The sequence below is a fragment of the Cryobacterium sp. CAN_C2 genome, assembly GCF_015751745.1.
Classification (GTDB): Bacteria; Actinomycetota; Actinomycetes; order Actinomycetales; family Microbacteriaceae; genus Cryobacterium.
In genome coordinates this window covers 56,160-112,980 of record NZ_JADOUX010000002.1, presented here as the reverse complement: position 1 = coordinate 112,980, position 56,821 = coordinate 56,160, and the positions used below count along the sequence as shown (strand labels likewise).

53 protein-coding genes and 2 pseudogenes (3 of these 55 cut by a window edge) are annotated in these 56,821 nt (G+C 67.1%); 33 read left to right on the top strand and 22 right to left on the bottom strand.

The genetic code is table 11. The features are described 5' to 3' along the window. On the top strand, position 1 holds a 1-nt sliver of the coding sequence (locus IWX77_RS02145) for an alcohol dehydrogenase catalytic domain-containing protein (protein ID WP_196842864.1). Its footprint begins 1,076 nt before the window's first position; just 1 of its 1,077 coding nucleotides falls inside the window; its start codon lies beyond the left edge, outside the window; the stop codon is cut by the window's left edge — 1 of its three bases falls inside, at position 1. Here the strand turns inward: IWX77_RS02145 and IWX77_RS02140 are convergent. After that, positions 1-1,336, bottom strand: the 5' portion of a protein-coding gene (locus IWX77_RS02140; RefSeq protein WP_196842863.1) for a glutamyl-tRNA reductase. Its footprint begins 38 nt before the window's first position; 1,336 of the gene's 1,374 nt are visible here — the first part of the coding sequence; its start codon is at positions 1,334-1,336; its stop codon lies beyond the left edge, outside the window. The genes IWX77_RS02145 and IWX77_RS02140 overlap by 39 nt on opposite strands. Before the next feature lie 73 nt (positions 1,337-1,409). On the opposite strand from IWX77_RS02140, the gene hemE reads away from it, so the two are divergent. From hemE to IWX77_RS02080, 12 genes are all read left to right on the top strand, one after another. Continuing rightward, positions 1,410-2,537 (top strand): uroporphyrinogen decarboxylase, encoded by a 1,128-nt coding sequence (gene hemE / locus IWX77_RS02135; protein WP_196842862.1) that lies wholly within the window; start codon positions 1,410-1,412, stop codon positions 2,535-2,537. Between the two features lie 10 nt (positions 2,538-2,547). Then, positions 2,548-4,041, top strand: a complete 1,494-nt coding sequence (gene hemG / locus IWX77_RS02130; protein WP_196842861.1) for a protoporphyrinogen oxidase — start codon at positions 2,548-2,550, stop codon at positions 4,039-4,041. A gap of 116 nt (positions 4,042-4,157) precedes the next feature. Then, positions 4,158-4,553 carry a YtxH domain-containing protein gene (locus IWX77_RS02125; RefSeq protein WP_196842860.1) on the top strand — a complete coding sequence of 132 codons (396 nt, stop codon included), beginning with the start codon at positions 4,158-4,160 and terminating at the stop codon, positions 4,551-4,553. 66 nt (positions 4,554-4,619) lie between these two features. Further along, the gene (locus IWX77_RS02120; protein ID WP_196842859.1) at positions 4,620-5,039 is read left to right on the top strand and encodes a phage holin family protein; all 420 of its coding nucleotides are present in this window, start codon (positions 4,620-4,622) and stop codon (positions 5,037-5,039) included. Beyond that, positions 5,026-5,316 (top strand): hypothetical protein, encoded by a 291-nt coding sequence (locus IWX77_RS02115; protein ID WP_297412945.1) that lies wholly within the window; start codon positions 5,026-5,028, stop codon positions 5,314-5,316. Before IWX77_RS02120 ends, IWX77_RS02115 begins: the two co-directional genes overlap by 14 nt. Positions 5,317-5,386: 70 nt before the next feature. Then, a complete protein-coding gene (hemQ, locus tag IWX77_RS02110) occupies positions 5,387-6,139 on the top strand; it encodes a hydrogen peroxide-dependent heme synthase (RefSeq protein ID WP_196842858.1) in 753 nt (250 codons plus the stop codon). Continuing rightward, positions 6,139-7,233, top strand: coding sequence for a ferrochelatase (locus IWX77_RS02105; RefSeq protein WP_196842857.1), 1,095 nt, complete (start codon positions 6,139-6,141; stop codon positions 7,231-7,233). Before hemQ ends, IWX77_RS02105 begins: the two co-directional genes overlap by 1 nt. Continuing rightward, the gene (gene hemC / locus IWX77_RS02100; RefSeq protein WP_196842856.1) at positions 7,230-8,183 is read left to right on the top strand and encodes a hydroxymethylbilane synthase; all 954 of its coding nucleotides are present in this window, start codon (positions 7,230-7,232) and stop codon (positions 8,181-8,183) included. The genes IWX77_RS02105 and hemC overlap by 4 nt, the downstream gene beginning before the upstream one ends. A 4-nt stretch (positions 8,184-8,187) precedes the next feature. After that, positions 8,188-8,976 carry a uroporphyrinogen-III synthase gene (locus IWX77_RS02095; RefSeq protein ID WP_196842855.1) on the top strand — a complete coding sequence of 263 codons (789 nt, stop codon included), beginning with the start codon at positions 8,188-8,190 and terminating at the stop codon, positions 8,974-8,976. A gap of 57 nt (positions 8,977-9,033) precedes the next feature. Next, positions 9,034-10,017 carry a porphobilinogen synthase gene (hemB, locus tag IWX77_RS02090; protein WP_196842854.1) on the top strand — a complete coding sequence of 328 codons (984 nt, stop codon included), beginning with the start codon at positions 9,034-9,036 and terminating at the stop codon, positions 10,015-10,017. Then, positions 10,014-11,387, top strand: a complete 1,374-nt coding sequence (gene hemL / locus IWX77_RS02085) for a glutamate-1-semialdehyde 2,1-aminomutase (protein WP_297412942.1) — start codon at positions 10,014-10,016, stop codon at positions 11,385-11,387. Before hemB ends, hemL begins: the two co-directional genes overlap by 4 nt. A 100-nt stretch (positions 11,388-11,487) precedes the next feature. Next, positions 11,488-11,838: a hypothetical protein gene (locus IWX77_RS02080; protein ID WP_196842852.1), complete on the top strand. Its 351-nt coding sequence runs from the start codon at positions 11,488-11,490 to the stop codon at positions 11,836-11,838. A 14-nt stretch (positions 11,839-11,852) separates the two neighbouring features. On the opposite strand, the gene IWX77_RS02075 is transcribed toward IWX77_RS02080, so the two are convergent. The 4 genes and pseudogenes from IWX77_RS02075 to IWX77_RS02060 all read right to left on the bottom strand — a co-directional run. Next, complete coding sequence (locus IWX77_RS02075; protein ID WP_297412941.1) at positions 11,853-15,848, bottom strand: LamG-like jellyroll fold domain-containing protein; 3,996 nt, start codon at positions 15,846-15,848, stop codon at positions 11,853-11,855. An 83-nt stretch (positions 15,849-15,931) separates the two neighbouring features. Further along, complete coding sequence (locus tag IWX77_RS02070) at positions 15,932-16,765, bottom strand: ABC transporter permease (RefSeq protein ID WP_196842851.1); 834 nt, start codon at positions 16,763-16,765, stop codon at positions 15,932-15,934. Beyond that, entirely contained in the window at positions 16,762-17,664 is a 903-nt protein-coding gene (locus tag IWX77_RS02065; RefSeq protein ID WP_196842850.1) for an ATP-binding cassette domain-containing protein, read from the bottom strand. The genes IWX77_RS02070 and IWX77_RS02065 overlap by 4 nt, the downstream gene beginning before the upstream one ends. 143 nt (positions 17,665-17,807) lie before the next feature. After that, positions 17,808-18,044: pseudogene (locus IWX77_RS02060) on the bottom strand (hypothetical protein); the annotation flags it as partial. 84 nt (positions 18,045-18,128) lie between these two features. Here IWX77_RS02060 and IWX77_RS02055 point away from each other — a divergent pair. The 3 genes from IWX77_RS02055 to IWX77_RS02045 all read left to right on the top strand — a co-directional run bounded on the left by IWX77_RS02055 (position 18,129) and on the right by IWX77_RS02045 (position 20,652). Further along, positions 18,129-18,665 (top strand): YbhB/YbcL family Raf kinase inhibitor-like protein, encoded by a 537-nt coding sequence (locus IWX77_RS02055; RefSeq protein WP_327012132.1) that lies wholly within the window; start codon positions 18,129-18,131, stop codon positions 18,663-18,665. A 94-nt stretch (positions 18,666-18,759) separates the two neighbouring features. Beyond that, positions 18,760-19,866 (top strand): alpha/beta hydrolase, encoded by a 1,107-nt coding sequence (locus IWX77_RS02050; RefSeq protein ID WP_327012131.1) that lies wholly within the window; start codon positions 18,760-18,762, stop codon positions 19,864-19,866. A gap of 228 nt (positions 19,867-20,094) precedes the next feature. Next, complete coding sequence (locus IWX77_RS02045; protein WP_196843044.1) at positions 20,095-20,652, top strand: acyl-CoA thioesterase; 558 nt, start codon at positions 20,095-20,097, stop codon at positions 20,650-20,652. Positions 20,653-21,200: 548 nt separating this feature from the next. Here IWX77_RS02045 and IWX77_RS02040 read toward each other — a convergent pair. The 3 genes from IWX77_RS02040 to IWX77_RS02030 all read right to left on the bottom strand — a co-directional run bounded on the left by IWX77_RS02040 (position 21,201) and on the right by IWX77_RS02030 (position 24,568). Beyond that, on the bottom strand, positions 21,201-21,707 hold the full coding sequence (locus IWX77_RS02040) for an SRPBCC domain-containing protein (protein WP_196842849.1): 507 nt from the start codon (positions 21,705-21,707) through the stop codon (positions 21,201-21,203). A gap of 71 nt (positions 21,708-21,778) precedes the next feature. Further along, on the bottom strand, positions 21,779-23,377 hold the full coding sequence (locus tag IWX77_RS02035; protein ID WP_196842848.1) for a phytoene desaturase family protein: 1,599 nt from the start codon (positions 23,375-23,377) through the stop codon (positions 21,779-21,781). 231 nt (positions 23,378-23,608) lie between these two features. Beyond that, a complete protein-coding gene (locus tag IWX77_RS02030) occupies positions 23,609-24,568 on the bottom strand; it encodes a LysR family transcriptional regulator (protein WP_196842847.1) in 960 nt (319 codons plus the stop codon). Between the two features lie 157 nt (positions 24,569-24,725). Here IWX77_RS02030 and IWX77_RS02025 point away from each other — a divergent pair, with 157 nt between their 5' ends. The 4 genes from IWX77_RS02025 to IWX77_RS02010 all read left to right on the top strand — a co-directional run bounded on the left by IWX77_RS02025 (position 24,726) and on the right by IWX77_RS02010 (position 33,335). Further along, positions 24,726-28,307, top strand: coding sequence for a proline dehydrogenase family protein (locus tag IWX77_RS02025; RefSeq protein ID WP_196843043.1), 3,582 nt, complete (start codon positions 24,726-24,728; stop codon positions 28,305-28,307). A gap of 207 nt (positions 28,308-28,514) precedes the next feature. Then, positions 28,515-29,537, top strand: a complete 1,023-nt coding sequence (locus tag IWX77_RS02020) for a 3-oxoacyl-ACP synthase III (RefSeq protein ID WP_196842846.1) — start codon at positions 28,515-28,517, stop codon at positions 29,535-29,537. A 61-nt stretch (positions 29,538-29,598) separates the two neighbouring features. Continuing rightward, on the top strand, positions 29,599-32,337 hold the full coding sequence (locus IWX77_RS02015; RefSeq protein WP_327012130.1) for an alpha/beta fold hydrolase: 2,739 nt from the start codon (positions 29,599-29,601) through the stop codon (positions 32,335-32,337). Next, complete coding sequence (locus IWX77_RS02010; RefSeq protein ID WP_196842845.1) at positions 32,334-33,335, top strand: NAD-dependent epimerase/dehydratase family protein; 1,002 nt, start codon at positions 32,334-32,336, stop codon at positions 33,333-33,335. The genes IWX77_RS02015 and IWX77_RS02010 overlap by 4 nt, the downstream gene beginning before the upstream one ends. An 18-nt stretch (positions 33,336-33,353) precedes the next feature. On the opposite strand, the gene IWX77_RS02005 is transcribed toward IWX77_RS02010, so the two are convergent. The 3 genes from IWX77_RS02005 to IWX77_RS01995 form a co-directional block, all read right to left on the bottom strand. Next, on the bottom strand, positions 33,354-33,716 hold the full coding sequence (locus IWX77_RS02005) for a GntR family transcriptional regulator (RefSeq protein WP_327012129.1): 363 nt from the start codon (positions 33,714-33,716) through the stop codon (positions 33,354-33,356). Continuing rightward, entirely contained in the window at positions 33,713-34,720 is a 1,008-nt protein-coding gene (locus IWX77_RS02000) for a hypothetical protein (RefSeq protein WP_196842844.1), read from the bottom strand. Before IWX77_RS02000 ends, IWX77_RS02005 begins: the two co-directional genes overlap by 4 nt. Positions 34,721-34,789: 69 nt before the next feature. Next, entirely contained in the window at positions 34,790-35,167 is a 378-nt protein-coding gene (locus IWX77_RS01995) for a GntR family transcriptional regulator (protein WP_297412931.1), read from the bottom strand. A gap of 149 nt (positions 35,168-35,316) precedes the next feature. Between IWX77_RS01995 and IWX77_RS01990 the strand changes: the two genes are divergently transcribed. Next, on the top strand, positions 35,317-36,084 hold the full coding sequence (locus IWX77_RS01990) for an ABC transporter permease (protein WP_196842843.1): 768 nt from the start codon (positions 35,317-35,319) through the stop codon (positions 36,082-36,084). A gap of 9 nt (positions 36,085-36,093) precedes the next feature. Here IWX77_RS01990 and IWX77_RS01985 read toward each other — a convergent pair whose 3' ends face one another. Then, positions 36,094-36,531: an Lrp/AsnC family transcriptional regulator gene (locus tag IWX77_RS01985; RefSeq protein WP_196842842.1), complete on the bottom strand. Its 438-nt coding sequence runs from the start codon at positions 36,529-36,531 to the stop codon at positions 36,094-36,096. A gap of 226 nt (positions 36,532-36,757) precedes the next feature. On the opposite strand from IWX77_RS01985, the gene ddaH reads away from it, so the two are divergent. From ddaH to IWX77_RS01965, 4 genes are all read left to right on the top strand, one after another. Beyond that, positions 36,758-37,612, top strand: a complete 855-nt coding sequence (ddaH, locus tag IWX77_RS01980) for a dimethylargininase (RefSeq protein WP_196842841.1) — start codon at positions 36,758-36,760, stop codon at positions 37,610-37,612. 28 nt (positions 37,613-37,640) lie between these two features. Continuing rightward, positions 37,641-38,903 carry an ornithine--oxo-acid transaminase gene (gene rocD / locus IWX77_RS01975; protein ID WP_196842840.1) on the top strand — a complete coding sequence of 421 codons (1,263 nt, stop codon included), beginning with the start codon at positions 37,641-37,643 and terminating at the stop codon, positions 38,901-38,903. Positions 38,904-38,979: 76 nt separating this feature from the next. Continuing rightward, positions 38,980-39,942, top strand: coding sequence for an acetylxylan esterase (locus IWX77_RS01970; RefSeq protein ID WP_196842839.1), 963 nt, complete (start codon positions 38,980-38,982; stop codon positions 39,940-39,942). 16 nt (positions 39,943-39,958) lie between these two features. Continuing rightward, a complete protein-coding gene (locus tag IWX77_RS01965; RefSeq protein WP_196842838.1) occupies positions 39,959-40,177 on the top strand; it encodes a Fic family protein in 219 nt (72 codons plus the stop codon). Between the two features lie 16 nt (positions 40,178-40,193). Here IWX77_RS01965 and IWX77_RS01960 read toward each other — a convergent pair whose 3' ends face one another. Next, a complete protein-coding gene (locus IWX77_RS01960) occupies positions 40,194-41,558 on the bottom strand; it encodes an alpha-hydroxy acid oxidase (protein WP_196842837.1) in 1,365 nt (454 codons plus the stop codon). 7 nt (positions 41,559-41,565) lie between these two features. After that, the gene (locus IWX77_RS01955) at positions 41,566-42,303 is read right to left on the bottom strand and encodes a FadR/GntR family transcriptional regulator (protein ID WP_196842836.1); all 738 of its coding nucleotides are present in this window, start codon (positions 42,301-42,303) and stop codon (positions 41,566-41,568) included. A gap of 89 nt (positions 42,304-42,392) precedes the next feature. On the opposite strand from IWX77_RS01955, the gene IWX77_RS01950 reads away from it, so the two are divergent. Further along, the gene (locus IWX77_RS01950) at positions 42,393-43,145 is read left to right on the top strand and encodes a dienelactone hydrolase family protein (protein ID WP_196842835.1); all 753 of its coding nucleotides are present in this window, start codon (positions 42,393-42,395) and stop codon (positions 43,143-43,145) included. A gap of 54 nt (positions 43,146-43,199) precedes the next feature. Here the strand turns inward: IWX77_RS01950 and IWX77_RS01945 are convergent, their stop codons facing one another. The 3 genes from IWX77_RS01945 to IWX77_RS01935 form a co-directional block, all read right to left on the bottom strand. After that, the gene (locus IWX77_RS01945; RefSeq protein ID WP_196842834.1) at positions 43,200-44,252 is read right to left on the bottom strand and encodes a glycerophosphodiester phosphodiesterase family protein; all 1,053 of its coding nucleotides are present in this window, start codon (positions 44,250-44,252) and stop codon (positions 43,200-43,202) included. A gap of 360 nt (positions 44,253-44,612) precedes the next feature. Next, positions 44,613-45,536 (bottom strand): 2-hydroxyacid dehydrogenase, encoded by a 924-nt coding sequence (locus IWX77_RS01940; protein WP_196842833.1) that lies wholly within the window; start codon positions 45,534-45,536, stop codon positions 44,613-44,615. Positions 45,537-45,710: 174 nt separating this feature from the next. Next, the gene (locus IWX77_RS01935) at positions 45,711-46,607 is read right to left on the bottom strand and encodes a DMT family transporter (RefSeq protein WP_196842832.1); all 897 of its coding nucleotides are present in this window, start codon (positions 46,605-46,607) and stop codon (positions 45,711-45,713) included. Positions 46,608-46,873: 266 nt separating this feature from the next. Here IWX77_RS01935 and IWX77_RS01930 point away from each other — a divergent pair, with 266 nt between their 5' ends. Next, positions 46,874-47,701 carry an SDR family NAD(P)-dependent oxidoreductase gene (locus tag IWX77_RS01930; RefSeq protein WP_196842831.1) on the top strand — a complete coding sequence of 276 codons (828 nt, stop codon included), beginning with the start codon at positions 46,874-46,876 and terminating at the stop codon, positions 47,699-47,701. 137 nt (positions 47,702-47,838) lie between these two features. Here the strand turns inward: IWX77_RS01930 and IWX77_RS01925 are convergent, their stop codons facing one another. Both IWX77_RS01925 and IWX77_RS01920 read right to left on the bottom strand, forming a co-directional pair. Beyond that, entirely contained in the window at positions 47,839-49,209 is a 1,371-nt protein-coding gene (locus IWX77_RS01925; RefSeq protein ID WP_442784443.1) for an MFS transporter, read from the bottom strand. Continuing rightward, positions 49,206-49,712, bottom strand: coding sequence for a MarR family winged helix-turn-helix transcriptional regulator (locus tag IWX77_RS01920; protein WP_196842829.1), 507 nt, complete (start codon positions 49,710-49,712; stop codon positions 49,206-49,208). The genes IWX77_RS01925 and IWX77_RS01920 overlap by 4 nt, the downstream gene beginning before the upstream one ends. Before the next feature lie 82 nt (positions 49,713-49,794). Here IWX77_RS01920 and IWX77_RS01915 point away from each other — a divergent pair, with 82 nt between their 5' ends. After that, on the top strand, positions 49,795-50,643 hold the full coding sequence (locus IWX77_RS01915) for an alpha/beta fold hydrolase (RefSeq protein ID WP_196842828.1): 849 nt from the start codon (positions 49,795-49,797) through the stop codon (positions 50,641-50,643). Between the two features lie 9 nt (positions 50,644-50,652). Next, positions 50,653-51,705 (top strand): lipoate--protein ligase family protein, encoded by a 1,053-nt coding sequence (locus IWX77_RS01910; RefSeq protein ID WP_196842827.1) that lies wholly within the window; start codon positions 50,653-50,655, stop codon positions 51,703-51,705. A gap of 50 nt (positions 51,706-51,755) precedes the next feature. On the opposite strand, the gene IWX77_RS01905 is transcribed toward IWX77_RS01910, so the two are convergent. Then, positions 51,756-52,094, bottom strand: coding sequence for a GNAT family N-acetyltransferase (locus IWX77_RS01905; RefSeq protein WP_297412924.1), 339 nt, complete (start codon positions 52,092-52,094; stop codon positions 51,756-51,758). Positions 52,095-52,143: 49 nt separating this feature from the next. On the opposite strand from IWX77_RS01905, the gene IWX77_RS01900 reads away from it, so the two are divergent. Both IWX77_RS01900 and IWX77_RS01895 read left to right on the top strand, forming a co-directional pair. After that, entirely contained in the window at positions 52,144-53,049 is a 906-nt protein-coding gene (locus IWX77_RS01900; RefSeq protein WP_196842826.1) for a DNA-methyltransferase, read from the top strand. Continuing rightward, positions 53,046-53,165: pseudogene (locus IWX77_RS01895) on the top strand (LLM class F420-dependent oxidoreductase); the annotation flags it as partial. The gene IWX77_RS01900 and the pseudogene IWX77_RS01895, both read left to right, overlap by 4 nt. Before the next feature lie 64 nt (positions 53,166-53,229). Here IWX77_RS01895 and IWX77_RS01890 read toward each other — a convergent pair. Continuing rightward, positions 53,230-54,648, bottom strand: coding sequence for a GH1 family beta-glucosidase (locus tag IWX77_RS01890; RefSeq protein ID WP_196842825.1), 1,419 nt, complete (start codon positions 54,646-54,648; stop codon positions 53,230-53,232). A 114-nt stretch (positions 54,649-54,762) separates the two neighbouring features. On the opposite strand from IWX77_RS01890, the gene IWX77_RS01885 reads away from it, so the two are divergent. Further along, positions 54,763-54,900 (top strand): hypothetical protein, encoded by a 138-nt coding sequence (locus tag IWX77_RS01885; RefSeq protein ID WP_196842824.1) that lies wholly within the window; start codon positions 54,763-54,765, stop codon positions 54,898-54,900. Between the two features lie 41 nt (positions 54,901-54,941). Further along, positions 54,942-55,652, top strand: coding sequence for an amidase domain-containing protein (locus tag IWX77_RS01880; RefSeq protein ID WP_196842823.1), 711 nt, complete (start codon positions 54,942-54,944; stop codon positions 55,650-55,652). 50 nt (positions 55,653-55,702) lie between these two features. Here IWX77_RS01880 and pgm read toward each other — a convergent pair whose 3' ends face one another. Then, positions 55,703-56,821, bottom strand: partial view of a phosphoglucomutase (alpha-D-glucose-1,6-bisphosphate-dependent) gene (gene pgm, locus IWX77_RS01875; RefSeq protein ID WP_196842822.1) — the 3' portion only. Its footprint extends 498 nt past the window's final position; the window shows 1,119 of its 1,617 coding nt (coding positions 499-1,617); the start codon falls outside the window, past its right edge; its stop codon occupies positions 55,703-55,705.

Below are 56,821 nucleotides of genomic sequence, written 5' to 3'. Positions count from 1 at the left end.
AGCCAACGGCGGGCAGGGTGACGTCGATGCCGAACAGGGCGTCGAGGCCACTGAGGTAGGCGTCTTGCTCACCGGCGCGGGCGAGTCCGCGGGCACGCACCATGGGGGTGTGCAGCAGCACGCCGGCCAGGTGGCGCAGTGCCGATTCGGTCGCTTCACTCGAGTCGCCGCGGCTGCGAGCCCGGGCGATCTCGGCGTCGCGCAGCCCGAACACGTAGCTGCGCAGGGCCACAACGGCTGGAGTGAGGCTTTGCTCTTCGGCGACGTCGGAGAATTTGCGGGCGGCCCTACCGACGATCTCGCGCGCCTCGGTCGTGGCGTTGAGCTCTTCGAGCGGGGCGTGGATGCTGATCGTCTCGAGGTCGAGCAGCTCGACACCGGGCACCAGGGTGACATCGGGCGCCACGTTGCGGGGTAAGCCGAGGTCAATGATGAGCTGCGGCGGAGCTTCGGGGCTGACATCGGCCGGACAGAGGCGGGCCGGCGCGTCAGCGGTGGCGCCGGCAATCGAGAATGGGTCGACGCCGATTTCGGCGCGACCGCGGGTGATCAGGGCCGCGTCGATGACGTGGTCATCGCGCAGGGTGCAGGCCACGACGACGTCGGCGCGGGCGACCTCGGCGGCGAAATTCCCGGCGGGAACGGCGTCGATGCTGTGCGAGGTGGCGAATCCGACGGCGCGACCTGACGGCGAGTAAACCCGCACGTTCTCCGCTCCGCGGTCGCGCAGGGCGGCGAGAGAGGCGCCGGCGTAGCGGCCGGTGCCAACCAAAAGCACACGGGCATTCGACCAGTCGCTGACTCGACTTTCGGCCAGTTCGAGGGCGAGACGCACGATCGAGCGACCGGCCGAGCCGATGCCGGTGCGGTTCTTGACGCCGCGCGAGGTCTGGGAAGCCCGCTGAAACAGGCGCTCGAGCTCGGGGCTGGTGGTTCCGGCGGCGCGAGCCTGCTCGAGCGCACGGCGCACCTGGCCGGCGATTTCGACCTCGCCGACGACGACCGATTCGAGCCCGCTCGTCACCGCGAACAGATGCTCGGCAACGCCGTTGCCGTGCACGAGGGTGAGATTGTCGCGCAGAACGCCTTCGTCGAGGCCGCTGCTCGCACTCACGGCTTCAATCGCGGCGTACACGGCGGGTAGGGGCGACACGCCGTAGGGCTCATCCAGGTCAAGGTAGGCCTCAAAGCGGTTGCAGGTCGCGACGACGACGGCACCGCTGAGCGGCCCGTGCTGCTTCACCATGCGGGTGGCCGACGAGCCCCCGCCCACAGACAATTTCTCCAGCACATCGAAGGTGGCGTTTTTGTGGCTGGCGGACAGAAGAATGAGCACTAGACGATTGTACGACTTCTTGCTGTACGCTTCCGTCGCGCACCGGTCAGGGATCTTTGAGAGAATGGGCGAGATGATCCTCAACGCGCAGCATCCACTCTCCTCCGGTCTCACCGCCGACTCCCGCCTGATTCAGGCCTACCAAGGCACCCGACCCGCCGTGACGCCGGTGTGGTTCATGCGCCAGGCCGGCCGATCGCTGCCCGAATACCGCGAGTTGCGTGTCGGAACGCGCATGCTCGACGTGTGCCTCGACCCCGAACTGGCGAGCGAAATCTCGCTGCAGCCGGTGCGCCGCCACAACGTCGACGCCGGAATCTTCTTCAGCGACATCGTCGTGCCTCTCAAACTCGTCGGGGTCGACGTGTCGATCGTGGCCGGCAAGGGTCCGGTTCTCGGCAAGGCCGTGCGTACAGAAGCGGATGTCGACGAACTCACCGCCCTCGACCCGGCCCTGCTCGACGAGGCCGTGGCACCGATCAGCGCGGCCGTTTCCCTCGCGGTCGCCCAGCTCGGATCGACCCCACTCATCGGCTTCGCCGGCGCTCCGTTCACCCTCGCCGCGTACCTGGTCGAGGGCGGTCCGTCGAAGGACCACATCCACGCCCGCACGCTCATGCACGCCGAACCCGGGGCCTGGGCCAAGCTCATGGCCTGGACCGCCGACGTCACCGGTCGGTTTCTGCGCGCACAGGTGCTCGCCGGGGCCAGCGCCGCCCAACTGTTTGACTCGTGGGCCGGAGCGCTCTCGCTGGCCGACTATGCGGCATCCGTTACCCCCGCCTCGGCCGCCGCGATCGCCCACGTGCGCGACCTGAGCTACAGTGTGCCGGGCAAAGAAGACGGCGCGGAGCCGGTCGACCGCAACGTGCCGATCGTACACTTCGGCGTGGGAACCGGCGAACTGCTCAAGGCAATGCACAACATCGGCGCCGACGTCGTCGGCGTCGACTACCGGGTGCCGCTCGACGAGGCCAACCGTCGGCTCGGCGGCGCCGTTCCGGTGCAGGGCAACGTCGACCCCGCTCTGCTTGCCGCGCCGTGGCCCGTTCTCGAAGCGCACGTGCGCGACGTGCTCGAACGCGGACGCACCGCACCCTCCCACGTGCTCAACCTCGGCCACGGCGTTCCGCCCGACACCGACCCCGATGTGCTGACCCGTCTGGTCAGCCTTGTGCACGACGTGAGCGCGGCCGACTAGGAGCAGCAACATGACCACACCGATCGACGTTCTCGTGATTGGCGGGGGAGTGGCGGGCCTGGTCGCCGCCCGCGAATGCGCCCAAGTGGGCCTGACCGTCACCATCATCGAGGCCACGGATGCCGTCGGCGGCCCGGTCGCCGGCCACACCCTCGACGGGCTCAGTCTTGACAGCGGTGCTGAGAGTTTCGCGGTGCGCGGCGGTACCGTCGCCGCCTTCGTCGATGATCTCGGTCTCACCGACCAGATCGTCTCCCCCAACGTGGCCGGTGCCTGGCTGCACCTGCCCGCCCTCACACCGCGCTCACCAACGGATGCCGCGGTGAGCGTTCCGTTGCCCAAGGCCGGCGTTCTCGGAATTCCCGGTTCACCACTCGCCGACGACGTGCGCCGCGTCATCGGCTGGAGCGGCTCGCTGCGCGCCTACCTCGACCGGCTCATGCCTGTGCTCACCATCGGTCGCGAGCACAGCCTCGGCGACCTGGTGAAGAAGCGCATGGGCCAGCGCGTGCTCGACCGCCTCGTGGAACCCGTCGCCTCCGGCGTCTACACAACGAGCGCCGTCGACCTCGAAATCGACGTTGTCGCCCCCGGACTCAACCGCGCCCTCACCACCGCCGGCTCGCTCTCCGGCGCTGTCTCGGCCCTGCGCTCCGGCGCCCCGGCCGGCTCCAACGTGGGCGGGCTGCTCGGCGGCATGGCCAGCCTGCCCGCCGCCATCGTGGCCGCGCTCGAACACGACAACGTGACCATTCTGACCGGAATCACGGCCGAGGCCCTGGCCCGTTCCGGCACCGACGATGCGCCGACCTGGGCCGTCACCGTCACTCGGCGAGCTGATGAAGACCAGGCCGAGACCCTCACCGCTCGTTACGTCATCGTCGCGACCCAGGGCGCGCAGGCCCTCCGGCTGGTCAACCCGCTCGGCGGAGCGTTCGACGCGCTCGCCGAACTCGACTGGCCGGCCCCGACCGCCGTCACGCTCACCACACTCGTCCTCGACGCGCCCGCCCTTGACGCGCACCCGCGCGGTACCGGCGTACTCGTCTCGATTGACGCCCCAAACGTGACCGCGAAGGCGCTCACCCACGTCACGGCGAAGTGGTCATGGGTTGCCGAAGCGGCCGGCCCCGGCCGCCACGTCGTCAGGCTGTCCTACGGTCGGGCCGGCCACCCCAACCCGACCGACGACCTGAGCGACGATGAGCTGCAAGCACTGGCCCTGCACGACGCATCCACCCTGCTCGGCGTGCCGTTGCTGTCCAACTCGGTGCGCGCCTTCGCCCGCACCGAGTGGCGCGACGCCTTGTCGCCCGCCACGCTCGGCGCGCCCGAGCGTGCGCGGCAGGTGCGCGAGGCCGTCGCCGCGACCCCCGCCCTGGAGATCACTGGCGCCTGGCTGGCCGGAACCGGCCTCGCCTCGGTCATTCCGCACGCCCTCGAAGCCGGCGACCGCATTCGGCACGCCGCCCTCGGCCTCACCATCACCGCGCCAGACCTCTAGCCAAGACTGTGCGCTTCCTGTATTGATACCAGAGCGCCAAGACATACCGGGCAGCACCCGGGACCGAAACGACGAACCGGGTTACTCTGGGAAAACCTTACGAAAGTGGAGACTCAATGCGCGGAAAGCTTCTGTTCATCACGGGCGGACTCGTCGGCTATGTGCTCGGTGCACGTGCCGGCCGCAAACGCTACGACCAGATCGCTGCCGCTGCGAACGATCTTTGGAACGCCAAACCCGTGCAGCGCCGGGTGACTGAGGTGCGCGACGCGGCTCTCGAACTGGTCGGCGACGTTCCCTCCACCCTCTACAAGGCCGGTAAGAAGGCGGTCAACCAGGCAGTGGCCAAGAAAAAGCAAGCCGCACGCCCCGCTGCCACTCCCGCAAAGGCCAACGCCACTCCCTCGAAGGCCAACACCACTGCGAGCCGCCCGACCGCCGCGAAGACGAAACCGAAGACGGCGCCCCGGGCCAAGCCGGCGGCTGGCCTTGACGAGTCCGGAACGCCGTAGCCGTCTCTGAGCTCGTAGAATTCAGACACCCGAAACACCGACACCCGAACATAGGGAAGGCAATCCGTGACTAGCAGTGGATTCAACCCGAAGAGCAGACGCCCGTTGCTCGCCCTGATCGGGGAGCTGCCCGGCCAGATCAGTGCCCTCGTCAAGGCCGAATTGGATGCCTTCAAGGCCGAGTTCGCCGCGAAGGCCAAGAATGTCGGCATCGGTGCGGGCATGTTCATTGTGGCCGGCGTTTTTGCCTTTTTTGCGACCGGTGTCCTGGTCGCCCTCGCAGTGATAGCCCTGGCCCTCGTGTTGCCCCTCTGGTTGGCCACCCTCATCGTGGCGGTGGCCTTGTTGCTCATCGCCGTCATCCTCGTACTGATCGGCGTCAACCGGGTGAAGGCAGCCACGAAAGCCGACCCCGAGGGTGTACACGCGAGTATTCGTCACGACGTCGATGCATTCAAGGGAGTTGGCGAATATGACCACAAATAGCCCCGCTGTCAGCCCGTCGGGCGAGAAGCACGACATCAAGGAGTTCCGCGCTGAAGCCCGGCACGCCCGCGCGGAGCTCGCCTCCACGCTCGATGCGATCGAGTACAAGTTCAACCTGCCCAAGCAACTGCGCATCAAACGGCGTCGCCTGGCGCACGCCCTGCGTCAGCTCGGCGAAGACAGCCCGGCTGCCCTGGCCGGCATTGCGGCTGGCGCGGCCACGGTCGTGGGTGTCATCGTCTGGTTCGGTGCGTCCGCGGTCGCCAAGAACCGCTAGGTTCCGAGCCGGTTCACAGAAACCGCAACGCTGATTTTGGTGCCGGGCCAATACGGAGCAAACTAGTCTCATGACTCACCCGGCTGCCGGAGAGGCAGTAACCAGCGTTCAGCCCACCACTTCCACCGATTCCGAGGTACCGACGGCTTCGCCGCAAGGTTTCACCCTCTTTACCGTCCTGCGAAAAGATCCGCGCAACCCCGATGACCTCGATGGCCGCGATGTACCGCACGCCGTGAACGAACTCGACGATGTGCTGGCCCTCATCGAGGATGAGGGCGTCACCGTGCGTGGCTTCTACGATGTCTCCGGCCTCAGGTCGGACGCCGACGTCATGATCTGGACCCACGCGCCCAACGCCGAAAGCCTGCAGTGGGCTAATCGTGAGCTGCGCCGCAGCCGCCTGCTCAAGAGCCTGCTACCCACCTGGAACGCTATGGGGGTGCACCGCGACGCCGAATTCAACAAGAGCCACGTTCCGGGCTTTTTGCGCGGCATCGAGCCGAAGGCATGGATGACCGTCTACCCCTTCGTGCGCAGCTTTGAGTGGTACCTGCTGCCTGAAGCTGACCGCAGCCGCATGCTCGCTGACCACGGTCGCAAGGGGGCCGCGTACCGTGGCGCCATCGCGAACACGGTGTCAGCTTTCGCCCTCGGTGACTACGAGTGGTTGCTGCCGATCGAGAGCGACGAGCTGACCGAGCTCGTTGACCTCATGCGTGGCCTGCGCGATACCGAGGCCCGTCTCCATGTGCGCGAAGAGATCCCGTTCTACACCGGACGCCGCATCAGCACCGCCGAGCTCGTGGAGGTGTTGCAGTAATGACCCGCTACGACGCAATTCTGTTGGCCGGCTTTGGCGGGCCCGAGGGCCAGGACGACGTGATTCCGTTTCTGCGAAACGTGACCGGTGGTCGCGGCATTCCCGAGGAACGTCTCGAAGTCGTCGCCAAGCACTACCGCCACTACGGTGGCGTCAGCCCGATCAACGACCAGAACCGTGTGCTGCAGGCGGCACTGCAGGCCGAGATCGACCGCCGCGGCATCGACCTCAAGGTGCTCTGGGGCAACCGCAACTGGGCGCCCTACCTCTCCGACACCATCGCCCGGGCGCACGCCGACGGCCAAGACCGACTGCTCGCCATTGCCACGAGCGCGTACAGCTCGTATTCGGGCTGCCGCCAGTACCGTGAGGACTTCGCCGCTGCCCTGACCAAGAATAACCTCGAGGGCGTCGTGACCATCGACAAGGTGCGCCAGTTCTTTGATCACCCCGGCTTTGTCGCACCCTTCGTCACCGGCGTGCGCAAGGGACTGGCGGATGTCGCGGCAGCCGTTCCCGGCATCAACCTCGACACCGAGGTGGAGGTTCTCTTCTCCACCCACTCGATTCCCATGACCGACGCTAATAAAAGCGGCCCGGCCGATCGTGGCTTCGGTGAGGGCGGTGCCTATGCCGCCCAGCACCTCGCGGTAGCCCAGAAGGTCATGACGGGCACTGATACCCCCTGGCAGCTGGTCTTCCAGTCACGCAGCGGCCCACCGAGCATGCCGTGGCTCGAGCCCGACATCAACGACGCGATCGCCCTGTTGCCGGCCCGCGGCATCCGTGCCATCGTCATCGTGCCACTCGGATTCGTGAGCGACCACATGGAGGTCATGTGGGACCTCGACAACGAGGCACTCGAGAGCTGCGAGCAGCACGGCCTGGTTGCTGTGCGCGTGCCCACCCCGGGGGTCGCGCCGGAATTCGTCAGCGGACTCGTCGACCTCGTTGTGGAACGCCTCGAGGACACCCCGGTGGCCGACCGCCCGGCCGTAACGGAGCTCGGCCCTTGGTATGACGTGTGCCGCCCCGGCTGCTGTGAAAACGTGCGCCTCGGTTTCAAGCCCGCCGTTGCCGGGATGGCACCGTGACCGTGATTCGCGTGGGAACGCGCGCGAGTGCCCTCGCGCTCGCACAGACCCAGACCATCGTCAACCGCATCGCGGCATCGGCCGGTGTCGAGGTCGAAATCGTGCGCGTCACCACGCACGGCGACAGCTCCAGCGAGCCGCTCTCGAGCCTCGGCGGCACCGGTGTATTCGCGAGCGCCCTGCGCGAAGCCCTGTTGAACGATGAGTGTGACGCCATCGTGCACTCGTTCAAGGATCTGCCGACCGAGGCCCACCCGGGTTTGCGTATCGGCGCAACACCCAAGAGGGCGGATGCCCGCGACGTGCTCTGCGCGCGCGCCGGCTTCACCATGGAAACCCTGCCCGAGGGGGCCCGCGTCGGAACGGGCTCGCCCCGCCGAATGGCCCAGCTCCGGGAGCGTCGCCCCGACCTGACGATCGTCGATATTCGCGGCAACATCGACACTCGCATCGGCCGTGTCGCCGAGGGTGACCTCGACGCCGTGGTTCTCGCCGCCGCCGGCCTCGGTCGCCTCGGCCGCCTCGATTCCGTCGCGACCGACTTTCTCGACCTGTCCGCCTGGCCGACCGCGCCCGGCCAGGGTGCACTCGCCATCGAGGTGCGTGCGGGTAAGCCCGAACGCCTGCTGGGGGTGGCGCTCGCCGCCATGAACAATGCTTCAACGCAGGCGACGACCACCGCCGAACGCACCGTGCTGGCCCGCCTGGAGGCCGGCTGTTCCGCACCGATCGGTGCGACCGCGGTCCTCGACGATGGGCTGCTCTTTCTCACCGCGACCGTCTACAGCCCGGATGGCTCCCGCAGGGTCACCAGTTCGCACGCGGCGACTCCCGATTCCCATTCCGCACTCCATCTGACCGAAGCCGCGCTCGATGTGGCTGAACGAGTGTCCATAGATCTTCTGGCCGGTGGCGCGGCCGAGTTCGCTCCCCTGAAAGTGACTGGGTGACCACGTGACCAAACGACTGACCAAGCCCCTGGCGGGCTGGCGAGTTCTCGTTCCGCGCGGCGGACCCTGGGGTGACCAGGTGGCGGCAAACCTGCGGGCCAAGGGTGCGCATCCGATCGTCGCTCCCATGATCAACTTCGCCGCGACCGACGACGCCCCCGCGCTCGACGCGGCGCTGACCCGCCTCGCCGCCGGGGAATTCGACTGGATGACCATCACCAGCGCCACGACCGTGGACGTTTTGTCGTCGCACCGCGCCGTCGTCGCGCGCGGAACGCGCATCGCCGCGGTCGGTGAAACCACCGCGGCCGCGCTCGTTGCGGCTGGCTATCATGTGGACATCGTTCCGTCCGAAGACAACTCCGCGCGCGGCCTGCTCGAGGAATGGGAGACCGCCACGGCCGGCGTCATCCCCTTGCGCGTGCTGACCCTGCGCAGTGAGATCGCCAAACCGCTGCTCACCGAGGGTCTGCGCCGCGTCGGCCACAACGTGGAATCGGTCGTCGCCTATCGCACCATCGGTGTTCCGGTCAGTGACCAGGTCGTCGCCGACGTCAAGGCGGGCCTCGTGCACGCCGTGCTCGTTACGAGCGGCAGCGTCGCACGCCAGGTGCGCGAACAGTTCGGTGACATTCCCGAACGCACCCTCGTGGCCTGTATCGGCCCGCAGACCGCCAAGGACTCCCGGGCCCTCGGACTGCGCGTCGATGTGATTGCCCACGAGCGCAGCGCTGAGTCCCTGATCGAGGCCCTCGTCGACGCCGCGCTGGCGGGGACCGCACGGGCGCTCTGACCGGGCAGGTAACGACCGGATAACGAAACGTACAGCCAGGCGGCGTAGGGTACAGGGGTGACCAACCCCGTAATCCGCCCACGACGTCTGCGCACCAGCGGCGCCCTTCGTCGCCTGGCCAGTGAAATTCGTGTTCACCCGGCCGAGCTTGTGCTTCCCATGTTCGTGCGCGAAGGCGATGACAGCCGCCCGATCGGCTCGATGCCCGGTGTCGTGCAGCACAGCATCGACAGTGCACGACGTGCCGTCGTTCAGGCGGCCGAAGCCGGCGTTGGCGGGATCATGCTGTTCGGGGTGCCATCGAGGCGTGACGCGACCGGTACCGGTGCGACCGACCCCAGCGGCATCCTCAACCTGGCCACTCGCGCGCTCGTCGACGAGATCGGCGACGCGCTCGTCGTGCAGACCGACCTGTGCCTCGACGAATTCACCGACCACGGCCACTGCGGCGTGCTCGCAGCCGACGGCCACGTCGACAACGACGCCACCCTGGAGCGCTACCGCGACATGGCGCTGGCCCAGGCAACGGCCGGTTCCGCGCTGCTCGGCCTCTCCGGCATGATGGACGGCCAGGTCGCCGCCGTGCGCGAGGCCCTCGACACCAACGGTTTTGAAGACACGGCCCTGCTCGCCTACTCGGCCAAATACGCCTCCGCCTTCTACGGCCCGTTTCGCGAAGCTGTCGCCTCGACACTGGTCGGCGACCGGCGCACCTACCAGCTTGACCCGGCCAACCGCCGGGAAGGTGTGCGCGAAGCCCAGCTCGACATCGACGAGGGCGCCGACATCGTCATGGTCAAGCCGGCCGGCAGCTACCTCGACGTGCTCGCCGACGTCGCCGCCATGAGTAATATTCCGGTTTGGGCATATCAAGTGTCCGGCGAATACGCCATGATCGAGGCGGCCGCCGCGCAGGGCTGGATCGACCGGCGCCGCGCCGTCGAAGAATCGGTTCTGGGCATCCGCCGAGCCGGCGCCGACGCTGTACTCACGTACTGGGCCGTCGAACTGGCCATCTGGTTCAAGGAGGAGCAAGCATGACCGGCACGATGTCGACTTCAATGGAACACACGATTACCCACAACGACGAACTGTTCGACCGCGCCCGCCGCGTGATTCCCGGCGGGGTCAACTCGCCGGTGCGTGCCTTCGGCTCCGTCGGCGGCACCCCGCTCTTTCTCGTGAAGGCTGCGGGCGCCTACGTCACCGATTCCGACGGCCGCGAGTATGTCGACCTCGTCAACTCGTGGGGTCCGGCCATTCTCGGTCACGCGCATCCCGAGGTCATCAAGGCCGTGCAGGATGCCGCCGCCCTCGGGCTGTCCTTTGGTGCGTCGACGCCGGCCGAAACCGAACTGGCCGAACTCGTCGCCGAGCGGGTCGGCGCGGTCGAGAAGTTGCGCCTCGTTTCCACCGGCACCGAAGCGACCATGACCGCGATTCGCCTAGCGCGCGGCTTCACCGGTCGTGACCTGCTGATCAAGTTCGCCGGGCACTACCATGGCCACTCCGACGGTCTGCTCGCCCAGGCCGGTTCGGGCCTCGCCACGCTCGCACTGCCCGGCTCGGCCGGCGTCACCGCGGCGACCGCCGCGCAGACGCTCGTGCTGCCGTACAACGACCTGGGCGCCGTTCGGGCCGCCTTCGAAGCGCACCCGGGCGGTATTGCCGCGATCATCACCGAGGCCGCCGCCGCCAACATGGGCGTCGTCGCCCCGGATGCCGGCTTCAACGCGGCCCTGTCGGCGATTGCGCACTCGAACGGCGCCCTGCTCATTCTCGACGAAGTGCTCACCGGCTTTCGGGTGAGCCGCTCCGGCTTCTGGGGCCTCGAGACCAGCAGCCTCGAGTCGGCTGGCGAAAAGTTCTACACGCCCGACCTGCTCGCCTTCGGCAAGATCATCGGTGGCGGTCTGCCCGCGGCCGCCCTCGGTGGTCGGGCCGACGTGATGGACTTTCTCGCACCGACCGGCCCGGTCTACCAGGCCGGCACACTGTCGGGTAACCCGGTCGCCGTCGCGGCCGGCATCGCGACCCTCAACCTGCTCGACGAGAGCGTGTACGATCGGCTCAACGCAACCGCCATCATCCTCTCGGAAGCGGTTTCCGCCTCGCTCGCCGCCGAGGGCGTCGCCCACCGGGTGCAGCGGGCCGGCAACCTGTTCAGCTTCGTGTTCGGTGAGGAAGCGCAGGACTCGGCCCCGCGCACCTACGCCGACGTCAAGCGGCAGGAGGCTTTTCGCTACCCACCTTTCTTTCACGCCATGCTCGATGGCGGCGTGTCGCTGCCGCCGAGCGTGTTCGAGGCCTGGTTTGTCTCCGACGCGCACGACCAGAGCGCCATCGGGCGCATCTTCGAGGCGCTGCCGGCGGCGGCCAGGGCTGCAGCCGCAGCGACCATGCCCGCCTAGACCGCTCATCGGTCGGGTTGTGGGTTCCTCTTGCCGGGACGTTACTGCTTTGTGAGGTTCAGACAGTGGGTTTTCGGGCGCGACCGGGCAGACTGGAACAATGGCCTCCCTGAGCGTGCATTCCGACCGGCTCGAGATCCACCTGACGCGCGCCGAAAGAACCCTTGCGCTACGACGCGAGTCGATCGTGGTACAGCGGGAGAATATTCGCTCAGTGATTATCACCGAGGATCCGTGGATCTGGTTGCGCGGAATTCGGTCCCTCGGCTCGATTATCCCGCTCGTCGTGGCCGCCGGAACGTGGAAGTTTCACGGCGGCAAAGATTTCGTCTCCATTAAGCGCCATCGACCGGCCGTGGTGATCGACCTCGTCGACGAAGAATTCGCCCGTGTCATTCTCACCAGCCAGCATGCGATCGATTTCATCGGCTCGCTCAAGTTGCCGACATAGCGTCCGAACCCTCGCTACGGCCCAGCCACCGGCGTCGCGGCGAGATCATCGAAGGCGACGGTCATCGGCGTCGTGGCAGACCCGCTGAGGTAGAGCGCCAACCCGATTGATCCGGATTGCTGGAGGGCCGGGGTCGCGTCTGTGCCGCTGAGCTGCCAGGTCGTCGGCTCAGTGGTTCCCGTCGCCCACACCTTGGCCCGAATTGTGGTCGGCGCCATCCCGAAGACCTGCAGGCGCACCTGCAACGCATCGTTGGTGCGGTATCTGAGCCCGGCGATCGTGCTCGCTCGCAGGGTCGTGGCGCCACGCAGGAGCTGCAGTTGCACGCTGCCGTCCGCAAGAATCTTCACCCGCGCGCGATAGTCGTCGGATCCGACACGTCGCCCAATCACTGAGATAAATGAACCGCCTCCCGTTGTTGCCTGCTGCAGCGAGGTGGTTACGGTCAGATCGGTGCTCGATGACGAAACACCGGCCAGATAACCGTTCCCCGCGCCCCCGGCTGCGACCCGGAGCTGACCGGCGCCATTGGCAACCGAGTAGTTGCTGGCCGGGCCGGTCGTGGTCCAGGCGCCTCCGAGGTCGGCCGCGCCGAGGCCGCCGCTGACCACGCGGGCGAAGACATCCGCAGCGATGCCGGTTGGCACCGGTGCCGGCGCGGTGACAGTGACGGATTGGGTCGCCGTGTCGGTGGCCCCGCCGTTGTCGGTGACGGTCAGGGTAATCGAGTAGGTTCCGGCGGCCGCATAGGTGTGCGTTCCCGTCGCGCCTGTGCTCGTGCTGCCGTCACCCCAAGACCAGGCGAAACCGGTCACGGTCCCATCAGAATCTGTCGAGGTCGAAGCATCCACTGCCACAGACAGCTGGTCGGTGGTGGCGACGAATGCGGCGGTCGGCGCCGCATTGTGCGGGGCGGCCGTGGCTGAGCCCAGCGAGTAATGCTGGGCGATCGCGGCGCCGCTGAGCAGATGGGGATACACGGCGACGTCGTCGAGGGTGCCGGCGAACCACGGGCTCGACGAGCCCCACGTGTTGTCGCCCCCAATACGCCAGTAGCCGGAATACCCCTGCGCACCCGTTTGCGGGTTCGTGCCGACCAGAGCGCCATCAACGTAGAGCGCCATGCCGTCAGATGACTGTTCAGCCACAACGTAGTGCGCCTGCCCATCGTTGTAGCTGGCGTCGGTCACGACGGTGTTCGCCTGGCCGGTCCAGGTGCCAAAGACGAGGCGGCCATCGTCCTGCATATAAACGTGTCGGTCGTAGCTGTCCGACAATCCGGTGGAGGCGCTTCCGAAGCCGATGAGTTTTCCACCCCGCGTCGTCGTCGTGCGGAACCAGGACTCGAGCGCGTAGGTACTGGGAGCCGCAATCTGGGTGTCACTGCTCACAAGCCCGCTGCTGAACGACGCCGCGGTGTTGCTCGTGCCGTTCAGAAGCCCTGGCGTGCCCAGGGTGACCGAGTCGAAGTACGTTCCGGGTTGGCCCGATGCCGATGAATCGATCGCTTTCGTTCCGCTCGATTCACCCAGACGCCAATACAGGTCAGGCGCAGCGGCGTAGACGGCTGCGCCGTACACGTCGGTCGGGGCCGGTGTGATGGGGCTCGTTCGGCCGGATGCCACGAAGTGCGCCGCGATCTGCGTCTGCGTGAGCGGGGCGGAATAGACGGCGACCTGAGCAATGTCGGCGGCAATGAACGCACTCGTGGGCCGGGCCGGCCAGCCGCCGAGATTGTCCCCGCCGATACGCCAGAAGCCCTGGTAGTCCTGGCCGGAGGTGACATCGGCGCGCTGAGCGACCCTCTTGCCGTCAATGGACAGCGACATACCGGAGTTGCCCAGACTGGCCACGATCTGGTGCCACTTGCCGTCGTTGTACGACGTGGTCGAATTGATCGTCTGCGATGCGCCGGGGTAGACGCCGAACCAGATGCGACCGTCGTTGTCCATGTAGACGTGCCGGTCGTACCCGCCGCTCTGGCCGGTTGCGCTGTTGCCGAAGCCGATGATCTTGCCGCCCTGCGTGGTCGCGGTTTTCACCCAAGTCTCAACGCTGAACGAATTCGACGGACTCTCGGCATTCTGGGTCGCGGCGAATCCGGCGGCCGTGCCGTCAAAACTACTGGCCGTGCTCGTGTCGCCCAGGATTGCCCCCGGCGCGCCGGGGGAGATGCCGCCGTTTCGGACCAGGTCGGCGCCGCTCATCCAGTCAAAGGCCGTGGGACCGGATGCCTCATTGAGCGGCCAGTAGGAACGAGGGGAATCCGCCAGGACGCTCGCTGCATAGCCGCTGAGGGCGCCGGATGCGACCGTGACGTTGGCCGCGCCTCCGGTGTTCGTGTTGCCGAAGGGGTCGGTGACCCGGATTCGATAGGAGTAGATTTGCCCCGGGTTCAGTCCGGTGTCTGAGAAGGCGAGGTTCGGCCGATTCCAGTCGGAGGAGAGCGCCTGGAACGTGGTGACGACGACTCCGTCGCGGAGCACCTCGTAGGTGAGGTTCTCGTTGTCGCGGTCGTAGGCCGACTTCCAGCTGAGGCGTGCCGTCCCGCTCACGAACGAAGCTGCCGACGGTACGAACGCCGATGAGACGAAGGTCGCATTGGCAACGCGCGGCCCTTCTTTGTTCGGGGCGATGGCCGGCACGGCGAATCGGGCGAGGCCCTGCTGTCTCTTGTTGTTCACAATGGTGAATTCTCCGCCGTACAGCAGGTACTGCGCGTTTGCCGTGACATGCCAGGGCCCCTGTCCCTGCCCGGTGAAGGTACCGGTGTTGATATCGGGATAGAACGTGAGCAGGTTGGGCCGAGGCGTGCCGGCAAAGTTGTAGTAGCCGTGCTTGTCTGCGGTGATGGTACCGCCGACATCCATGCTGAAGGCCAGGGTGCGGTGGTAGGTCCACGGCTCGGTCTGCTCGAAGCCGTTGATATTGCCGCAGTAGTGCGCATGCTCGGTCGTGTAGACCTTGTCACCGGCCGGCACCGCAGAATAGGTGTCGCCGTGGCAGTCTTCGACCCAGATCAGACTGCCGTCAGCCCAGCCGGCCCGAAATGTTCCTTCGAAGTTTCCCCCACTTCCGAACACGTAACCGGTGCCGAACAGCCCCTCGGCTGATCCGGTCAGACTGAGGATGGCCGCTTGAGTGCCGCCGTTGCGAATGAGACCGTTGATCTTCCACGGCAGTGAGGTGCCGGTTGTGGCATCGGTCGCGGCCATGCCGTAGCCGGGGTCGGAGCTGCCGTTGTAGGCGGTGAACGAGCCGCCGATGACGACCTTGCTCCCGTCGGGGGACGCGGCGAGGGCATTGATGCTGCCGCCGGTCGGCGTGCCCGACCACGGCTGCAGGGCGCCGGTGGTGCCGTTGAAGGCAGCCATCCTGGCGCGGGCCTGACCGCCTGCAGCAGTGAACGATCCACCCATGTAGACGGTGGTACCCGCGAAGGCCAGCGCCTTGACGCCCGCGTTCATGACCGGCGCCCAGCCGGCGATGAGGGCGCCACTCATCGTGTCGAAAGCGGCAACGCGGGACCGGCTGACGCCACCAACGCTCGTGAACGCGCCACCCGCGAATAGCCGCGACCCGTCGTTCGATACGGTCAGGGCGCGGACCGCGCCGTTGACGTTGGGATTGAAGGATGCCACCAGCACGCCCGTGGTGAGGTTGTAGGCGAGAAGGTTGTTGCGCACGACCTCGTTCACGCCGGGGGCCGATCCGGCCGGGCGCGAGCGGGTGAACTCTCCACCCACGTACACGGTGGTACCCACAATGAGTTGTGCCCACACGACACCATTGATCTGTGCGGTGGGGAGCGAGTCGGCAGATACCGTCACGGGCGTGGCAGCATCCGCGGGCCGACTGTCGGCGGCGGCCGTGAGCGGAACGGCAAGGGCACCCAGAACGAGCGCGACGGTTGAGACGCCGGCTAGTAGCCCAATTCGGGCAGAACGCAGCACACTCACCAGGGAGGCCTCGCTTCGAGTCTGTTCGCAGCCGTAGGACAGCCACCGCACGAGTCGGAGCCTAGTGAGGAATTCTCAGCGTGTAATGCCCCCAAGCGGGGGTGAAACACTTCGTCCCGAATTCGGGAGTGGGGCTACGTGACGTCTTTCTTCCAGCTCGCGGCGTAACCGATGACCGTTCCGACGACGGCATAGCCGAGCAACACCAGGCCACCCTGCCACCAGTCGAGCAGCGCGGCGCCGGCCGGGTTCGCAATGGTGAAGACGCTCGCGCCGACGAGCGCGTCGGAAGCGGCGCCCGGCAGAAAGTTGCCGATCTGCGCGGTGACCTCGAGAAAAGAGGCGGCCAGCCGCAGCAGTGGTTCGATGAACTGGGTGAAAGCGAGCACGATCACAATCGAGGCGACCTGATTCGGTACGAGCACGCCGAGACCAACGCCGATCGCCGCCCACAGGCCCATGGCGAGCAGCGTGCGAACGACCAGCAGCCAGGTCTGAGAATCGAGCAGGAGCGCATCCACACCAAACGCACTGAGCAGCCCGCCGCCGAGACCAACGGATGCCGCCAGCGCGACGACCCCGAAGCCCGCACCGATCAGAATCAGGGTGACCGTCTTTGCTCCGAGCACCACGCCGCGGCGCGGTGTGGCCAGAAAGGTCGGCGTCAGGGTCTGGTGGCGAAACTCGCCGGTCGTCGCGAGGGCGCCGAGCAGCACCGGAAAGACGTAGCCGACCGAGGAAGCAAAGCTGTAGATGAGGGGCGGGAGGCTGCCGAAGGTGGTTACTCCGCCGCCGGTATTCACGGCATCCGGGCTGATCACGCCGGTCTGGATTCCGGCGAACAGCGCCGCGAGGCCGCCGGCCAGCAGGCCGATGTAGCAGAAGAGCACGATGGCGAGGATCCACCACAGGCGCGTGGTGAAAATCTTGGAGAATTCGGCCGCGACAGACCGCAGGAACGTTGTCATAGCGAGTGGCCTCCGCCGACGAGGGCGAGAAACGAGTCTTCGAGGCCGGCTTTCTGCCGATGCAGCACGCTCAGTTCGACCCCGGCGGTGAAGGCGAGATGGCCAAGCAGCGCCGGGTCGGGCGTCGCTGCCAACAGTCCGGTACGGCCGATCGAAAAACCGATCCCGGCCGCCGTGAGTGCGGCGGCGAGGGCGTCGCGGTCGGGAGAATCCACGATCGTCTGTGGGGCGGCATCCGTATCGAGGCTCGACAGCGGTCCGCGGTGCACGAGCTCACCCCGGGCGATGATGACGACGTCGTCGACGCTCTGCTGCACTTCGGAGAGCAGGTGTGAACTCACCAGAACGGTGCGACCCTCGGCGGCCATGTCGCGCAGAAAACCGCGAATCCAGCGGATACCCTCCGGGTCCAACCCGTTGATCGGCTCGTCGAGTACGAGCACGCCCGGGTCGCCGAGCAGGGCGTAGGCCAGGCCGAGTCGTTGGCGCATGCCGAGCGAGTAGCCGCCGACCCGCTGGCCGGCGTGGGCAGCGAGGCCGACCTGGGTGAGCGCCTCCATGACCCGGAAGCGCGGCAGTCCGGCTGCGATCACGTAGACGCCGAGGTGGTCGCGGGCGGTGCGGCCGGGGTGAAAGCTTGCGGCTTCGAGGGCAGCGCCCACTGTCTCAAGCGGCTGCGGCAGGTCGCGGTAGCGCACGCCGCCGAATGTGGCCGTGCCGCTGCTGGCCCCGACCAGCCCGAGCAGAATGCGCAGGCTCGTGGTCTTGCCGGCACCGTTCGGTCCGAGAAAGCCGGTGACCCGGCCGGGTTCGACCGTGAAGGAGAGATCGTTGACCGCGGTGACACCGCCAAAACGTTTGCTGACGTTCCTGAATTCGATAACAGCGCCGGTAGGCATCAGACTCCCCTACGTGATTCTTCCCACCCTATTACCCGGCTGGCCGATTCAGGCCGCCGACCGGGCGCTATGAGTCAGGAGACCGGTACCTGCGCGCGCTCTGCGCAGGTCGGCGCGGCCAGCGCGACGCATTCCGCACACACCACGACCTTCCGGGTGTTGGCGACATCGGGCACGACCGCGTTTCGAAAATGGCCGATCTCAGCCTCGAATTTGTTGCGCCCATCGAAGAAGACGACGTCGTCGCCGCGTTCGGCGACGAGCGCATTGAGCTCCATCGGTTGCAGCTTGGTGCCGCCGCCGACGACTCCGGTTGCATCGACGCGCAGCTCGCCGGGGGCGCCGAAGCTCACGATTTCGTCGCGCACCTTGACGACGAGCTATGGACTCATTTTACGAGGGCGCGCGTAGGCTGGCCGCACTGACTGCACTGCAACAGGGCAGCACGTCTAACGGAGGCCCCCGTGACCCACGACCCGCTCGCCCGCTTCGGCGAGGTGCCCCAGTTTTCGCTCACGAGCACCGATATGACCGATGGGGGCCCGCTGCGGCCAGCCCAATATGCTGCCGGTGCCGGGGGAGCGGATGTTTCGCCGCAGCTCTCCTGGTCTGGTTTTCCGGCCGAGACCCAGAGTTTCGCCCTCACCGTGTACGACCCCGACGCCCCGACCGGCTCCGGATTCTGGCACTGGGCCGTGGCGAACCTGCCGGTGTCCGTCACCGACCTCGCGGCTGGAGTCGGTTCCGCCGTAGGTGCCCTGCCGGCGGGTTCCCTCGTGCTGCCGAACGAGGTGCGACTCACCTCCTTCATCGGGGCCGGACCGCCCCCGGGCACCGGCACGCACCGGTACCAGTTCATCGTGCACGCCGTCGATGTTGGCGCTCTCGACCTCGACTCGCAGTCCACGCCGGGTGTTCTTGGCTTCAACCTGCACTTTCACACGCTCGCGCGTGCGGTTCTGGAAGCGACGGGGGTCGCGGGTGGGGTATCCGCTGCCTGAGCGAGTGAGATGAAGGCCCACCTGAAACCGGGAGTTACCCCCAAATGGGGTACTTCCCAGCGAGGATTCGGGGGAGTCGATTTAAGATCACGGAGTGAAAAAAACCAGCACCACGTCCGACACTGCTCGTCCCATTCCCCCGCACCGCCCCTCATCTTCGTCGGACAGCGCCGTTACGTCGGCAAAGTCCTGGCTGCACGGCATTCGTTTGCACGATGACGGCGTGACCGTTGATCGGTCTGCTCACCGGGAGACGGGCATCCGTCGGCTGCCGGTTTGGGCTTGGCGTGCACTGATGCTGCGGCGCCGGGCACCGGTGCACAAGTTCAACCTGCACCCGATCGATTCGGTCGAGTACGACCTCGATATCGACTACGTGGGGGATGGCGAGAAGATTCACCGGCTCGACGTTCTCGTTCCCAAGCGCGACGCTGATGCTGTCTGTGAGCCGCTGCCCGTCTACGTGTACTTTCACGGTGGCGGCTGGACATCGGGGGACAAAGACCCGCTCACCAAGTACTGCGCGAGCCAGGCTGCCGAGGGCATGGTCGTTATCAACGCCAACTACCGCATGGCCACGCGTTTTCAACTCAAGCACATGATGCATGACGGCAATGCGGTGCTCGACTGGGTCGCCCGCAATATCGCCGCGTACGGGGGAGACCCGACCCGCATCGTGCTTGGCGGCGATTCCGCCGGCGGCCACATCGCGGCGCTGCTCACCGCTGCGGCCTACGAGCCCAAGCTTGCCGAACACTATGACATTCAGCCGCCGGTCGCCGCCCGCAACCTGCGCGGCCTGGTGCAGCACTGCAGCATCGCCGACTTCTCGGTTCTGTTCGACCGCGGGTTTGTGCTGAGCCTCAACTTTGTGCGCATGCTGCTGCCCGAGCGGGGTCGTGGACTGCACCTGCGCACGGCCGCGCGCTTCATGTCGCCCATCGAGTGGCTCGAGCGGGGTTTTCCGCCGGTCTTCGTCACCACGTCGGAGCGGGACTATTTTTATCGCGCCAACCTCAACTTCATCGAGGCACTGCGGGCGCGCGCGATTCGCGTCGATACCCTGATCTATGGCCGTCGCAGTGTGAACACCAGACACACCTGGCAGCAGGACGACACGCATCCGGAATCGCAGGAGGTCTACCGCCGCCTGGGCGCCTTTGTACGCGCCGTCGCGCCGCGTGCAGTGGCTACTGCGTGATCGAGGACCGCGTGGAGCAGCGCCAGCACCACGAAGACCGGTCCGAGCACCGCGAGCTGCAGTGGAACAGCGCCCCCCGAGCACGAGTCGCCACTTGGTCCTGAGGGCTCGGTCCTGAGGGCCACGCGCGCCGCGCTCAGCGTGGCTGCTTTGCGCCTATTACGAATGGCGGTCACCCACAAAGGATGCCGCCGGTTGTGTCGGCTTCGCTAGCATCGGGTCGTGCATATGTTTTTTAGAACCTTCCTCCACGCCCTGCTGTCGAAATTCGGTCCTCGGCTCGGTCACTTCGATGTCGCCCGCACCAACTTCGTGACCCTGCCGACGGATCAGGATATTTTGCGGCACATGAACAACGGCGTCTACCTGTCGATCATGGACGTGGCCCGCTTCGACATGCTGCACCGCACCGGTGTGTGGGCGATCTTCAAGGCGCGTGGCTGGTATCCGGTTGTCGTCTCCGAGACCATCAGCTTTCGCAAGTCGCTCACGGTCGGCCAGAAGTTCACGGTCGAGTCGCGCATCCTCGGCTTCGACGAGAAAGCCGTGTACGTCGAGCAACGTTTCGTGCGACCGGATGCCGATGGCTCACCTGAAATTTACTCCCATGGATACATTCGTGGCCGTTTTCTCAAGCGCACCGGCGGCATCGTCACGATCGAGGAATTGCTCGAGGCGATCGGAGTCGCCCCCGACGACGTGACAGTTCCCGAGTGGCTGCTCGAGTGGAGCCAAAACGCTGCAGCGCCAGCCACCCGCACCCCGGCTCCGAGTATCTGGACCTAGCCAAGCGCCACGGCAGCGTCAAGCCGCGCACTAATGACGCTGGGTGCGCCAGTGGGGTTTTTGGCCGGGGGTGTTGGCGCTGGGGGTGTTGGCGCGGTGGCTGTGGGCGGATCGCCAGGTTTGGGTGGGGTCCCAGAGGAGGGGCCCGAGTACCTGGGGTCTTCCGTTGGTCATGCGGATTTTCCAGCCGTTGCTGTCGATGGTGTGGTGGTGGTACCAGCAGAGCAGAGCAGAGCAGAGCAGAGCAGAGCAGAGCAGAGCAGAGCAGAGCAGAGCAGAGCAGAGTGCAGTGTCGATGTCGGTGTCGGCACGGCACCGATGGCGGCGGTGCCTCCTTCACCCACAGTTATAGCTCAAATCACTTCTATAAGTGAGAGAATATCAGCATTAAATTGAACTACAGTCAGAATTATTTACGATTCTTGGGTGCGGAAACAGTGCGGCACAACCCAGGGAAGACGGGCGGCATCGTGCCAGCGCGGCGCCCCTTCGCCACTCCGATCTGCCCGCACGCATGAGGGACGAAGGAGGCCGCAGCCGTACTGGGTTCAGGCGGTGCGCACTGGAACGATGAGGTCCTTGTAGAACTGGGCGTGCGCCGGATAGTAGTGCTCCCACTCCGGCAGTGGCAGACCGGCGCGCGAGGCGACCAGGCGATCGAGGTAATAGTCCCAGCCGGGACCGACCGTGGCGGCCTCGGAGGCCGAGCGCAACCGCTGCCCGAAGGTCAGGTTGGTCATGCCGTCGCCCTCGACCAGGTGGAACAGTGCGCGCCAGGAATCCTCGCCCTCGCCGAAATCGCCGTTGAAGCGGTGCGGAGCCTGGCATTCGCGAATGCTCACGTACTCCCACAAGGCGTCTGGCTCCGCCGTCATCTTGAATTTGACGGCGCCGGTCGCCGGCGCACCCGTGTAGGTGCCGATCCACTTCTCGAGTTCGGCGGGGCGGGTCATGCTCGCCCACACCTGTGCGATCGGCGCGTTGAACAGCCGATTGAGCATGAGATACAGTCCGTCCTCGCGGTGAACGAGGCGTCCGGTGGGCCTGGCTGACATGGTGACCTCCACTATGAGTGAAACGCGAGTCTTGACTCAGGCTAGGCCACTTTCAGCCCCTCGGCTATACGTCAGGAGACCTCGAGAACGGCCATAGCGGCGTTGTGGCCGCCGAGCCCGCTGACTCCGCCGCCGCGCCTGGTTCCGGCGCCGCAGATGAGGATGCGCGCATGTTCGGTGCTGACTCCCCAGCGCGCGGCGGGCGTGTCGCGCGGCTCGTTATCCTCCAGAAACGGCCAAGACAGCCTGCCGTGAAAGATGTTGCCGCCGGGCAGGTTGAGGGCATGCTCGAGGTCGAGGGTCGTCTTGGTCTCGATGCAGGGGCGACCGTCGGCATCCGCTAACAACAGTGGCTCGATCGGCTCGGCGAGAACCGAATTGAGCGACCGCAGCACGGCGGCCTGCAACTGCGCCCGCGAGTCGTCGTTGTTCGCCTCGGTGAGAGTGCGATTCGGTGTGTGCAGGGCGAACACGGTGAGGGTGTGCGCCCCGGCCGCGGCAAGCGCCGGCGACAGAATGCTCGGGTCGGTCAGCGAGTGGCAGTAGATTTCGCACGGTACCGGGGCGGGAATCGTGCCCGCCACCGCCTGCTCATACGCGGTCTGCAGTTGCTCAAAGCTCTCGTTGATGTGAAACGTGCCTCCGAACGCCGCCTCCGGAGAGACGCTCGCGTCCTTCAACCGTGGCAGTCGGGTCAGCAACAGGTTGACCTTGACCTGCGCGCCCTCCGGCTTGTTTTCTGCATTTGATGCCCCGCCTGCAGCGCCCAGCAACTCGCGCAGCACCCACGGCGCCACGTTCGCCAGAACCACTGCGCCCCGAACCGTCTCCAGTCGCCCGTGCTGCCGGTACGTCACAACACCCTCGGGCGTCACAGCCGTCACGTCGGCGCCGGTCTCCAGACGAGATCCGGCCGCGCGGGCCGCCCGTTCCAATGCGCCGGTCACGGCGCCCATACCGCCGATCGGCACGTCCCAGTCCCCGGTTCCGTTGCCGATCACGTGGTACAGAAAACAGCGGTTTGCGTCGAGGCTCGGGTCGTCGAGGCTCGTGAATGTTCCGATCAGGCCGTCGGTGGCCACGACACCGCGCACGAGGTCGTTCGTAAAGCGGTCGGTGATCACCTTGCCGAGCGGCTGCTCGATCAGCGCGGTCCAGAGCGCGTCGTCGCCGACCAGCCGCCGCGCCTCCGAGCGGGTGAGCAGCGGTTCGCACACCGTGGGAAACACGGCGCGGGCCAGCCGGGCAGTGTCGTCGTAGAAGGCGTTCCAGGCGTCGAAATCGGCCGCCGCCCCGATGCGCGCAAAGGAGGCCTGGGTTGCCTCGGCGTCGCCGTGGTCCACGAGGAGCCCGTCCACGAGGAGCCCGTCCACGAGGAGCCCGTCGACGGAGAGCCCCGGCGTGTAGGACGAGTACCGGCGCCGGGCCAGCTCAATGTCGAGGCCCAACTCGCGAATGATTCGCGTCGGCAGCAGGCTCACCAGGTAGGAATAGCGGGAGAGGCGCGCGTCGACGCCGGGGAAGGCATCCGCTGAAACGGCGGCGCCACCGACCTGCGGCGCGCGCTCGAGCACGAGCACGCTGCGACCGGCCTGGGCGAGGTAGGTGGCGGCGACGAGGCCGTTGTGGCCGCCACCGATGATCACGACGTCGTGTCTGGGTTCGCTCATGCCCAGAGCCTATCGAGACGACCCTGCCTCGCCAACGCCAGTGCGCCCACCGTTCTCGGCGCGGTCACTGTCGGGGCACAGCCGGACACGGTGAGCTTCTCCGCCGACGGTACCTACGCCGTCACCGCCAATGAGGGCGCCTCGAAGCGGATGCCGACAACAAGCAGGGCGGCACGACTGGTCTGTACCGCTCTGCTCCTGCTGCTCGGCGGTGGCCTGCTCCGGGCCCGGCTACACCGGCGCGAGCGGCTCGAACGGGCGCGGCGGCTCGAGCGGGTCGGATTCGGTGGGCTTGGCCACTTTGCTCACCGCCCGGGCGAGGGCGTCGCGCACCGCGACCACGCCGGGGCGTAGCGCGCTCGACCGGCGCGCAGCCGAGAACAGGGTGCGATGCGGGGTGCCGGGCAGGTCATGCAACTGCACGGCCGGCATGCGGCCAGCCCAGACCAGGTCGGGCAGAATGCCCACCGCATTGCCGGATTCGATCAAGCGGATGTGCGCGATCAGATCGGCGGTCTCGAATCGAACGTCGGGTTCGAACCCCGCCGAACGGCAGAGCTGTGTCGCCCACTGCCGTGACGCGGTGCCCACCGGCTCCATCACCCAGGGCAGCCCGGCGGTCTCTTCCAGCGTGCCGGCGCGCACCCGCGAGCTCTCTTCGGGCGGCACCGCGAGCCGCAGCGCATCCGTCGCCAGGTTGACCCGGTCGAGGTCGGGCCAGTGCGCACGGGTGTGCCCGGGATACTGCTCGGCGAGCACGAGGTCGAAGTCGCGCGCCGCTACCTCGAACAGGCCGCGCTCGGGCTCCCGCTCGGTCACCTCGACCCGCAATGCCGCAAAATCCTCGGCCAAAAAGGTGAGCGCGCGGGGAATCACGGCGAGGGCCGCCGACTGAAACACGGCCACCCGCACGGTGCCCGACACCGTCGTGGTGCTCGCGCGCAGATCGGCCTCGGCGAGCTCGAGCCGCTCCAGCAGGTGGGTGGTGTGCTCGACCAGAATCTCCGCCTGCGGGGTGAGCTGCACCCGGCGGCCGACTTTTTTGAGCAGCACGACGCCGGCCTCCTTTTCGAGCAACGCGAGCTGTTGCGACACCGCGGAGGGGCTGTAGGCGAGGGCCTCGGCGACCCCGGCGAGGGTGCCGCGAATCTTCAGTTCGCGCAGCAGGCGCAGCCGTCTGACATCCAGCATCCGCTGCCCCCTACACCCATCACCGCACTCAAAACCGAATCATTAGAAAGTGTAACGAATATTATGCATAAACAATTGCTTTTGCTAAATATAGGCTGGCCGCAGACTTGAAGCACCCGAGCAACCCATCCGCGAACGAAAGACTAGTCTCGTGACCATGACCAACGCCTCCACCCGCCCCGCCAACGAGGATTTCAGTTCGGAGGTCGTCGCGCTCGTCAAGAAATGGCTCGACGAGAGCGCCACCATCCCAGCGGATGCCGCGGCCGAGCGGCTCGCCGGCGTGCTCAAGGACCCGAACGGCCTGGACTTCACGGTGGGCTTCGTCGACGGCGTCATGCGCCCCGAGGACAAGATGGTCGCCGGCTACAGCCTGCAGAAGGTCGCCAAGAAGGCGCCCGGCTTTCTGCCGCCACACATGCGCGCGGCCATCGGCCTCGGCGGCATCCTCGGACCGGTGCTGCCCTGGGTCGTCATCCCTGCCGCCCGCACGGTGCTGCGCCAGATGGTCGGCCACCTCGTCGTCGACTCCACCCCCGACAAGCTCGGCCCGGCACTCGTGCACCTGAAAGAGGGCGGTAACCGCCTCAACATCAACCTGCTCGGAGAATCGGTGCTCGGCGAGAAGGAAGCGCTCGAACGCCTCGAGGGCACCAAGCGTATCCTCGAACGCCCCGACGTGGACTACGTCTCGATCAAGGTGTCATCGATCGCCAGCCAGCTGTCGATGTGGGCCTTCGACGAGACCGTGGCCCGGGTGATTGAACGGCTGACGCCGCTGTTTGAGTTCGCCGCGGCATCCCCTACCCCGAAGTTCATCAACCTCGACATGGAGGAATACCGCGACCTCGACCTCACCATCGCGGTGTTCGAAGGGCTGCTTGACCAGCCGCAGCTCGCCCAGCTTGAAGCCGGCATCGTGCTGCAGGCGTACCTGCCCGACGCCCTCAGCGCCATCCAGGGCCTCACCCACTGGGCCCAGAACCGCCGGGCTGCCGGCGGTTCCCCGATCAAGGTGCGCCTGGTCAAGGGTGCAAACCTCGCCATGGAGCACGTCGATGCGACCGTGCACGACTGGCCGCTCGCCACCTTCTCAACCAAGCAGGACAGCGACACCAACTACAAGCGGGTGCTCAACTGGGCCCTCACCCCGCAGAACACCGACGCGGTCAAGCTCGGCATCGCCGGCCACAACCTGTTCGACGTGGCTTGGGCGCACCTGCTCAGCGTCGCCCGCGGCGTCGATGACCGGGTCGACTTCGAGATGTTGCTCGGCATGGCCACCGGCCAGGCCCAGGCCGTGCGCAAGGACGTCGGCCAGCTGCTGCTCTACACGCCCGTCGTCGACCCCTCGCAGTTCGACGTGGCCATCAGCTACCTCATCCGCCGGCTCGAAGAGAACGCGAGCCAGGAGAACTTCATGTCGGCCGTGTTTGAGCTGACCAGCAACCCTGAGCTTTTCGACCGTGAGAAGGCCCGTTTTCAAGCCTCCCTCGACGCCCTCGACGACCGGGTGCCCACCCCGAACCGGGTGCAGGACCGCTCCAGCAGCTACGACCAGGGCCGCCTCGCCGCGGCCCACACGGATGCCCGCAGCCAGACATCCGAGACTGCCCCCGACGCCGACCCGCAGCTGACCGGCGCGCTGCTCGGCATCACGCGCGGCTCGGTGCCCAGCCACTCGACCTTCCACAACGAGCCGGACACCGACCCGTCGCTTCCCGCCAACCGGGCCTGGGGCCGCCGTATTCTGGCCCGCGCCGACGCGTCCACACTCGGCACCGACACCATCGCGGCCGCCGCGGTAGCCGATGAGGCCGCGCTGGGCACCATCATCGACGGCGTGCTGGCCGCCGGGACCGCCTGGGGCCAGAAGACCGGCGCCGAACGCGCCGCCGTGCTGCACCGCGCCGGGCTCGCGCTCGCTGCCAACCGCGACCGCCTGATCGAGGTCATGGCGAGCGAGTGCGGCAAGACCATCGCCGAGGGTGACGCCGAGGTGAGCGAAGCCGTGGACTTCGCCCACTATTACGCCGAACGTGCCAAGGACCTCGACCACGTGCAGGGTGCCATCTTTGTGCCTTCGAAGCTCATCGTGGTCACCCCGCCGTGGAACTTTCCGACGGCCATACCCGCAGGCGGCGTACTCGCCGCCCTCGCCTCCGGTGCCGGCGTCGTCATCAAGCCCGCCGCCCTCGCCCAGCGCACCGGCGCCGTGGTCGTCGAAGCGCTCTGGGAAGCCGGCATCCCGCGGGAACTGCTCGCGCTGGTCAACCTGCAGGGCCGTGACCTCGGTGCCAAGCTCATCGCGCACCCCGCCGTGAACCGGGTCATCCTCACCGGCGGTTACGAGACGGCCGAGCTGTTCCGCTCGTTCCGGCACGACCTGTCCCTGCTCGCCGAAACCAGCGGCAAGAACGCCATCATCGTCACCCCCTCGGCCGACTTCGACCTCGCCGCCGCCGATGTCGTGAAGAGCGCCTTCGGCCACGCCGGCCAGAAGTGCTCGGCCGCGAGCCTCGTCATTCTGGTCGGATCGGTCGCGAAGTCGGAGCGGTTCCTCGGCCAGCTGGTCGACGCCGCGACCTCGATCAAGGTCGGCCTGGCAAGCGATCCGGTCACCCAGATGGGCCCGATCATGTCGCCGGCCGAGGGTAAGCTGCTGCACGCCCTCACAACGCTTGGAGCCGAAGAGAAGTGGCTGGTCGAACCCAAGCAGCTTGACGAGACCGGCAAGTTGTGGTCACCCGGCATTCGCACCGGCGTCGCGCCCGGATCGTATTTTCACCTCACCGAGTTCTTCGGCCCGGTGCTCGGCGTGATGCACGCGCGCAACCTGGAAGAAGCCATCCGCTTTCAGAACGCCGTCGACTTCGGCCTCACCAGCGGATTGCACTCGCTCGACACCGACGAACTGGCCCTCTGGGTCGACACCGTCGAAGCCGGTAACCTCTATGTCAACCGCGGCATCACCGGCGCCATCGTGCAACGCCAGCCGTTCGGCGGCTGGAAGCGCTCCGCCGTTGGCGCCGGTACCAAGGCCGGCGGACCGAACTACCTCCTCGGTCTCGGCAGCTGGGTCAGCGAACCGGGGCGCAACAGCTCGACACTGCACCTGCGCGGGCTTGAGCAGCGCGTCACCGACATCATCGAGGCCAGCCAGCCCTTTCTCGACTACGCCGACTTCGACGTGCTGCGCCGCTCGGCCGTGAGCGACGCCCTGGCCTGGCGCGAAGAATTCAACGTCGTGCGCGACGCCACCGGCCTCGGCGTGGAGCGCAACCTGTTCCGCTACCGCGCACTGCCGGTCACCGTGCGCCTGACCGAGAACGGAACGCTCGCCCAGTTGCTGCGCGTGATCGCCGCCGCGACCCTGTCGACGTCGCGCTACGACGTGTCGAGCACCATCCCGGTGCCGCCCGCCGTGCGCAACATCCTCGCCGAGCGCGAGATTCCGGTGGTCATCGAGAGCGACGAGGAATGGCTCGCGCGGGCCCGTTCCGGCGGAATCACGGCCAGCCGCGTGCGCCTGATCGGCAGTGACCCGGTGCTGGGAGCGTGGGAGGCGGCATCCGCTCTCGCCGATGCCGTCAACGGCAGCCCGGACATTGCCGTGTACTCGCACGCGGTCACCCAGGCCGGCCGCATCGAGGTCCTGCCGTTCCTGCGCGAACAGGCCATCTCGATCACCGCGCACCGGTTCGGCAACCCGAGCACGCTCTCCGAGGGTGTGATCTAGGCCGGATACGATACGTCACTGCGAAGATTTTTGGCCGAGCCTCCCCCAATCGCGTTATTTGGGGGGCGGTTTCGGCGGAATTTTCGCATTTCTGCACGAGCGCGTACGAGCGTTCACAGGCTACGCGCGGTTTACATGCAGTTTTGTGGGGGAAACTCATAGGGGACGTATGATTACCGCTGTCCACACTTCGACAGGGGTTCACGCTTGAACGGAAACGCGACGACGACGCACCGAAACGTCGCTTTGTTGTCGGTCACCAGTAAGATGGCGCCCCACATCACGACGTCGGAAGAAATCGACCGACGCCTCATGCCGGTTCTGACGCGCCTCAAACTACCCACCGGGCTGCTGCAGCGCGTGGCCGGCGTCTACGAGCGCCGCAATTGGGGCCCGAACGAAACCTTTGACGACGCCGCGGTCAAGGCCGGCAAGATCGCCCTCCGCGAGGCCGGCATCAAGCCGAGCGACGTGGGCCTGCTCATCAACACCTCGGTCACCCGCAAGCATCTCGAACCCTCCGTGGCCGTGCGTATTCACCACGGACTCGGGTTGCCCTCGTCGGCGATCAACTTCGACATTGCGAACGCCTGCCTCGGCTTCGTCAACGGTATGACGCTCGCCGCGCAGCTCATCGACTCCGGCCAGATCACGTACGCCGTCATCATCGACGGCGAAGACGCCGACGAGATCCAGACCAACACGATCGACCGCCTCGGGCGCCCGGGCATCAAGCGCAAAGACTTCATGAGCGAGTTCGCGAGCCTCACCCTCGGTTCCGGTGCGGCCGCCGCCGTGCTCGGTCCAGCGGATGCCCACCCCGGTGGACACCGCATCCTGGGCGGCGTCACCCGCGCCGCCACCCAGTTCAACGGACTGTGCGTCGGCAGCGTCGACGGCATGTTCACCGATGCCAAGGCGCTGCTCAAGGGCGGCATGGAACTGGTCGTCTCGGCCTGGACCGAAGCCAAACGCGACTGGAGCTGGTCGAACATGGACCGCTACATCGTGCATCAGGTGTCGGACGTGCACACCAACGCCATCGTGAAGGCTACCGGCATGGACAAGACCAAGGTGCCGCTGACCTATCCCACGCTCGGCAACGTGGGCCCGGCGTCGATTCCGATCACGCTCTCGCAGGAGGCGTCGAAGCTGCAGCCGGGCAACCGGGTACTGCTCATGGGCGTCGGCTCCGGCCTCAATACCGCCATGATGGAACTCGTCTGGTGACGGTGCCGCCCCGTGTTTTGTGTTCGCTGTAACCCCGCTCGGACTGCTCAGAAATGGCCCTGTGACTGATACCCGCACCTCATCCCGTCGTCTGCCCCGCACCGCTTCAGCACCGGCCGCGCTGCCGCCAGCCGGCTTGGTGGGGCTCGAACCGGAGTGGTCGCGGCTGATCGACGTCGTGGAGAGTGGAACTGCGGGGGTACGGCACGGCTGGCACCTGCTCGACAACGGCCCGCAGCTCGACGCGCTCGGCGTCAGTCCGGTCGGCACCATTCTGTGCGTTCATGGCAACCCCACCTGGTCCTACCTCTGGCGCGGACTCCTGACGTCGGCGACGAAGGCTGCGGCGTCGGGCGCGCCGGCCTGGCGCGTGATCGCCGTCGACCAGCTCGACATGGGCTTCTCCGCCCGCACCAGAGGTTTTCGCCCGCTCGCCCGCCGAGTGCGAGACCTTGGTGATCTGACCGACGCTCTCGAACTGACCGGCCCCATCGTGACCCTCGGCCACGACTGGGGTGGCGTCGTTTCGCTCGGCTGGGCCGCCGCCCACCCCGAACTACTGGCCGGCGTCATGCTGCTCAACACGGCCGTGCACCAACCGGCTGGCGACCCGATTCCGGCGCCGCTCCGGCTCGTGCTCGGGCGGGGCGTCCTCGGCAAGGCGACCGTGGCCACGCCCGCCTTCCTGGCCACCACCCTGGCTCTCGCGCATCCGCCGCTGTCGGCCGCGGTGAAGCACGGGTATCGCGCGCCCTACCTGACGAGCGCCCGCCGTGGCGGTGTCGGCGGCTTTGTCGCCGACATCCCGGTCGCTCTCGCCCACGAGAGCCGGCCCGAACTCGACCGCATCGCCGAGGAAGTGCGAGCGCTCGCGGTGCCGACGCTGCTGCTCTGGGGTCCGCGCGATCCGATCTTCAACGACCGCTACCTCGATGACCTGCTCGAACGGATGCCGCACGCCCGCGTGCACCGGTTCGAGGGAGCGGGGCATCTGCTCGCTGAAGATGCGGACTACTCCGCCGCCGCCCTGCTCTGGCTGGGCGACGCCGTCGTGCCGCCGGCCGAGCCGCCGGTCGTGCCGCCGGTCGAGCCGCCTGGGAACGCCGCCGCCGCCGCGGGACCCTGGGCGGTGGCGGGGACGCATCCGCTGTGGTATTTCCTCGACGAACTGCGTGACTCCGACGAGACCGCCCTCGTCGACATGCAGCCTGCCCCGCGCACGGTCAGCTGGCGGCTGCTCTCGCTGCGCGTGCGGCAGATCGCGGCCGGCCTCGTGCACATCGGCGTGGGGCCCGGCGACCGCGTCTCGCTTCTCGTACCGCCGAGCGCCGACCTCACCGCGGTGCTCTACGCCTGCGTGCGCATCGGCGCGATTGTCGTCGTAGCGGATGCCGGCCTCGGGCTGGTCGGCCTCACTCGCGCCGTGCGCGGCGCGCGCCCCGACTACATTATTGGGGCCGCTCCCGGCCTGATGGCCGCCCGTGTGCTCGGCTGGCCGGGGCGCGCGATCTCCACCGCCCGCTACCCGGCCCCGATGGCCCGGCTGCTCGGTACCCGGCACACCCTTGCCGAGCTGATCCGATTGGGCCAGGCTCGACTCGCAGCCGGCGACGAGCTCCCGCCCGAGCCTGCACCGAGCGACCCGGCCGCCGTGCTGTTCACCTCCGGATCGACCGGCCCGGCCAAGGGCGTCGTCTACACCCACGGCCAGCTTTCCGCCGTGAGCCGCGCCCTCTTCCTGCAGTACGGCGTCGGCGTCGGCACCGGTCTCGTCGCCGGATTTGCCCCGTTCGCGCTGCTTGGACCCGCCCTCGGCGCCCGCTCGGTCACCCCCGACATGGACGTCACCGCACCCAAAACCCTCACCGCCACCGCGGTCGCGGCCGCCGTCGCCGCGATCGACGCAACGGTCGTCTTTCTCTCGCCCGCCGCGCTCGTGAACGTCGTCGCGACGGCCGATGCACTCACGCCCGCCGACCACGCGGCCCTCGCCGGGGTGCAGCGTTTTCTCTCGGCCGGCGCACCCATCTCCGAAAGCCTGCTCGCCCAGGCCGCGGCGCTCATGCCGGGAGCGACCGCGCACACACCGTACGGTATGACCGAGGGCCTGCTCATGGCCGACATCACTCTTGAGGGAATTCGGGCAGCGGCCTGGGCCCCGGACGGCAGCGTGAACCCGGCCGGGGGTGTCTGCGTCGGGAGGGCGACCGCAACCACGCGCATCCGTATCAGTGCGCTCGACGCGAGTGGGGCATCCGCTGGTGAGCTGTCGGAGGAACCCGACGTGACCGGCGAGATCGTCGTGTCGGCGCCACACGTCAAGGACCACTATGACCGGCTCTGGCTCACCGAGCGGGCCTCGCGGCGCGGCGCGGTACCGGGCGAACGCTGGCATCGCACCGGCGACGTCGGCCATCTCGACAGCAGCGGCCGCCTGTGGGTGGAGGGCCGGATGCCGCACGTCATCGTGACGGCCGCCGGCGTGGTCACTCCGGTCGGGCCCGAGCAGCGCATCGAAACGTTGCCCGAGGTCGCCCGCGCGGCCTTCGTCGGCGTCGGCCCGCCCGGCACGCAGCAGCAGGTCGCCGTGATCGAAACCGTGCCGCCGGCCCGCCGATTACACCGAGCACCCGGGCCGCTCGCCGCCGCCGTGCGCGCCGCGGTGGGCTCGCCGGTCGCCGCCGTGCTCGTCGTGCCCGGGCTGCCCACCGATATTCGGCACAACTCCAAGATCGACCGCAGCCGTCTATCGCGCTGGGCCACCGGCATCCTCTCGGGCGGGCACTGGGTCAAGCCATGAGAGTACTGGTGACCGGAGCCAGCGGATTTCTCGGCCGAGCCGTCGCTGCCCGCATCAGCGCGGCCGGTCACGAGGTGCGCACCTTTCAGCGGCGACCGTCGGGCCTGCCCGGCGTCGAAGACGTGCACGGCTCGATCACGACCGGTGCCGACACGCCCTACGCCGGCCTGGCCTATGCCGTGAGCGGCATGCACGCGGTCGTGCACCTCGCGGCCAAGGTGTCGCTCACCGGCGACCCGGCTGAGTTCGAGGCCGTGAATGTCGGCGGCACCGGCACCGTGCTGCAGGCGGCTGAGGATGCCGGCGTCTCCCGCTTCGTCTATGTCTCCTCGCCCTCCGTGGCTCACTCGGGTAGCTCGATCATGGGCTCCGATGCCCTACCGGCCTCGCCGGATCAGGCCCGCGGCGATTACGCCCGCACCAAGGCTCAGGCCGAGCTGCTGGCGCTCGCCGCGGACGCTCCCGGATTCAGCGTGGTCGCCGTGCGCCCCCACCTGGTCTGGGGCCCCGGCGACACCCAGTTGATCGAGCGCATCGTTGACCGCGCCCGCCTCGGCCGGCTGCCGCTGCTCGGGCACGGCGCGGCGCTCATCGACACGACCTACATTGATAACGCGGCATCAGCGATCCACGCGGCGCTCGATGCCGCCGAAAGAGTGCACGGGCAGTCCTACGTAATCACTAACGGCGAACCCCGCCCGGTCGCGGAACTCCTCGCCGGAATCTGCGGTGCGGCGAACGTGGCGGCCCCGGCCTGGCGGGTGCCGGCATCCGCTGCCCGCGCTGCCGGCTCGATCATCGAGGCCATCTGGCGGCGTCGCCCGGATGGTGTCGGCCAAACCGACCAGCCGCCGATGACTCGGTTTCTGGCCGAGCAGCTCTCGACGGCGCACTGGTTCGACCAGCGGCGCACCCGCGCCGACCTCGGCTGGACCCCTCTGGTTTCGCTCGACGAGGGCTTCGAGCGCCTCGCCGCCCACTATCGCGTCGGCCGTTAGCTGCCCGTCGCTAGCCTGCTACGAGCGGATGCCGAGGGCCGCGCGCGCAAACGCGAGCGCCTCCTCGGGGGCGACGCCGAGCTGCCGCGCCGTGCCGGCGTACAGGGCGGCGGCAACCTGCACCTGCTGCTGGGCGGCGTTGCCGTTCGCGGCGATGAAGGATCCATTTCGGCCGCGCGTTTCGATCACCTCATCGCGCTCGAGCTCGCGGTAGGCACGGGCGACGGTATTGGCGGCTAGCCCAAGCTCTTCGGCGAGCTTGCGTACGGTCGGCAGCTTGTCGCCGGGGGCGAGATCGCCCGAATGCACGGCGGCGAGCACCTGCACCCGCAACTGTTCGTAGGGCGGCGTTGCCGAACGAGGATCGACCAGGAGCATCATGCCGGAGTCTTCGCTCGGCTGTCCTCGCCGGGCTGATCGTCAACCGCGGGGCCGCACGCGCGTCGGCGCCGGTCGAGCTCGACGGCCGTCTCGGGCCAGAGGCGGCGCAGGTAGTGCGTCGTACTACGATTGCGCAGGCTCGTGATGCCCCAGCTGATGAGGGCGAACACCAGCACGGGCCCCATGATCGTGAAGGAGCCGCGCAGTATCTCGCCGACCGAGCCGGGCGCGGGCAGGTTGATTGCGTCGCTCAACGACAGGAACAACACGCAGGTGCTCACGGCGGCAATGATCCCCGGAATCCCAACGAGGCTGCGCAGGGTCGTGCTGCGAAAGGCATCACTCCAGGCCAGTTCGATGTACGTGCGGGCCGGCTGGCCGCGACCGAGCAGCGCGTTCGCCGCGGTCCAGGTCAGCAGGCTTGCGGCGGCCGCGAGGGCCAGCAGTAGTCCGGCCGGCCAGAGAATTGATCGCACCGAGACGTCATCGAACACCCGCTCCGGGTTGACCGCGATGACCGCGAGCACGGCAATGTAGCCGAGGGTGGCCAACGTCAACAGGCTCAGCGAGAACGTGCGATCGAGGGGCGTGACGTAGTCGGCCAGCCGGGGGGACAGGCTGCGGGCCAGTCGCGGCGCCTCGGGAACCGGGGCAAAGGCCGAGCGGGAATCGTTGGCGATGAGGGCGATCGTTGACCCGACGGTCATTGCGATACCGGCGAAGAGCCCGTTCCAGGGGCTGCGGCCGCCGGTCATCCCGACCATCCCGACCAGCACCGCCGTTCCGACGACGAGACCAGCCATTGACCCGACGATTCCGGCCCGTTCGCGGGAATAGATCCGGTACGAGAGTTCGGGAACGATCGCCGGAACCAACGCGAGCCCGACCTGCCGAGAGTAGGCGTGCAGCATCCGTTGACGCGGTTCGGCACGCGTGAGATACGCCAGACGGATGCCGAGGCCCGTTACGACCACCGCCACCAGAATCACTGAGACCGTATTCACGAAACCCTTTCTTTGTGTGCGTTTTGTACCAGAGTAGCAATACGAAACTCGAGGTGTCCGACCGAACGCTCAGCTGTCGGACCGACGATTCAGGGCGTCGGTGACGAGCACGAGCGCCTCGGCCGGGTTCACACCGAGTTGTTCGATGCGCAAAGCGAAGGAATCAGCGGCCGCCTGCGCGTGCCGCTCGGTCGCACCGCCGGAGGGGGCGATGAACGATCCAAATCGGCCACGTGTTTCAATCACGCTGTCGCGTTCCAGCTCGCGATAGGCGCGTGCGACGGTGTTCGTGGCCAGGCCAAGCTCGGCGGCGAGGGCCCGCACGGTTGGCAGGCGGGTGTCGTGGGTCAGCTCCCCGGAGCGCACGGCCGCAATCACCTGACTGCGCAACTGTTCAAACGGCGGCGTACGCGACTGGGAATCAATGGCAAAAAATGAAGCGGGCACGACATTCTCCGATCAACGTTAGGAATAATATTGCCTCGCTACAACGGATGCTGCAACCGCATACCTTCGGTACGTTTCGTTGGTACTGTGCAATCGTTCGCACAATGCCGACAACGACCGGCGCACGCGCGGCTGGGTAGGCTCGACTCATGAACTTTCCGGCCGATCTCCGCGCCGAGCTGGCCGGGCTGCTGCCGACCCTGATCGGGGTTGTGCTGTTACTCGCGGTGGTCGTGACGGTGCTACGCGCCTCGAGCACGCAGCATCCGTTCGCCCCGGCGCTTGCCGTGCTGCGCGGAACCCTGCAGCTGGCCGCGATCAGTCTCATTCTCAGTGGAATCATCAACGATCCGCTGTGGGTCAGCGTGGGATTACTCGTTATGTTCGCGGCAGCGGTCGGCACCGTCGCGCGGCGCATTGGCTTCAGTCGGTCGCATCTGCTGCGCGTGGCCGTTGCGATGGGGCTCGGCGTGACCGTGACACTCACCGTTGTGTTCATGACCGGTGCGATCGAATTCTCACCGCGCTACGTGCTCGCGATCGGCGGCATCATTATCGGCAATGCCATGTCGATCGCGACCCTCAGCGGCCGCCGCTTCTCCGAGGCGGTCGGGGACCACTGGGACGAGGTCGAGGGTTGGATCGCGCTCGGGGCCACGCCGCGGCAGTCCACCCGTGAACTGGCCCGGCAGGCCGTCTATTTCGCCATCATCCCGTCCACCGACCAAACCAAGACCACGGGGTTGGTCACGCTACCGGGAGCGTTCGTCGGCGCGATATTCGGGGGAGCCTCGCCGGTGGAGGCCGGGAGGTTTCAGATCGTCGTGCTCGCCGGCATCCTCTGCGCCGGGTCGATCGCCGCGGTCACCCTGCTGCACCTGGTTTCCCCGGTGCGCCACAAGCCGGTGCCCGCCTAGACGAGTGCGCTACTCGATCGATCGGTGGATCAGGCGGGAGAGCACGATCGCGCTGCGGGTGTGGTCGACGTTGGGGGCCAGGCGTACTTTCTCGAGCGCCGCCTCGAGGCCCGGAATGTCGCGGGCGCGAATGTGCACCATGGCGTCGGCGCTGCCGGTGACGGTTCCCGCGTCGACGACCTCGGGCACGCCCGAGAGAATGCGCAGTAATTCGTGGGGCGCCACGGTGCCGCGGCAGAACAGCTCGACGTACGCTTCCGTGCTCATGCCGTCGACGGCCGGGTCGACCTGAATGGTGAAGCTGCGAATCACCTTGTCGGCCACCAACCGGTCAACGCGGCGTTTCACAGCGGATGCCGACAGGCCCACGACCGAGCCGATATCGCCATAGCCGGCGCGAGCGTTCTGGCGCAGCAGGTCGAGAATGCTGTGGTCGAGGTTGTCCATGGGCCGAGTCTAGGCGACCACCCTGCGCAAAATTGCGTCAAGGCCACAATTCTCGAAGCTTTCTTGCGCATATAAGCGTGAAACGTTGAATCATGCTGTGTGAGACTGGAAAAGGCGTCCCGGAACGATTGAGGTTAGTCGTTCCGGGCTCTCGTGAGCGACTTGGTCCGCCATTCACCCCGAGTTCCGCCGGGTCGACAGGCCCGCGGATCCCCGAAGGAGCCTCATGTCGATCGTTTCAGCCACCCCGGTTCTTGCCGAAGAAGCCGCCGTTCCCGTGCGCACCGCCACCAAGCGCACCGTTCTCATGTGCAAGCCGCAGTTTTTCACCGTGGTCTACCGCATCAACCCGTGGATGGACCCGGCACTTCCCACCGACACCTCCCTCGCCGTGGCCCAGTGGCAGACCCTGTATGACGCCTACATCGGCCTCGGCTTCGACGTGCACCTGATTGACCCGATCAACGGCCTTCCCGACATGGTCTACGCGGCCAATGGCGGCTTCGTCATCGACAACTCGGCCTACGGCGCCAAATTCACCCACGTGGAGCGCCAGCCCGAAGGCCCCGCCTACATGGACTGGTTCGGTGCAAACGGCTTCAACGTGCGCGTGCCCGTCGAGACGAACGAGGGCGAGGGCGACTTTCTGTTGGTCGGCGACGTCATTCTGGCCGGCACCGGCTTTCGCAGCGACTCGAACAGCCACGCGGAACTGTCGGCCATCGCCGGCCGTCCGGTCATCACCCTGCGCCTGATCAATCCGAGTTTCTACCACCTCGACACCGCCGTCGCCGTGCTCGACGACACAAACATCGCGTACCTGCCGAGCGCCTTCGATGCGCCGAGCCTGGCCATTCTGCAGGAACGCTACCCGGACGCCATCATCGTCACCGAGGAAGACGCCGCCATCCTCGGCCTCAACTCCTACTCCGACGGCTACAACGTCGTCATCGCGGCCCGCGCCAAGGACTTCGAACGCCAGCTGCGCGCGCGCGGTTACAACCCGATCGGCGTCGACCTGTCCGAGCTGCTGCTGGGTGGCGGCGGCGTCAAGTGCTGCACGCTCGAGCTGCGCCGATGACCGACCGAACCACCCTGAAGGAGCACAAATGACCACGAACCTGACCGACGCGCGGGCCGTAGCCGCCGCATCCGTTTCGCCTGCGGCTGCCGGCCTGATTGCGCAGGAGAGCGCGCACGCCGCGCACAACTACCACCCACTCGAGGTCGTCGTCGCGTCCGGCGACGGTGCCTGGGTAACGGATGTCGCGGGTCATCGCTACCTGGACTGCCTCGCCGCCTACTCCGCCGTGAACTTCGGGCACTCCAACCCGGTGCTGCTTCACGCTGCTCGTGCGCAGCTGGGCCGCATCACCCTGACCAGCCGGGCCTTCTACAACGACCAGCTCGGCCCGTTCGTGACCGCGCTCGCCGAACTCGCCGGCAAAGACATGGTGTTGCCCATGAACACCGGCGCGGAAGCGGTTGAATCCGGCATCAAGGTTGCCCGCGCCTGGGGCTACCGGGTGAAGGGCGTCGCGCCCGATCTGGCGAACATCATCGTCGCCGCCGGCAACTTTCACGGCCGTACGACCACCATCATCAGCTTTTCCGACGACGAGTCGGCCCGCGCAGGATTCGGCCCGTTCACGCCCGGTTTTCGCACCGTGCCCTACGGCGATGCCGCGGCGCTCGAAGCCGCAATCGACGAGAACACCGTCGCCGTGCTGCTCGAACCCATTCAGGGTGAGGCTGGCATCGTCGTGCCGCCGGCGTCGTACCTGCCGGCGGTGCGCGAGATCACCACGCGCCACAACGTACTGTTCATCGCCGATGAGATTCAGTCGGGCCTCGGTCGCACCGGCTCGACCTTCGCCTGTGATCTCGTGGGCGTCGTGCCCGACCTCTACCTGCTCGGTAAGGCTCTCGGCGGCGGCATCGTTCCCGTTTCGGCCGTCGTCGGCAACACCGACGTGCTCGGTGTGCTGCACCCGGGCGAGCACGGCTCGACCTTTGGCGGCAACCCGCTCGCCGCGGCCGTCGGCCTGGCCGTCGTGAACATGCTGGCCACCGGCGAATACCAGCAGCGCGCGACCGAGCTCGGTGCGCGCCTGCACGCGGGGCTGCGTGCGCTGATCGGCCACGGCGTGGTCGCCGTGCGCGGCGTGGGGCTCTGGGCCGGTATCGATATCGACTCCTCCCTCGCCCCGGGCCGGGCCGTCTGCGAGGCGCTCCTGGCCCGCGGCCTGCTCGCCAAGGACACGCACGGCTCGACCATTCGCCTCGCGCCGCCGATCGTCGTCTCGGCTGAGGACGTGGACTGGGCCGTCGAGCAGCTGCGCCTCGTGCTCGCCGACCTCGCTGCGCTGTAGGTAAGTTCGGAGATTTTCGCGCCCGCGCACCGCCGCGCCCGCGCACCGCCGCGCTCGCCCCCGTAGGCTGGCAGCCATGTACACGGACCTGCCCGAAGCTGACCTGCGCCGCTACGTCAGCGCGCAGGCCGACCCCGCCGACTTCGACTTATTCTGGGCGGGAACGCTAGCCGAGACCGAGATGTACGACCTCAATGTCACGGTCACCCAGGTCGATGCCGGCCTGATTACCCTCGACGTGTTCGACGTGACCTTCTGCGGGTACGGCGGGCAGAGGGTCAAGGCCTGGCTGCGGGTTCCGGCCGGGACGACCGACCCGATGCCGGCCATCGTGCAGTTTCACGGTTATGGCCGGGGGCGGGGCCAGGCTTTTGAGAACCTGCTCTGGGCATCCGCTGGCTTCGCCCATTTTGAAATGGATGTCCGCGGCCAGGGATTCGGCGGCAGTACCGGCGACACCGACGACGACGCGGGCAGTGGCCCGCAGGTTCCGGGGTTCATGACGCGCGGCATTGGGGCCCGCGAGACGTACTACTATCGCAGGGTCTTCGCGGATGCGGTGCGTGCGGTCGCGGCGGCACGCAGCCTCGATCTCGTCGATGCAGCGCGGGTCGGCGTGACCGGGGTGAGTCAGGGCGGCGGCATTGCGCTCGCCGTGGCCGGGCTCGTGCCCGAGCTGGCCGCAGTCGTTGCCCGGGTACCGTTTCTGTGCGACTTTCCGCGGGCATCCGTCATCACCGACGCCCTGCCGTACCGGGAGCTCGGCCAGTACCTCGCCACGAACCGGTTGAAAGTGAAGCGGGTGCACGACGTGCTCGCCTACTTCGACGGGGTCAATTTCGCCAAGCGCGCCACCGCGCCGGTGATCGTGACGGCCGCCCTGATGGACCAGATCTGCCCGCCGTCGACGGTGTTCGCGGCCTACAACAATTACGCCGGACCGAAGCAGATCACCCTCTGGCCGTACAACGGACACGAGGGTGGTGCCTGGGAAGACGACGCACTCGCCCTGCGGGCCTTTCGCGAACACCTCGCCTGAACCGCCGGGCGAGCGGGTGCTGGCCAGCGCCGACGCGCCGACCCAGGATTACGCCGAGCTCCTGCAACGACGGGAAGACGCCGATTCCACGCTGGAGCTGAAGGCTGCAGGCCTCTTCTCGTCGCTGGCCCGGAACGATCCACTCGCCGACGGCAACAAACGAGTGTCCTGGATCCTCACCGTGGCCTCCTTCCAGCAGTGGACTGACCGGGCCGTTCGACACTCGTGGTGGTGAAGTGCCTCAGACAGCGCTACTGCGCCGGGGTCGCCTTCTTCGGCGCACGCCGTACCGGTGTGCCCGTGACGGCAGCGGATACGCTGACGGTTTCCTTTCGCACGGGCGTCTTGCGCGCGGGGGCGGCGTCGGCGGCGGCGACCAGGGGCGCGGCGACCGGTTGAAGCCGGGCGAGCTGCGTCACATGCGCGGGGTTCAGTTCCTCGAGCGCGTTCACGCCGAGCAGCCGCATGGTGCGGGCAACCTGTTCCGACAGGATCGCAATTGTGCGGTCGACCCCGGCCTCGCCGCCGGCCATGAGCCCGTAGAGGTAGGCGCGGCCGATCATGGTGAAGCGGGCGCCGAGGGCGACCGAGGCGACGATGTCGGCTCCCGACATGATGCCCGTGTCGAGGTGCACCTCGGTGTGGGCGCCGATCTCACGGGCGACCTGCGGCAGCAGGTGAAACGGAATCGGCGCGCGGTCGAGCTGGCGACCGCCGTGGTTCGAGAGGGTGATGCCGTCGACACCGAGGTCGACGAGACGCTTGGCGTCCTCGAGGTTCTGCACGCCCTTGACGACGACCTTACCGGGCCACTGCGCCTTGATCCAGGCGAGATCTTCGAAATCGACGGTGGGGTCGAACATCGTATCGAGCAGGTCGGCCACGGTGCCGCTCCAGCGGTCGAGGCTTGCGAAGGAGAGGGGCTCGGTGGTCAGGAAGTTGATCCACCACTCCGGGCGCGGCAGTGCGTTGACGACGGTACCGAGGGTGAGGGCGGGCGGAATCGAGAAACCGTTGCGCTGGTCGCGTAACCGAGCGCCCGCGACGGGTACGTCGACGGTGACGAGAAGGGTGTCGTAGCCGGCCTTGGCGGCCCGGTCGACGAGAGCCATGGAGCGGTCGCGGTCCTTCCACATGTACAACTGAAACCAGTTGCGTCCGTTCGGGTTGGCGGCCTTGACGTCTTCAATCGAGGTCGTGCCCATGGTCGAGAGTGCGAACGGAATACCGGCCCGGGCCGCGGCGTGCGCCCCGGCGATCTCGCCCTCGGTCTGCATCATGCGGGTGAAGCCGGTGGGCGCGATGCCGAAGGGCTGGGCCACCGGGGCGCCCAGTACGTCCCAACCCGTCGACACGGTCGACACGTCGCGCAGGATGGCGGGGTGAAACTCGATGTCTTCGAAGGCTTGGCGGGCCCTTTTGATCGAGATCTCGGCCTCGGCGGCCCCCTCGGTGTAGTCGAATGCGGCCTTCGGGGTGCGCTTTTTGGCGATGGCGCGCAGGTCGTTAATCGTGAGCGCGGCGTCGAGGCGGCGCTTCTTCGCGTTGAACTCGGGGCTTTTGAATTTCATGAGCGGAGCGAGGTCTGTGATCTTGGGGATGCGTCGTTGAACCATGGTCGTCCTATCGTGTCGTCGGGAGGGAAGTGGCTGGAGTGAGATGCGTCTCGGCGTAGTACCCCGAGATGTGGGCGTGCACGGCGAGGCGGGCGGCATCTGCGTCACCGGCCTGGACGGCACGGAGAATGCCGCGATGCTCCATCATCAGCCGAGCGGATGTTGCCCGCCAGCTCGAAAGACCCGCCACGCCCGCCCGCGCGTACCCCTCGATCGCGCTGCGGAGGCCGGCCATGGTCGCGGTGATCACCTGGTTGCCGCTTGCTTCGGCGAGCGAGAGGTGAAACTGGGTGTCGAGGGCGAGGAATTCGGCTTCGGTGAGGGGCTGGGATTCCATCGCACTGAGGATTTGCGCGCAGCCAGCCAGATCGATGGAGGTCGTGCGGCAGGCCTCGGCCAGCTCGGAGACGATCGACCCTTCCAGTACGAGACGGGTCTTGACGACGTCGGCCACCGGAAAACCCTGCGCCGCGACCTGCAGACGCATGAGCGCCGACATGCCGCCGCCGGGGCGGGCAACGATGATCGCGCCTGCGGAGGGCCCGGAACCGACGGCGGTGCGAATGAGCCCCAGCACGTCGAGCACGCGGAGCGCTTCGCGTACGCTCGACCGGCCGACACCGAGGTCGGCCGCGAGGGTGCGCTCGGGCGGCAGATGATCGCCCGGGCTGAGCCGCCCCTCGAGCAGGTCGAGTTCGACGGCGTCGAGCACGACCTGCCAGGCACGCGGGCTGAACGCGGTCATGGTGTCCTCTCGGTCGCTGTGGTCTGACCACAGGATACACGATTTTTCCGGGATTGCGGGATACAGTTTCAGCCAACCCGGGAGAGACCATGACCGCCGCACCCCAGCTCATCGACCTGAAACTGCCCGACGGACCGGGCGGGAGCGCTGGTCTGAAAGCCATCCTCGCGATCCCGGCCGGCGCCGGCCCGTGGCCCGGCGTCGTGCTCGTGCACGAGGCGTTCGGGCTCACCGACGTCATGCGCCGCCAGGCCATCAGAATGGCCGAGGCCGGCTATCTTGCACTCATGCCCGACCTCTTCACCGAGGGTGGAACCCGCAAATGCCTCGTTGCGACCTTTCGCGCCCTGTCGGCCGGCGCCGGCCGGGCCTTCGTCGACATCGACTCGGCCCGCACGTTCCTGAGTGAGCGCAGCGACTGCACCGGTCGCATCGGCGTGCTCGGCTTTTGCATGGGCGGCGGTTTTGCCCTCGCCACGGCCACGCGCGGTTTCGATGCCGCCTCGGTCAACTATGGTCGGTTGCCGAAGGAGCTCGACGATCACCTGCTCGGCGCGTGCCCGATCGTCGGCAGCTTCGGCGGCGCCGACCGCTCCCTGATCGGCGCGGCAGCCACGCTCGACTCCGCCCTGGACCGGCTGAAGATCGAGCACGACGTCAAGGAATACCCGGGTGCCGGCCATGCCTTCCTCAACGACGAAGAGACCGGGCCGCGGGTTCTCCGGCCCGTGCTCAAGCGTATTCTCGGCGCCGGCCCCGACCCGGTGGCCGCCGCCGACGCGTGGACCCGCATCGAGGAGTTCTTCTCCGAACATCTGGGCCCGGGGCCCGTCGAACCCTGAACGCCGAGAGCGGATGCGTGACCCCGGCATCCGCTCTCTTGGGTGGGCAGTGCTTTAGCGCAGCGTGTAACTCTTCGGGAGCTTCAGGCCGCGCTCGGTCATGACGTCACGCAGGCGCGTGGGGTAGTCGGTGATGATTCCGTCGACGCCGAGGTTCATGATGGCGGTGATGTCGGACGTGGTGTTCACGGTCCACGGGATGACCGGCAGCCCGAGCTCGTGTGCCTCGGTCACCATCTGCGCCGTGACCGAGGCGAAGGTCGGCGACACAACGTCGTAGCCCTGGGCGGCAGCGGCCTGGGCCAGGGAGCCGTTGTAGTCATCGATGTCGATCCCGCCGAGGTTGGGGCTGATTCCCGGCTGACCGACGCCCATCCACGCGTCGCCGCTCGAGAGGGCAACGAGAGAGAGCTCGGGGGCGATCTGTTTGGTGAGGTTGAGGGAGGCCCAGTCGAAGCTCTGCACCGTGGTGCGCTCGGCCATTCCGCTCTGCTGGATCTCGGCGACGACCCTGCGAGTAAGCGCTTGCATCTCGGCATCACCGGTCGGACCGGCCACTTCCACCTTGGTCTCAACGTTGAGGCCCACCTTCGCGGCCTTGTACGCGTTCACGAGACCAAAGACATCCGTGAGCAGCGCGATGCGCGTTCCGGGTGTGTTGACCTGCTCGGGAAAGCCCGGCAGCTGCTGGTAACCGCAGTCCATCGTCTCGATCTGAGCATACGTGAGCTCGCGCACGCGGTCGTTCGCGTAGGGAAACTGCGGGTCGTCCGCGAACGCCGGGGCGGTGTCTGCGCACTTGCTCGCGGTCATCACGTCGTCGTGCCACACCACGATGCGGTCGTCACGGGTGAGGTGCGTGTCGAGTTCGAGCGTGCTCACGCCGAGTTCGAGCGAGTGGGCGAGCGCGGTGATCGACTCTTCACCCCACTGACCGCGGCCGCCGCGGTGCGACTGCAGGTCGAAGGAGCCGTTGCTGTCGTCGGCCTGGAGCGGCGTTCCGGTGGGCGTGGTGGGGGCTGCCGTTGCCGGGGCGGCCGAGACGGTCGCGGCTCCCACCGAGAGAGCAGCGACGACCGTGATCGTCAAAATGTTGCGCAGGCGCATTGCGAATTCCTTTGGTTGCCGGGCGGGCCATTTTTCGGTCCGTGTTGCCACGGTAGAAACCGAACGTGACGGATGCCTGTTGTCGGCCTGTCCGCTCGGTGAACGCTTGGGGGCGGTCACCGAGCCGACTCTGCGCTCGCTGCCCTCGCGGCCTCGCTGTGGGACTCGAAGCCGTGACCGACAACGTGAACCGGTCCACGGGCGACCGAGACCCGGCCCACCCGGCCCACCCGGCCAACCCGGGCGACACCAAGAACTGCGGCGACTTCTCCACCTGGGCCGACGCCCAGAACCGGCACGACACCTACTATTCGTCCTCCGGTGACGTCGCCCGCCTCGACGTTTTGTACGTGAATCGAGCTAGCTGCGCAGCACGACGTTCGCGGGGGCGTCACCACGCTGCATCCGCTCTATTTGGTCGCGAATGAGGCGAACCATGCGCGGGCGCATCGCGCTCGTCGCGCCGCCGACATGCGGCGTGACGAGCACGTTGGGCAGCGCAAAGAGCGGATGCCCGTGGGGCAGCGGCTCAGGATCCGTCACGTCGAGCGCGAGCCGCAGACGCCCGCTGCCGGCGTGGGCCAGCAGCGCGTCGGTATCGGCGACCGGGCCGCGCGCGATGTTCACGAGCAGGGCGCCGTCTTTCATGCGCGAGAGGAAGGCATCGTCGACGAGATGGGTGGTGGACTCGCTCAGCGGCACACCGATCACGACGACGTCGGCCCGTGGCAGCAATTCCGGGAGTGCGTCCATGGCGTAGATCTCGCCGCGCGCATCGGTGCGGGCGGTGCGCGCGACCCGAACCACCGTGGTCTCGAAGGCGAGCAGCCGAGCCTCGATCGCGGCTCCGACTCCGCCGTACCCTATGAGCAGCACGGTGCGATCGGCGAGGCTCGGGTGGTGCGCCGGCGCCCAGTCGCCCTGCTGCGCGGCGCGAACGAAGTCGGGGATTCCCCGCTGTGCGGCGAGGATGAGCGCAAGGGTGAGTTCAGCCGTCGATGTCTCGTGCACGGTCGCTGCGTTGGCGAAGACATGACCAGCCGGAAGCAGCTGGTCGATGCCGTCGTAGCCGATGGATTGGCTCTGCACGAGCCGGGTCTCGACGCCGGCGAGGTGCGCCATCCGGTTGGCGGCGCCCATGTACGGCGTCACCACGAGGTCTATCTCGGGAGCGGGAGCGGGGCCCTCCATCGACCACTGTACGAACTCCACACCGTCGATGTGCCCGAGCGCCTCGCGCAGGTCGGACTCGGGCAGGCTGACGCGCAACGCAAGGGGGCTCATCGGTCAAGCCTAGACGCGACACCGGTGCTGTCGCCGCGTGCCCCAGGTCGCGTACTGGTCGACCGGCGGCCGTCACATCGTCCCGCTGCCCGGGAGGGTGCGATTGGCGCAGGTGGCCCCGGCGCCTCGCCCCCTGCGCCTTGCCCCCGGTGCCTAGCCCCTGCGCCCCGCCCCTTACCGCCGCAGGCGTTCCCGCGGCTGCGGCACGGTGGCCGTCGCTCGCCGCAGGGTGCTCAGGCCGACCCCGGCGAACACGATCACGCCTCCGATCAGCTGCGGCGTAGTGAGCTGCGCGCCGAGAATCACTGCGATGATCACGGTGAATACGGTGATGAGGTTGAGAAACAGCCCCGCACGCCCCGGTGGAATGGTCTTCAGGGCCGAGTTCCAGAGCACGTAGGAGCCGATCGATGGGAAGATGGCGATGAAGATCACAGCCCAGCCGATCTGGGCATCCGCTGGCCAACGTGCCCCGCTGAGAACGGCGACCGGTGCGAGTAACACCGCGACGAGGGTACCCTGAACGGCCGTGGCGGTGATCGGTGGCACAGGAAGCCCCCGGCCCACGATGGTGTAGAGGCTCCACACCACGATCGCGCCCACCATGAGCACGTCGCCCGCGTTTGGTAGTCGAGTCAAAACGGATGCGAGGGCGCCATTTGTGATGATCAACACGACTCCGAAGAGGCCGAGTACGAGCCCCGCGATTCCGCGCCAGCCGATACGTTCCCGCAGCAGAAGCGCGGCGAGCACGACCATCACCGCCGGGTTCGCCGCGTTGATGAGTGAGGCGGACTGCGGGGTCGTGTACTGCAGAGCCGTATAGAGCAGCAGGTTGTAGCCGCCCACGCCGAGACCGGCGAGCAGCAGAAGGCGCGGCCAATGGCGCAGTACCTGTCGCCAGTCGGGCCTCTCGACGACCTGGGCGAGGATCAGCAGTGGCGCGCAGGCCAGCAGCCAGCGGAGCCAGGTGAGTTCCACCGGTGACATGGTCTGCACCGCGATACTGCCGACGAGGTAGTTCCCGGCCCACATGAGTGTGGCGAGAACGAGCGCGATTGTTGCCCTCATGTGGAGCCCGCCCCGGTGGTCGCGCGGCCACGGCGAACCGGACCGAGGAGGGCTGGCGTGGAATGGGTCATCGTGTACCTGACGTTCGGTGAACGGTCTCCTTCGACCCTAGACCGCGCGCGACCATCATCCCGGCGCTGTCGACCGGTGCGGGCGAACCGGGAATTTTCACCGAGGTGGCCTGTTGACTAGAGGAGCACGTGTGGCGGCGATCGGGACAGCCCGAATGCTGTCACCCCGCGAAACCAACGGAAAGAAGCTCGCTCATGGACCTCAACACTGTTGATCTCACCAATCGACGCGGAATCATCACCGGTGCCGGACAGGGCATCGGCCGGGCGCTCGCGCTCGAATTCGGTCGACGCGGCGGACACCTGCTCCTGGTTGGCCGTCAGCTCGCCACCCTCACCGAAACCGCGCGGCTCGTTGCCGCCGAGGGCGGAACGACTCAGCTCCTGGTCGAAGACCTGACCGCGCCGGGCGCCGTGGAGCGAATCGCGGAGGCGGTTGCACCCTGGAGTGTCGTTGACCTCCTCATCAACAACGCCGGAAACGTGCGAGCCGGTCGACTCGACGTGACCGCCGACGCGGATGTCCACGCGATGATCGATCTGAATCTCACCGCCCCGATCCTGCTGACCAAGAGCCTCCTTCCCGCCCTTCGACGAAGTGGGCAGGGCCGTGGCAGCATTCTCCTGAACATTTCCAGCGGGATTGCGCTCGTCGGGATGCCGTTCTACTCGATCTACGCGGCAACGAAGTCGGGCATCGCGCAGTTCGGCGAATCGCTGCGCCGCGAGCTGATCGGAACCGGCGTGCATGTTGCCACCGTGTATCCCGGCGCGACGGACACGGCCATGATGACCTCGCAGAACGCCGGTGCCGACCTTGGGTGGGAGCGCCGATCGCTCGCTGACGTCATCACCGACCTGATTGCGGCGCTGGAGGCGGGCGAGCATGAAATCAACACCGCGCCGGAAGGCCGCCGGGCGATGCAGCAGCTGAATATCACCGACCCCCTGGCCGTGGATGCCGCCCTCGCGCCCGGCCTCGAGGCCCTCGAACTCGCGGTCCGCGACCACCGCAGCATCTAGGAGGTTCCTGGTGGGCGCTCAGCCCGCCGGATTCGTGCCGGGCCGCTAACCACCCCAGTGCAATCTGCCGCACCCCGCACCCCGCACCCCGCCCCGAGTCACGTTCCGGGCCCGAGCCCGGACAGAAAAAAAAGAACTCAGCGCGGGACGGTGGCCTCGACGATCGCGATCTCGCGGGTGGCGGTCTCACGGTTGAGTTCGGCGGCAGTCTCCCGGTCCCGGTCCCTGGACGGCTGCAGGTCACGCCCATCGCCGGAGTGCAGCACGCGCACCCGGGGCGCGGTGAACGGATGCAATTGCACCCGTAGTCGGCGATAGCGCACCATCCAGAACAGCACGACGGCTGCGGCCAACAGGCCGGAGATCGCGGCGACGCCGAGCGCCCAGCGCGGGCCACAGGCATCCGCTACCCAGCCGACGAGCGGTGCACCGAGGGGAGTGCCGCCGACGAAGATGGCCATGTAGAGCGCCATCACGCGGCCGCGCATCTCGGGGCGGGTCGTGGTCTGCACGTAGGCGTTCGCGGTCGTCATGAGCGTGAGCGCGGACAATCCGATGAGCACGAGAGAGACGGCGAAACTCGCATAGGTGGGCATGATCGCGGACAGTGCGCAGGCGATTCCGAACAGGGCGGCGCCGAGCACGATGAGCCGCAAGCGGGCCCGACTGCGCCGGGCGGCGAGCAGCGATCCGGCGACGGCGCCAATGGCCATGATTGAGCTGAGCAGGCCGAATTCTGCGGCCCCCCGGCCGAATTCAATCGTGGCCATGGTCGAGGTGAAGATGGCGAAGTTGAGTCCAAATGTGCCGATCAGAAAGACCGCGATCATGACCACGATAATGTCGGAACGCCCGCGCACATAACGGAAGCCGGCCATGAGCTGCCCGCGCTCGCGGGAGATTTTGGGCTGGCGGCGCAGCTGGTGCGTGCGCAGCAGAGTCATCGCGAAGACGGTCGCGGCGAAGGTGACGGTGTTGATCATGAATACCCAGCCGGCACCGGCGGCGACCGTGAGCAGGCCGGCAGCGGCCGGTCCGATCAGGCGAGCACCGTGGAACGACGCCGAGTTGAGTGCGACCGCGTTCGAGAGGTTCTCTTCGGCGACGAGCTCGGAGACGAACGTCTGGCGAGCCGGCGCGTCGATCGCGGCGACGACGCCGAGGCCGAAAGCAAACAGGTACACGTGCCACAGCTCAACGACCCCGGTGACAGAAAGAATGCCGAGGCCGAGGGCCAGCAGCCCCATCAGGGTCTGGGTGAGAATGAGCAGCTTGCGCCGATTGAACCGGTCGGCGATCAGGCCAGACCACGGCATGAGCAGCAACATCGGGCCGAGCTGGAGCGCCATGGTGATGCCGACCGCGGTGGCGTTATAGTCGGTGAGCTGGGTCAGCACGATCCAGTCCTGCGCGGTGCGCTGCATCCAGGTGCCAATATTCGACACCAAAGCTCCGGCGAACCAGATGCGGTAATTAACAACGCTCAGCGAGCGAAACATGGCACTCAACTGTCGGCGAGCTCCTTCATGATCAGGGTTGCGTCGGCGAGAACGCGATGCTGTTCGGGGCTGAGCTGGGCGACGCGTTGCACCAGCCAGGCATCTCGGCGCTTGCGGGTTTCGGTCATCATTTCGCTCGCGGCATCCGTTGTACTGAGCACAATCTTGCGGCCATCGAGCGTGGAATCGGTGCGGGTGACGAGGCCGGCATCGACGAGGCACTTCACGGTGCGGGTCATCGACGGTGGGGTGACCCGCTCGAACTCGCTGAGTTCGGTGAGCGTCAGCGGGCCGTGCACGTAGAGCGCGCCGAGCGCCGAGAACTGGCCGCTCCCCAACTCGTTGTCGGCCTTCTCCTGACGTAGGCGCCGCGCCAGACGGCCATTGGCCAGGCGAAATTCGTGGCTGAGTTCGGCGGTGTTGGGCGCTGCGGCCGGCCGGTGTGCGGTGGCCGGCTGCAGCGCCTTGATGACGCCCAGGGCTGCGGATTTCGGGTGCGTTCGCGATTCCATAGATACTTAGCATAGCAAATTAGCCTCGCTAAGTATATTGTTTTCCTGTCCCCAGCGGCTCCGAACAGGGCAGACTGGCCTCGTGCCCACATATACGGATGCCTCTGGCCTGGTTATCACCTATTACCTCTGGCCGGTCGATGCTGCCCGAGCTGTCGTTCAACTCGCGCACGGCGTCGGTGAGCATGCCCAGCGCTATGCTGCGCTCGCCGCCGACCTCAACCGCGCCGGGTATACGGTCTACGCCGACGACCACCTCGGCCACGGCCAGACCGGACTCGCCCAACACGGCGGCGACCATACCCAGCTCGGTCGGCTCGGCACGGGCGGGCTGCGCGCTGCCGTGGCCGGCGTGCATCAGCTGAGCGGAATCATCCGCACACAGCACCCGGCGCTGCCACTCGTGCTGCTCGGGCACAGCTGGGGATCGTTCATGGTGCAGATGATCGTCAACGAGCATGCCGCGGAATACGACGCCATTGTGCTCTCGGGCACCGCGTACCGCTGGCCCGGTTACCTCGACGGCGGCGACCTCAACCGTAAACACCAGACGCTCGGTACGACCGGGGTCGAGTGGCTCAGCCGGGACCCAGCCGTCGCGCACGGCTTTGTGGCTGACCCGCTGACCACGGCGACGCCGCTCGCGAAGCTGTTCGGCTTTCGCGAGGCCGCCCGCCTGTTCGGTCGGCCAGCCCGTGATTTGCCGGGTACCCTGCCGCTGCTGGTGCTCGTCGGCGGCGACGACACCGTTGGCGGGGAGCGCAGTGCGCTCAAACTGGTGAACGCCTATATCCGGCGCTCCGGGCTGCGGGATGTGCAATTGGTCGTGTATCCGGGAGCGCGGCACGAGGTCTTCAACGAGACCAACCGCGACGAGGTGATCGGCGACCTGGTGGCCTGGCTCGACGCGCGCTTTCCGCGTAAGCCGTAGGCTGGTTTCATGCATGGTGAATATAAGGTTCCGGGCGGCAAACTGGTCGTCGTCGATCTCGATGTCATCGACGATGTCATCACGAACTTTCGTCTGGCCGGGGACTTCTTTCTCGAGCCCGACGATGCCCTCGAAGACATCAATGCCGCCGTGACCGGCCTGCCGGCCGGCAGCTCGGCGGCCACAATCGCCGCTGCCGTGCGCGATGCATTGCCGAGTGGCGCCATTCTGCTGGGCTTTTCACCGGAGGCGGTGGCGGTCGCGATTCGCCGTTCACTCGCTCAGGCGAGCACCTGGCGGGACTATGACTGGCAGATCATCCATTCGCAGATGCCCGACGCGCCCGTGCTGCAGATGGCCCTCGACGAGGTGCTCGCGACCGAGGTCGGCGAAGGACGCCGCGGTCCCACCCTGCGCATCTGGGAGTGGAATGAGCCGGCCGTGGTCATTGGCAGTTTTCAATCGCTCAAGAACGAGGTCGACCCGGAGAACGCCGCGAAATACGGTTTCACCGTGGTGCGGCGCATCAGCGGCGGCGGCGCCATGTTCATGGAGGCCGGCTCGGTCATCACCTATTCGATTTATGCACCGACCGACCTCGTGCAGGGCATGAGCTTCGCCGACTCGTACGCGTTTCTCGACGAGTGGCTCATCATCGCCCTCAAATCACTCGGTATCGATGCGTTCTACCAGCCGCTCAACGACATCACGAGCCCGACCGGCAAGATCGGCGGTGCCGCGCAGAAGCGCCTCGGCAGTGGCGCCGTGCTGCACCACGTCACCATGAGCTACGACATGGACGGCGAAAAGATGGTGCAGGTGCTGCGCATCGGCCGGGAGAAGCTCAGCGACAAGGGCATCACGAGCGCCGCCAAGCGCGTCGACCCGCTGCGCAGGCAAACCGGCCTCAGCCGGGCCGCGATCATCGACCGCATGAAGGAGACCTTCATCGGTCTCTACGATGCCACCGAGGATGACGTCACCACCGAGGAATATGCCAAGGCCACCGAGCTCGTCGCCAATAAGTTCAGCACCGAGGCCTGGCTGGCGCGGGTGCCCTGAAAGCGCCACGAGCGGGTGCTGCCGGCCGGGCCCAGAGCGTCCGCTCGCCGTTACCGTCCGCGCGTCAGCAGGTCTTGGTATTCAGCGTGGGTGTCGATCCAGTGCGCAACGTACGAGCAGGCCGGTACCACGGCGAGGTCGGTGCGCGCACGCACGTCGTCGAGCGCCTGCTCGATGAGAATGCTCGCCACACCGAGTTGACGCTGCGCCGGATCGATCTCTGTGTGAGTGAAATGCACGGCATTCGATGTCGTGACGTAGTCAGCGAGCCCCACGGTCTCGCCGCCGAGCCACACCGTGTAGCGGCTCTGCTCGGGTTCGCGGCGCACCATCAATAGGCCCAGCTCGGCCAGATTCTGCGAGTGAATGGTTGTCGATTCAGCAGTCACCACGACAGACTAAACCGATTGTTGGCGCGGAGGCTGAAAGAATGGACAAATGCCAACCGCGTGGACACCGACCAGCCCGAGCCGCGTCATCCACGCCAACAATCTCGAGGTGCTGCCGAGCCTGCCCGATGGCGCTTTCACCCTGATCTATCTCGACCCGCCGTTCAACACCGGCCGATCGCAGAAACGACAGAGCACCACCTCGGTGCGCTCGGTCAGCACCGACGGCTCGCACGCGGTCGGCACGATCACGGGGTTCAAGGGGCAGCGTTACGAACGCATCAAAGGCGACGTGCTCGGCTATGACGACCAATTCGACGATTATTGGGCCTTTTTGGAGCCGCGCCTGATCGAGGCGTGGCGCCTGCTCGCACATGACGGCACGCTCTACCTGCACCTCGACTACCGCGAAGCGCACTACGCCAAGGTGCTGCTCGACGCCCTGTTCGGCCGTGAGAGTTTTCTCAACGAGCTCATCTGGGCCTACGACTACGGCGCGAAATCCAAGAACAAGTGGCCGACCAAGCACGACACGATTCTGGTCTACGTGAAAAACCCGGCCCGGTACTTCTTCGACTCGACCACGGTCGATCGCGAGCCGTACATGGCGCCCGGCCTGGTCACGCCCGAAAAAGTGGCCAGGGGCAAACTGCCGACGGATGTCTGGTGGCACACGATCGTCTCGCCCACCGGTAAGGAGAAAACCGGCTACCCCACCCAGAAGCCGATTGGAATATTGCGCCGCATCATCCAGGCATCGAGTCGGGAGAATGACTGGGTGCTCGATTTCTTCGCCGGTAGCGGCACGACCGGCGCGGTCGCGGCCGCGCTTGGCCGCCGCTTTGTGCTCATCGACCAGAACCCCGAAGCGCTCGCTGTCATGCGTGCGCGCTTCGAATCGGTTTCCGGTGTCGAATTCCTTGAACTACCCGCTGAACCCGAGAAGAACGGGTGAGACTTCGCATTTTCACCGCGCCCCAGCAGGGTGCCGGCTTCGACGCCTTCTTGCGCAGCGACCATTATCAGGTCGTGGGTGAGGGCGACGGCCTGCCCGGCCCGACGGATGTCTGGTGGCACACGATCGTCTCGCCGCTGGGGTCGTTCCGCAGCTGAACTGAGGCGAGCAGCTCGTTGGTCAGACCCCCGCGTGCACCGCCCGAATGTGCGAGGCATACCAGCGCCCGCTGTCTTTCACCGTGCGCTCGAGCGTGTCATAGTCGACCCGAATGATACCGAACCGTTTTTCGTAGCCGTACGACCACTCAAAGTTGTCGAGCAGCGACCAGACGAAGTACCCCCGCACGTCGGCGCCGGCCGCAATCGCCTCGCCCATCGCGTTGATGTGCGCCGCGATGTAGTCGGTGCGCAGGGCGTCGTGCACAGCGCCGTCGGCGCCCACCGCGTCGTCGTAGGCCGCGCCATTCTCGGTCACATAGAGTGGCGGTAGCCGGTCGTACTCCTGGCCGAGCCGCACCAGCAGCAGGCGCAGCCCGTCGGGGTTGACCTCCCAGTCCATCGCGGTGCGCGGCAGCCCGCGGCTGGGAAAGGTGATGTACTCCGATCCGATCCAGGGTGACCCGACCGGTCGGGTGGCGCCACCGGTGTGTCCGTCGCTCGCCGAGACATCCGCATGCCCACTCACGAGGTCATCGTGATAATGGTTGACGCCCAGAAAATCCAGCGGAGCGCCGATGATTGCCAGGTCGTCAGAATGGATGACCTCGGCCAGGCCGAACGGCTCAAGGTCGCGCAGGATGTCGTCCGGATAGGCGCCGCGCAGCAGCGGGTCGAGAAAGATTCGGTTCGCGAGCGAATCGAGCCTCCGGGCCGCCTCGACGTCGACCGGGTCGGCGGCATCCCGCGGCACGGCATTGGTGAGGTTGAGCGTGATGCCGAGGTGCTCGGCCCCGGCTGACCGCAGCGCGTTCACCGCGAGCCCATGCGCGAGGTGCTGGTGATGCACCGCGGCCACCGCCGCCCGGCCATTCTGCCGGCCCGGCGCGTGCACGCCCGATCCATAACCGAGCAGCGAGGAGCAGAACGGTTCGTTGAACGTAGTCCAGTGCGTGACCCGGTCGCCGAGCGCGGAGTAGACATCCGTCGCGTAGTCAACGAACCGGTACGCTGTGTCGCGGCTGGCCCAGCCCCCCCGCTCTTCGAGGGCCTGCGGCAGGTCCCAGTGATAGAGCGTGAGCCAGGGCAGAATACCGGCGCCGAGCAGTTCGTCGACCAGCCGGGAGTAGAAGTCGAGCCCCACCGGGTTCACGGCGCGATCGCCCGGTCGTACCCGCGACCAGCTGGTCGAGAACCGGTAGGAGTCGAGGCCGAGCGAGGACATGAGCTGCACGTCAGCGGGCCTGCGGTGATAGTGATCCACCGCCCTTTCGAGGTCGTCACCGCCCGCGATGGCACCCGGAACGCGCGCGAACGTGTCCCAGATCGAATCCTCTTTGCCGCCCTCGTGGCCGGCGCCCTCGATCTGCGCGGCGGCCGTCGCCGACCCCCAGATGAATCCGCGCGGCCAGGGGAACGGTGTGGGTTCGATCTGCGACATGACGTCACGGTACCCTGCCGTGCCGCGTTCGACCAGTGACTGGGCCGTATCCTCGTCGACACCTCGCCGCAGGGCTTTCAGGACTCTGATAGTCGTCGCGGCTAAGCTCGAATCATGCTGCAGAACAACGAACCCACGGAGGCCGACCAACGGCGTCTCCGACGCCGGTTTCTGATCGGCGTCATCATCGTTGGAGTACTCGTTGCCCTCGCGGCGATCGCGCTTTACCTGAGCGCCGCAGTCAGTGCCTGACCTCTTCCCCCTCTCCCCATCGAAGTGAGTACATTGTGCAGTTGACCCGGTGGCAGCGACTCGGCCTGACGACGGCCATCGGAGCCGCACTCGCGGTCGGCGCGACCGCGCTCGTCGTTCAGGCCCTCGAGGGTCCCAGGGGCCCGGCGCACACCGCGCAGACAACGGATGCCGCCACCCCCGCCGCAACGGATGACCCGGCTCGCGCCACCCCCACCGACCCGGCCGTTGCCGTTGCAGTCGAACCGACGGCCGAACCGGCCCTCAGCGCCCCCGTAACCGCACAGGTGGACTACGCCTTGGCGCACTGGAAGCTGGAAAACTACAACGCCGCCGCGTGGGGCGTTCTCGGTGAAAACGACTGCGTCAACTTCGCCAGCCAGGCCATGATCGCGCGCGGCTGGACCATGGACGGCGTCTGGTCAAGCCCGAAGAACGGCAACGCCTACGACGCCTCGGCGGCCTGGCGCAGTTCCACCGCATTCATGAACTACATCGCCTCGACCGGCAAGGCGACCGCCCTGACCGATCAGCAGCGCGACCGGGTGAAGGTCGGTGACATCGCGCAGTTCGACTGGGACAACACCGGCGACCGCGATCACACCGGGATCGTCACCAGGGTAGAGCGGGTCGGCGACACCATTTCAATCTCGTTTGCCGGGCACACCCTGGATTCCGATTACCGCTCGGTCGACACGGCGATCACGGTCGACCACCCGGGCGGCCGAGCGTACTACTGGAGCGTTCCGTAACCGCATCGCGTGAACGCTACCGCGTGTGCTGCGCTGAGGGCGGGGCTCGGTTAGGCGATCGCGTCGTCGACGATTGCCTTCGCCTCGGCCTGCACCCGGGCCAGGTGCTCCGGGCCGAGAAAGGACTCGGCGTAGATCTTGTAGACGTCTTCGGTGCCACTGGGCCGGGCCGCGAACCAAGCATTTTCGGTCGTCACCTTGACGCCGCCGATGGCCGCGCCGTTGCCGGGGGCCACACTGAACGCCCCGGTGATCTTCTCCCCGGCCAGCTCAGTGGCCGTGATCATCGAGCCGTCGAGCTTGCTCAGCGCTGCCTTCTGCGCGGGCGTTGCTGCGGCATCCACTCGGGCATAGGACGGAGCGCCGAAGTGCTCGGCCAGTTCCGCGTAGCGCTGGCTGGGAGTCTTGCCGGTCACCGCGAGAATCTCGGAAGCAAGCAGGGCGAGCAGAATGCCGTCCTTATCGGTGGTCCAGACGGTTCCATCGAAACGTACGAAGCTTGCGCCAGCGCTCTCCTCGCCGCCGAAGGCCACGGAACCGTCGATGAGTCCGGGCACGAACCACTTGAAGCCGACCGGCACCTCCCACAGGTCGCGGCCAAGAAAGCCGGTCACCCGGTCGATCATCGTCGACGAGACGAGGGTCTTGCCGACAGCGGCGTCGGGCTTCCAGCCTTCCCGGTGGCTGTACAGGTAGTCAACGGCGACGGCCAGAAAATGGTTCGGGTTCATCAGGCCGCCGTCGGGAGTGACAATGCCGTGCCGGTCCGCGTCGGCGTCGTTCCCGGTGAGAATGTCGTATTCGTCCTTGTGGGCGACAACGGATGCCATCACCGACGCACTCGACGGATCCATGCGGATCTTCTCGTCCCAGTCCAGAGTCATGAATCGCCAGGTGGGGTCGACGGTGGGGTTGACCACGACCAGGTCGATCTCGTAGCGGTCGCGGATGGCACCCCAGTAGCCCACGCTGGCGCCGCCGAGCGGGTCGGCCCCGATGCGGATTCCGCTGGTGCGGATGGCCTGCATGTCGATGATGTTCTCGAGGTCATTTACGTAGTGGCCGCGAAAGTCGTAGGTTTCCACGGCGCTCGGCTCGCTCATCAGCACGCCGACCAGGCCAGTGGCGATGAGTTCATTGGCCCGGTTGGCGATCCACGAGGTGGCGTC

What these genes read in the sequence shown, in the direction of transcription:
- hemE (WP_196842862.1), top strand. Translation starts at nt 1,410, where the DNA reads ATGATCCTCAACGCGCAGCATCCACTCTCCTCCGGTCTCACCGCCGAC.
- hemG (WP_196842861.1), top strand. Translation starts at nt 2,548, where the DNA reads ATGACCACACCGATCGACGTTCTCGTGATTGGCGGGGGAGTGGCGGGC.
- IWX77_RS02125 (WP_196842860.1), top strand. Translation starts at nt 4,158, where the DNA reads ATGCGCGGAAAGCTTCTGTTCATCACGGGCGGACTCGTCGGCTATGTG.
- IWX77_RS02115 (WP_297412945.1), top strand. Translation starts at nt 5,026, where the DNA reads ATGACCACAAATAGCCCCGCTGTCAGCCCGTCGGGCGAGAAGCACGAC.
- hemQ (WP_196842858.1), top strand. Translation starts at nt 5,387, where the DNA reads ATGACTCACCCGGCTGCCGGAGAGGCAGTAACCAGCGTTCAGCCCACC.
- IWX77_RS02105 (WP_196842857.1), top strand. Translation starts at nt 6,139, where the DNA reads ATGACCCGCTACGACGCAATTCTGTTGGCCGGCTTTGGCGGGCCCGAG.
- hemL (WP_297412942.1), top strand. Translation starts at nt 10,014, where the DNA reads ATGACCGGCACGATGTCGACTTCAATGGAACACACGATTACCCACAAC.
- IWX77_RS02080 (WP_196842852.1), top strand. Translation starts at nt 11,488, where the DNA reads ATGGCCTCCCTGAGCGTGCATTCCGACCGGCTCGAGATCCACCTGACG.
- IWX77_RS02070 (WP_196842851.1), bottom strand. Translation starts at nt 16,765, where the DNA reads ATGACAACGTTCCTGCGGTCTGTCGCGGCCGAATTCTCCAAGATTTTC.
- IWX77_RS02065 (WP_196842850.1), bottom strand. Translation starts at nt 17,664, where the DNA reads ATGCCTACCGGCGCTGTTATCGAATTCAGGAACGTCAGCAAACGTTTT.
- IWX77_RS02045 (WP_196843044.1), top strand. Translation starts at nt 20,095, where the DNA reads ATGTTTTTTAGAACCTTCCTCCACGCCCTGCTGTCGAAATTCGGTCCT.
- IWX77_RS02040 (WP_196842849.1), bottom strand. Translation starts at nt 21,707, where the DNA reads ATGTCAGCCAGGCCCACCGGACGCCTCGTTCACCGCGAGGACGGACTG.
- IWX77_RS02035 (WP_196842848.1), bottom strand. Translation starts at nt 23,377, where the DNA reads ATGAGCGAACCCAGACACGACGTCGTGATCATCGGTGGCGGCCACAAC.
- IWX77_RS02030 (WP_196842847.1), bottom strand. Translation starts at nt 24,568, where the DNA reads ATGCTGGATGTCAGACGGCTGCGCCTGCTGCGCGAACTGAAGATTCGC.
- IWX77_RS02025 (WP_196843043.1), top strand. Translation starts at nt 24,726, where the DNA reads ATGACCAACGCCTCCACCCGCCCCGCCAACGAGGATTTCAGTTCGGAG.
- IWX77_RS02010 (WP_196842845.1), top strand. Translation starts at nt 32,334, where the DNA reads ATGAGAGTACTGGTGACCGGAGCCAGCGGATTTCTCGGCCGAGCCGTC.
- IWX77_RS02005 (WP_327012129.1), bottom strand. Translation starts at nt 33,716, where the DNA reads ATGATGCTCCTGGTCGATCCTCGTTCGGCAACGCCGCCCTACGAACAG.
- IWX77_RS01990 (WP_196842843.1), top strand. Translation starts at nt 35,317, where the DNA reads ATGAACTTTCCGGCCGATCTCCGCGCCGAGCTGGCCGGGCTGCTGCCG.
- IWX77_RS01985 (WP_196842842.1), bottom strand. Translation starts at nt 36,531, where the DNA reads ATGGACAACCTCGACCACAGCATTCTCGACCTGCTGCGCCAGAACGCT.
- ddaH (WP_196842841.1), top strand. Translation starts at nt 36,758, where the DNA reads ATGTCGATCGTTTCAGCCACCCCGGTTCTTGCCGAAGAAGCCGCCGTT.
- rocD (WP_196842840.1), top strand. Translation starts at nt 37,641, where the DNA reads ATGACCACGAACCTGACCGACGCGCGGGCCGTAGCCGCCGCATCCGTT.
- IWX77_RS01970 (WP_196842839.1), top strand. Translation starts at nt 38,980, where the DNA reads ATGTACACGGACCTGCCCGAAGCTGACCTGCGCCGCTACGTCAGCGCG.
- IWX77_RS01960 (WP_196842837.1), bottom strand. Translation starts at nt 41,558, where the DNA reads ATGGTTCAACGACGCATCCCCAAGATCACAGACCTCGCTCCGCTCATG.
- IWX77_RS01955 (WP_196842836.1), bottom strand. Translation starts at nt 42,303, where the DNA reads ATGACCGCGTTCAGCCCGCGTGCCTGGCAGGTCGTGCTCGACGCCGTC.
- IWX77_RS01950 (WP_196842835.1), top strand. Translation starts at nt 42,393, where the DNA reads ATGACCGCCGCACCCCAGCTCATCGACCTGAAACTGCCCGACGGACCG.
- IWX77_RS01945 (WP_196842834.1), bottom strand. Translation starts at nt 44,252, where the DNA reads ATGCGCCTGCGCAACATTTTGACGATCACGGTCGTCGCTGCTCTCTCG.
- IWX77_RS01940 (WP_196842833.1), bottom strand. Translation starts at nt 45,536, where the DNA reads ATGAGCCCCCTTGCGTTGCGCGTCAGCCTGCCCGAGTCCGACCTGCGC.
- IWX77_RS01935 (WP_196842832.1), bottom strand. Translation starts at nt 46,607, where the DNA reads ATGAGGGCAACAATCGCGCTCGTTCTCGCCACACTCATGTGGGCCGGG.
- IWX77_RS01930 (WP_196842831.1), top strand. Translation starts at nt 46,874, where the DNA reads ATGGACCTCAACACTGTTGATCTCACCAATCGACGCGGAATCATCACC.
- IWX77_RS01920 (WP_196842829.1), bottom strand. Translation starts at nt 49,712, where the DNA reads ATGGAATCGCGAACGCACCCGAAATCCGCAGCCCTGGGCGTCATCAAG.
- IWX77_RS01910 (WP_196842827.1), top strand. Translation starts at nt 50,653, where the DNA reads ATGCATGGTGAATATAAGGTTCCGGGCGGCAAACTGGTCGTCGTCGAT.
- IWX77_RS01900 (WP_196842826.1), top strand. Translation starts at nt 52,144, where the DNA reads ATGCCAACCGCGTGGACACCGACCAGCCCGAGCCGCGTCATCCACGCC.
- IWX77_RS01890 (WP_196842825.1), bottom strand. Translation starts at nt 54,648, where the DNA reads ATGTCGCAGATCGAACCCACACCGTTCCCCTGGCCGCGCGGATTCATC.
- IWX77_RS01885 (WP_196842824.1), top strand. Translation starts at nt 54,763, where the DNA reads ATGCTGCAGAACAACGAACCCACGGAGGCCGACCAACGGCGTCTCCGA.